We start from the raw sequence: 57,303 nt of genomic DNA, 5'->3' as shown, positions 1-57,303 counted from the left end.
GGTGGTCGGCAGCGGCCACTCCTTCACCGGCGTCGCGGTCGCCGACGGACGGCGGATGGAACTGACCGCACTGGACACCGGCGTACGCGTCGACGTCGACCGCCGACTGGTCACCGTACCGGCCGGGATCACCCTGTGCGCGCTCAACGACCTGCTCGCCGCGCACGGTCTCGCGCTGCCCAACCTCGGCGACATCGACGCGCAGACGATCGCCGGGGCGATCTCCACCGGCACCCACGGCACCGGTGCCGCGTACGGCTGCCTGTCGACGTTCGTCGAGGCGCTCACCCTCGTCACCGGCACCGGCGAGGTGCTGCGCTGCTCCGCCGACGAGAACCCCGACGTCTTCGCCGCCGCCCGGGTCTCCCTGGGCGCCCTCGGCGTGCTGGTCGAGGTCACCCTGCGCTGCGTGGACGCCTTCGTGCTGCACGCGCACGAGCGGCCGGCGCCGCTGGACGCCGTGCTGGCCGACCTGCCGGCGCTGGTCGAGGCGCACGACCACGCGGAGTTCTACTGGTTCCCGTACACCGACCGGGCGCAGGTCAAGACCAACGACCGGGTGCCCGTCGACGACCGGCCGCTGCCCCGGTGGCGCGGGTGGCTGGACGACGACTTCCTGTCCAACACCGTCTTCGAGGGCGCCTGCCGGCTCGGCCGCGCCGTGCCGGCGCTCGCGCCGAGGATCAGCGCGGTCTCCGCGCGGGCGCTCACCGAACGCCGCTACACGGGCCGCTCCGACAAGGTGTTCTGCACCCCGCGCCGGGTCCGCTTCGTGGAGATGGAGTACGGGCTGCCGCGCGAGGCGCTCGGCGAGGCGCTCGGCGCGCTCCGCCGGATCGTGGACGGCCTGCCCTTCAAGGTGCTCTTCCCCGTGGAGGTGCGGTTCAGCGCCGCCGACGACATCTGGCTCTCCCACGGGTACGGGCGCGAGTCGGCGTACGTGGCGATCCACCAGTACGTCGGCATGCCGTACGAGCCGTACTTCCGCGCGTTCGAGCAGGTCGCGGAGGGGTTGGGCGGTCGCCCGCACTGGGGCAAGCTGCACTGGCGGGACGCGGGGTCGCTGGCCCCCGCGTACCCCCGCTTCCCGGACTTCCTGGCAGAACGCGACCGCCTGGACCCCGACCGTCTCTTCACCAACCCACACCTCACCCGAATCCTCGGCTGAGGTGGCGGTCAGTCGGCGGTGGTGGTGGCCTTCCGGGGCGCCGCCTTCTTGGCCGGGGCCTTCTTCGCCGGGGTGGCCTTGGCCGTCGTCGTGCTCTTGGCGGCCGTGGACTTCGTCGCCGCGGCCGTCTTCTTCGCCGCCGTCGCCTTCGTCGCCGCGGCCTTCTTGGCGGGCGCCTTCTTCGCGGCGGCCTTCTTCTTCGGCGCCGGGCCCTTCGCGCGCTTCTCGGCGAGCATCTCGGAGGCTTCCTCGATGCTCAGCGCCTCCGGGGTCTGGCCCCGGCGCAGCGACGCGTTGGTCTCCCCGTCCGTGACGTACGGGCCGAACCGCCCGTCCTTGATGACCAGCGGCTTCTCGGTCAGCGGGTCGGCGCCCATCTCCCGCAGGGGCGGCGCGGCGGCCCGCCGCTGGCGGGTCTTCGGGGCGGCCAGCAGGGCCAGCGCCTCGTCCAGCGTGACGCTGAACATCTTGTCCTCGGAGTCCAGCGAGCGGAACTCGTCGCCGCGCTTGACGTACGGGCCGTAGCGGCCGTTGTTCGCGAAGACCTCGACACCGTCCGGGGCCACGCCGACCAGCCGGGGCAGGCTGAGCAGCTTCAGCGCCTCGTCGAGGGTCAGCGAGTCCGGCGACTGCGAGCGCAGCAGCGACGACTTGCGCTCGCCGCTGGCCACGTACGGGCCGAAGCGGCCCGACTTGAGCAGGATCGGCTCGCCGGTGGCCGGGTCGTCGCCGAGCTTCCGCTCGCCCCCGCCTCCGAGGAACAGCTCGTGCACCTTCTCCGGGGTCAGCTCGTCCGGCGCCAGCCCCTCGGGGATCGGCGCCCGGTCGCCCTGGCCGCCGCCCTCCTCGCCCTCCGCGGCGGGCGCCGGCTGCTCGCCCGGCACCGCCCGCTGGAGGTACGGGCCGTAGCGGCCGACCCGGACGACGACCTCGCGGCCGTCGTCGTCGGTGAACAGCGGGATCGAGTTGACGCTGCGCGCGTCGATCTCGCTGAGGTTCTCGGTGACCAGCTTCTTCAGGCCGCCGGAGCGGGCGATGTCCCGGTCGCCGGCGCCGTTGGCGCTGCCGAAGTAGAACGCGGTGAGGAAGTCGACCGCCGCGTGGTCGCCGCCGGCGATCTCGTCCAGCTCGTTCTCCATGCTGGCCGTGAAGTCGTAGTCGACCAGGCGCGGGTAGTGCCGCTCCAGCAGGCCGATCACGGCGAACGCCAGGAATGACGGGATCATCGCCTGGCCGCGCTTGAAGACGTACCCGCGGTCCTGGATGGTCTGCATGATCGACGCGTACGTCGAGGGACGGCCGATGCCCAGCTCTTCGAGGGCCTTGACCAGCGACGCCTCGGTGTAGCGCGACGGTGGCTGGGTGTGGTGACCCTGCGCGGCCAGCTCGTCGGCGGTGAGCGGCTGGTCCTTGACGAGGGTGGGCAGCCGGCGCTCGGCGTCCTCGGCCTCGGCGTTCTCGTCGTCGCTCGACTCGACGTACGCGCGCAGGAAGCCCGGGTCGGTGATGGTCTTGCCGGTGGCGCCGAAGTCGGCCTCCTCCTGCGCGGAGGAGACGGCGCGGATGCGCACCGAGACGCTGGAGCCGACGGCGTCGGTCATCTGCGAGGCGATGGTGCGCCGCCAGATCAGCTCGTAGAGCTTGAACTCCTCGGCCGACAGCTCCTTGGCCACGTCGCCCGGGGTGCGGAAGTTGTCCCCCGCGGGGCGGATCGCCTCGTGCGCCTCCTGCGCGTTCTTCACCTTGCCGGTGTAACGGCGCGGCTCCGGCGGCACGCTGCGCTCGCCGTACAGCTCGACGATCTGCCGGCGGGCCGCCGCGATGGCGGTCTCCGACAGGTTCACCGAGTCGGTACGCATGTAGGTGATGTAGCCGTTCTCGTAGAGGCGCTGCGCGGTGCGCATCGTCTGCTGCGACGAGAACCGCAGCTTGCGGGCCGCCTCCTGCTGGAGGGTGGAGGTGATGAACGGCGCGTATGGGCGACGCCGGTAGGGCTTCTCCTCGACGCGGGTGACGGTGAACGGCCGGCCCTCCAGGCGGGCCGCGAGCCCCCGGGCCCCGCCCTCGTCCAGGTGCACCACCCCGGCGCCGGGCTTCACGCGGCCCGTGGTCGGCTCGAAGTCCTTGCCGGTGGCGATGCGGTCGCCGTTCAGCGCGACCAGGGTGGCGTTGAAGTTGCGCGGCCCCTCGCCGGCGTTCGCCACGGCGAGGGTGGCCAGGATGTCCCAGTATTCCGCCGTGCGGAAGGCCATCCGCTGCCGTTCCCGCTCCACCACGATCCGGGTCGCCACGGACTGCACCCGGCCCGCCGAGAGCTTCGGCATGACCTTCTTCCACAGCACCGGGGAGACCTCGTAGCCGTAGAGCCGGTCGAGGATGCGCCGGGCCTCCTGGGCGTCGACCAGGTCCCGGTCGATCTCGCGGGGGTTGGCCACCGCCGCCTGGATCGCCGGCTTGGTGATCTCGTGGAAGACCATCCGCTTGACCGGCACCTTGGGCTTGAGAGTCTCCACCAGGTGCCAGGCGATCGCCTCGCCCTCGCGGTCCTCGTCCGTCGCCAGGAAGATCTCGTCGACCTCCTTGGCCAGCTTCACCAGCTTGCTGATCTGCTGCTTGCGGTCGGCGGAGACCACGTAGAGGGCGTGGAAGCCGTTGTCGACGTCCACCCCGAGCCGCGCCCACGGCTCGCCCTTGTACTTCGCCGGCACGTCGGCGGCGTTGCGTGGGAGGTCCCGGACGTGGCCGAAGCTGGCCTCCACGACGTATCCCGGGCCGAGGTAGCCCGAGATCGTCTTGGCCTTCGCCGGTGACTCGACGATGACCAGACGGGTGGTTCCAGCGTTGCTCGGCACGTTTCTCCCCGACCTCACTCCTGCTCGCAGCCGCGCGGTGCCCGGTTCGGGCCCGCTTCCGACCCGCCGACCCCCGGCGGCCCGGACGTCCAACGTAACGCGCCGCCCGCGTTTCGGGTTTCGCGGGCGGCAAACCGCCCCCGGCGGGGCGGCACCTTCTCTCCGGCGGCGCTGGCGGTGCCGGACGGCGCCACCGTACACCGTGCGTGTGCCGGGAGGCGGGACACTGTGACGATGGCGGGCCGTCGGTCGACGCGCCACCCGGCCGTTTTCCTGCGGATTTCCGCGTCCGGCTGTCCCGGATCGGACACCGGTGGAGCGGGGGCGGGCCGGGTCAGGGGTGGCCGGGCCAGGCCGTCGGCGGGGCGGCGGGCGGCGGGTCCCCGACCAGCTCGGCCAGGCGGGCGAGCCGGCGGCGGCCGGTGATCCGGTACGCCGGGCCGCCGTCGGCCGACCCCAGGAGGGCCCCGGACAGGCCGACCGCGGCGAGCGCCCCGCCGACCGGCTCCCAGCACTCCTCGTCGGCCACGCCGAGCCGGAGCAGGTAGCCGGGCGGCTCGGCCACCCCCGCCGCGGCGAGCCAGAGCCGCAGCCGCCGGCCGTTGAGGTGGAACCCGGCGGGCGGACGTTTGCCGGAGCCGCGCAGCCAGGCCACCGCGAGCGGCTTCAGGGTGCGGGCGTACGAGGTGCGCACCGCGTGCCGCCCGTCGGCGGTCGCCTCCCAGGTGGCCGCCACCCCGCGCAGCGCCAGCTCGGCGGCGAGCACGTGCACGCGCCAGGCGGCGTCCACCACCACGGAGAGGCGGGCCGTCCCGCCCATCCGGACCACCTCGCCCGGACCGGCGAGCAGCCCGGCGAGGTCGGCGAGGGACGGGTCCGCCGCCTCGGCGGCGAAGAACGGCAGTTGCCGGGCGGAGTCGTCGACGTCGCCCGGCGGGGGCGGGGCGGCCCGGCGGGGCGCCGGCGCCATCCGGTCCGGCTCGGGCGCCGGGAACAGCGCGGGCGGCGTCAGGCCGTCCGACTCGCCGGTCCCGCTCAGCGACACTCCGGCACCTCGTCGAAGGCCCGTTTCAACTCCTCCGAGTTGAGTCGGCTGGTGTCGAGCGCGCTGGCGTCGTACTCCTTGTTCAGCGTGTCCACGGCGGCCCGGACGCCGTCGTAGAAGGCGGCGGGCTGCCCGGTGCTCAGCCCGTCGATGGTGTCGCGGGCCCGGCCGTACGCGTCGCGCATCTTCTCGAGGGACGCGCGGAACCCGGCGGAGACCTCCGCACCGTGCTCGGCCTCCGGGACGCCGGCCTGCTCGACCTTGCGCCGGGCGGTCTCGCTGGCCTGCTCCGCGCCGCCGAAGAGCCGCACCAGGTTCTCCTTCGCCTGCGCCGGGGTGGTCTGGGCGGTCATCTGCTGGTCGGTGCTGCTGGTCAGCTTGCTGATCTCGGCCCGCCACGGCGTGAGCGCCGAGCAGACCGACGCCGCCCACGCCTGCGGGCTGGGGCCGCCACCGCAGCCAGCGGCCACGAGGACGAGCGTGGCCAGGACCACCGTGAGCTTTCCGGCGGTTGTCGCCCGGCACGTGCGCATGCGAAGCAGCGTACGACCTGTGTCGAGCCGGGGCACCGCTCAGGTTTGCCGCGGCGGCCCGGACGGTCCCCGGCCGGCCACGCGGGCCGACCGGGGACCGGGATGCCGGACGGGATCAGGCGTTGACCGTCTCCGGTCGCTGGTCCGGGCTGCCCGTGCCGGTGCCGGCACCGGAGTCGGACATCGCCACGCCCTTGCGCTTGCTGAACACCACCGCCGCGACGACGATCAGCGTCGCCACCACGGCGATGCCGACCCGCAGGGCGGTGTTCTTCTCGTCGCCCACGCTCCAGGCCACCACGGCCGGCGCGATCAGCAGCGAGACCAGGTTCATCACCTTGATCAGCGGGTTGATCGCCGGGCCGGCGGTGTCCTTGAACGGGTCGCCGACGGTGTCGCCGATGACGGTCGCGGCGTGCGACTCGGAGCCCTTGCCGCCGTACGCGCCGTCCTCGACGAGCTTCTTCGCGTTGTCCCAGGCGCCGCCCGAGTTGGCCAGGAAGACCGCCATCAGCGTGCCGGCCCCGATCGCCCCGGCCAGGTACGCCGCGAGCGCGCCCGGCCCGAGGCCGAAGCCGACCGCGATCGGGGCGAGGATGGCGAGCAGGCCGGGGGTCATCAGCTCGCGCTGCGCGTCCCGCGTGCAGATGTCGACGACCTTGCCGTACTCGGGGCGCTGGGTGCGGTCCATGATCCCGGGCAGCTCGCGGAACTGCCGGCGGACCTCCATCACGACCGCGCCGGCCGAGCGGGAGACCGCGTTGATGGCCAGCCCGGAGAAGAGGAAGACCACCGCCGCGCCGATGATCAGGCCGACCAGGTTGCGCGGGTTCGCCACGTTCAGCGAGTTGAGGATCTCGGCGCCGACGTCGCCCACCCCCGCGTCGGAGTACGCGGTGCGCAGCGTGTCGGTGTAGGAGCCGAAGAGCGCCGTCGCGGCGAGCACGGCCGTGGCGATCGCGATGCCCTTGGTGATCGCCTTGGTGGTGTTGCCGACCGCGTCCAGCTCGGTCAGCGTCCGGGCGCCGTGCTCGTCGATGTCGCCGGACATCTCCGCCACGCCCTGGGCGTTGTCGGAGATCGGGCCGAACGTGTCCATCGCGACGATCACACCGACCGTGGTGAGCAGGCCGGTGCCGGCCAGCGCCACGGCGAACAGCGAGAGCGTGATGGAGCTGCCGCCGAGCAGGAACGCGCCGAACACGCCGGCGCCGATCAGCAGCGCCGAGTAGACCGCCGACTCCAGGCCGACGCTGATGCCGGCGAGGATGACGGTGGCGGGGCCGGTCTGGGAACTCTTGCCGATGTCCTGCACCGGGCGCCGGTCGGTCTCGGTGAAGTAGCCGGTCAGCGCCTGGATCGCGGCGGCCAGCACGATGCCGATGACGACCGCGCCGATGGCGACGACCCGCGGGTTCTCGTCGACGTCGGTGAGCCCGCCCTCCAGCTCGGCGAAGGTGGCCGGCAGGTACGCGTACGTGGCGACGGCGACCAGCACCGCGGACAGCAGCGCGGAGATGTAGAAGGCCCGGTTGATCGCGGTCAGGCCGCTGCGGTCCGAGGCGCGCAGCCGGGTGATGAAGACGCCGACGATCGCGATGAGCACGCCGATGGTGGAGATGATCAGCGGGAAGACCAGGCCCTGCTCGCCGAAGGCGGCGCGACCGAGGATCAGCGCGGCGACCAGGGTCACGGCGTACGACTCGAACAGGTCGGCGGCCATGCCGGCGCAGTCGCCGACGTTGTCGCCCACGTTGTCGGCGATGGTGGCGGCGTTGCGCGGGTCGTCCTCGGGAATGCCCTGCTCGACCTTGCCGACCAGGTCGGCGCCCACGTCGGCGGCCTTGGTGAAGATGCCGCCGCCGACCCGCATGAACATGGCGAGCAGCGCGGCGCCGAAGCCGAAGCCCTCCAGCACGGTCGGCGCGTCGCCCCGGAAGAAGAGCACGACCAGCGCGGCGCCGAAGAGGCCGAGCCCGACGGTGAGGAAGCCGACGACGCCGCCGGTGCGGAAGGCGATCTTCATGGCGCCCTCGCGGCCGCCCTGCCGTTCCCGGGCGGCGGCGGCGACCCGCAGGTTGGCCCGGGTGGCCAGCCACATGCCGGCGCCGCCGATGAACGCGCTGAACAGCGCGCCGACGACGAAGAAGGCGGAGCGCCCGATCTTCACCGCCGTCTCGTTGCCGTCGGTGTCGTGCACCGGCAGCAGGAAGAGCAGCACCACGGCGATGACCACGAAGATCGCCAGGGTGCGGAACTGCCGGAGCAGGTAGGCCGAGGCGCCCTCCTGGACCGCGCCGGAGATCTCCTGCATGTTGGTGGTGCCCTTGCCGGCGGCCAGGACGGCCTTCGTCAGTGCGGCGGCGAAGGCGAGCGCCACCAGCGCGATCACCGCGGCGATGACGACGTACGTGACATTGTTTCCGGTGAGGGAGATCCCGCCGCCCTCGGCGGCCAAGGTGTCGGACATCTGTGTCCTCCTGTACCGAACGCTCGCGCCGGCCGGTGGAGACGCACCGACCCGGCGCCTGGATGCGGATTCGCAAGCGCGCCAACCCACCCCGGCGGACCAGCGATGACACCGTTCCCGCTGGTTGCGGGATGCGATCACTTGCTGACAACCCGCGTACTGTAGCCCTCCGCAGTGTCGGAGGTCACACCGAGGGGGCACCCTGTCTCGATGATCTTCGTCGCTGTGTTATGAGGAAAAATCTGATATAGGAGTCCGTCCATGACAAGGAGGCCGCGTCCCCGCACGGGACGCGGCCTGACGGCGTGCGACGCCCTCTGCCGGAGGGCGGTGGAGCAGCGGCGCGACCCCTCGCCGGGGCCGGGGCGGATCAGCTTCAGCGGCCCACGGGCCAGACCATCCGCACCTCGGTGCCGATGCCCTCGTCGACCGGGCGGACCTGGAGGTCCTCGACGAAGCCGGCGAGCAGCGCGAAGCCGACGCCGGTGGTGAGGTCGTCCTCGTTCAACGACTCGTTGGCGAGCTGGTCGGCGTCCAGCGCGGCCAGGCCGAGGCCGGCCTCGATCGGCGCGCGGTCGACGACCCGCACCGCGTACGCCCCGCTGTCGGACATCTCGACGAGCACCGGGTCGGGCACGCCGTACTGCCGGTGCAGGGCGACCGCGCGCGTGCACGCCTCGCCGATGGCGAGGCGCACCTCGTCGAGCAGGTCCTCGCGGACCCCGGCGCGCCGGGCGACCGCCACACCGACCAGGCGCGCGGTGCGCACGTGCACCGGGGCCGGCGAGAAGGAGAGCCGGACCGTGGCCATCACGCGCCAGCGCCGGCCGGGCCCGCGCCGATCGCCGCGTCGACCGTGGGATGCAACGGGAAGACCTGGTCGAGCGCGGTGATCCGGAAGATCTTGAGCAGCGGCTCCTTGTCGCAGACCAACGCGAACGAACCGCCGACCGAGCGCAGCCGCTTGAGCGCGCCCACCAGCACGCCCAGGCCGGTGGAGTCGAGGAAGTCCACCCGGCCGAGGTCGACCACGACGTGGCGGGCCCCGCCGTCGATCAGTTCGAGGAGCCGTTCCCGCAGCCGGGGGGCGGTGTAGACGTCCACCTCACCGCCGACCTCAAGCACTGTGTGCTCGCCCACGGTGCGGGTCGCCAGCGACAGCTCCATCGGTCCTCCCTCGCAAGAGCCGTAAACTCTCCTGGGCATCTAACCATCCCCGCCGGATACGGCTCTGCTCACCGGCGAAGGCATCCCCATACCCCGCTTTTCATCTGCGAACACCAGTGCGAGAGTGCAGGACGTGACCTCCGACAGCTTCAGCTCGGCGCGTCTGACGCCGCGCGACGACCTGAAGCCGTCGTCCGACAGCTCCGGCTCGGCACCCCCGACGCCGCGCGACGACCTGAAGCCGTCGTCCGACAGCTCCGGCTCGGCACCCCCGACGCCGCGCGACGACCTGGAGCCGTCGTCCGCAGCCACCGTAACCGCAGGCGCCGGCCCCGGGCGATCGCCGGCCGACCTGCTGGGCCGGCTGCGCGCCCGCAACGGCGGCGATCCGGTCACCCACGTCGAACGGGTCCCGGCCCGGGCCGGCCAGCCCGCCCCGTGGCCGGGCTGGGCGCCGGAGGAGCTGCGCGCGGCGTTCGCCCGGCGCGGCGTGGTCGCGCCCTGGCGGCATCAGGCCGAGGCCGCCACCCTGGTGTACGACGGCCAGCACGTGGTGGTCGCCACCGGCACCGCGTCCGGCAAGTCCCTGGCCTACCAGCTCCCCGCGCTGGCCACCCTGCTCGCCGACCCCCGGGCCACCGTGCTCTACCTGGCGCCGACGAAGGCGCTCGCCGCCGACCAGTTGCGCGCCGTCGCCGCGCTGGAGCTGGAGGGCGTACGCCCCGCCTGCTACGACGGCGACACCCCGCGCGCCGAGCGGGAGTGGATCCGGCGGCACTCGCGGTTCGTGCTGACCAACCCGGACATGCTGCACCACGGCATCCTGCCCGGCCACGCCCAGTGGTCCGGGTTCCTGCGCCGGCTCGCGTACGTGGTGGTCGACGAGTGCCACACCTACCGGGGAGTCTTCGGCTCGCACGTCGCGCACGTGCTGCGCCGGCTGCGTAGGCAGTGCGCCCGGTTTGGGCGTACCCCCGTCTTCGTGCTGGCCTCGGCGACCTCCGGTGACCCGGCGGCGGCGGCCGGGCGGCTCACCGGGCTGCCCGTCGCCGCCGTCACCGAGGACACCTCGCCGCGCGGCGGGGTGACCTTCGCGCTCTGGGAGCCGCCGCTGCTGCCGCCGGACTCCCACGCGGACCAGCAGGCGGACCTGACCCAGGTCCGCCGGTCGGCGCTGCGGGAGACGGCCGACCTGCTCGCCGACACGGTCGCCGAGGGGGTACGCACACTGGCCTTCGTGCGCTCCCGGCGCGGCGCCGAGGTGGTCGCCGCGAACGCCCGCCGCGCCCTCGACGAGGCGGTACCCGGCCTCGGCGACCGGGTGGCCGCCTACCGGGCCGGCTACCTGCGCGAGGAGCGACGCGAACTGGAACGCGCGCTGCTGCACGGCGACCTGCTCGGGCTGGCCTCGACCAACGCGCTGGAGCTGGGCGTCGACCTGATCGGGCTCGACGCGGTGCTGATCTGCGGTTACCCGGGCACGCGGGCCTCGCTGTGGCAGCAGGCCGGCCGGGCCGGGCGCTCCGGGCAGGAGGCGCTCGCCGTGCTGGTCGCCCGGGACGACCCGCTCGACACCTATCTGGTGCACCACCCGGAGGCGCTGTTCGGCCGGCCGGTGGAGGCGACCGTGCTCGACCCCGCCAACCCGTACGTGCTGGCCCCGCAGCTCGCCTGCGCGGCGGTCGAGGCGCCGCTGACCCCGGCTGACCTTGAACTCTTCGGCGACGGGGCCAAGGAGGCGGTGGACCAGCTCGTGGCGGCGGGGGCGCTGCGACAGCGGCCGACCGGCTGGTACTGGCGGCACCGGGAACGGCCGGAGGTGGACCTGCGCGGCGAGGGCGGCGCGCCGGTCTGCGTGGTGGAGGCGGCGACCGGGCGGCTGCTCGGCACCGTCGACGGCGGCTCGTCGCACTTCCTGCTCCACCCCGGCGCGGTCTACCTGCACCAGGGCGTCTCGTACGTGGTCGACTCGCTCGACCTGGCCGACGGGTGCGCGCTGGTGCACCCCGAGGAGCCGGACTGGTCCACCCACGCCCGGGACGTCACGTCGCTGTCGGTGGTGTCGGTCCGCTCGTACGTGGACGCCGGGCCCGTCGGCCTCTTCCTCGGCGAGGTCGACGTGACCAGCCAGGTGGTGTCGTACCAGCGACGACGGATCGCCTCCGGCGAGGTCATCGACACCCGCCCGCTGGACCTACCGGCCCGGGAACTGCGCACCGTGGCGGTCTGGTTCACCCTGTCGCCGCAGTCCTTGGCGGCCGCCGGCGTGGAGCCGGCAGACGTGCCGGGCGCGCTGCACGCCGCCGAGCACGCCGCGATCGGGCTGCTGCCGCTCACCGCCACCTGCGACCGCTGGGACATCGGCGGGCTCTCCACCGCCGTGCACCCGGACACCGAGGCGCCGACGGTCTTCGTCTACGACGGGCACCCCGGCGGGGCGGGGTTCGCGGAGCGCGCGTACGGCACGGCCGCGGCCTGGCTGCGGGCCACCCGGGACGCGATCGCGGAGTGCGGCTGCGAGGCGGGCTGCCCGTCCTGTGTGCAGTCCCCGAAGTGCGGCAACGGCAACAACCCGCTCTCGAAGCCGGACGCGGTGAAGGTGCTGGACGTGGTGCTCGCCAACCTGCCCGACGGCGTACCGGCGCCCCGCCGGTCCGGGGAGGCCGGTGGCGCCCCGGGTCTTCGCGCCGCTGCTCCGGGTGACGCTGCCGTCCGGGACTGACCAGCCCGCCGCGCGCTGCCGTCCGGAACTGACCAGCCCGCCGCGCGCTGCCGTCCCACGCGGAGGCGGATTCCGGCGGCGCGATCCGGCGGCGCGATCTAGCGGCGGCTTCGGGTGGTGGGCTCGGTTGGTGGGCTCGGGTGGTGGGTTCGGGTGGTGGGTTCCGGCGACGGGTTCGGGGTGGCGAAGGCGCGGGTGACGACGGGGGCCGCTCGCTACCTGAGGGCCGGCGCGACGGTTGAGCCTGTGCGACACTCCGGCCCACCCCTCGAAGGAGATCCCATGCAGCCCGACACCTTGCAGTCCCAGCAGCAGTTCCACATCCGGCAGCGGATCCGGATGATGGTCAACCAGTACGAGGTCCACGCCGTCGCACCGGACGGCTCCGAAGGCGGGATGCTGGCGTTCGCCCAGCAGAAGCGGCTCGCCTTCAAGGAGCAGGTGACGATCTACACCGACGACTCGAAGCAGCAGCCGCTGCTCGGCTTCAAGGCCCGCCAGCGCCTCGACATCGGCGCCACGTACGACGTGACCGACCACGCCGGCAACCCGATCGGCCTGTTCCGCAAGGACTTCGCCCAGTCGCTGCTCCGTTCCACGTGGCACGTGGAGCAGGCCGGCCTGCCGCAGATCACCGGCCAGGAACGCAGCATGCCGGTGGCGCTGCTGCGGCGCTTCGTCGACTCGCTGTCCTGGCTGCCGTACCACTTCGACTTCGTCGCCGGCGGCCAGCCCGTCTTCTCGGTGATCAAGCAGTGGGGCCTGCGCGACCGGTACGTCGTCCAGGTGCAGCACCCGCAGATCGACCGCCGACTCGTGATCGCGATGGCCATCGCCCTCGACGCCCTCCAGGCACGCTGACCCGCCCGGCCCGGGGGTACGCCTGGCGGCGCTCGACGGCGACGTGAGGCGCCGGATCACGGCGGCGGCGAAGCGGCGGATCACGGCGACGGGAAGCGCCGGATCACGGCGGCGGCGAAGCGCCCGATCACGGCGGCGAGGCGGCGTTCCCGCCCCCGGCCCGGCTCCTTGCCGCCTGGCCGGGCGACCTGGCCTCTGACCAACCCCTCTCCTGGTCAGCCCCCCCTCCTCGTCAGCCCGGACCGGTCCGGCGCGGGCGGTCGCCGTGGCGGCCCGCGCCAGGCCGGGCAGCGGGGCGACGGCCACCTCCGCGGTCACCAGGAGGTCGAGGCCGTCGAGCCGGCAGTCCAGCAATGAGCCGCCGTTGGCGGCGGCGATCTCGGCTGCCCGACCGCACGCCGCCGTTTCGCCACTGAGGGCCTGCCCGGCACCGGCAAGCGCGCCGAAGTCCGCCGCGACCCGGGCCCGCTGCCGGGCGGTCTGGGCGGCACCGACGGCCGCCCCGAACAGGCCAACCAGGACGAACACCAGCCCGACCGCGAGCAGGCAGACCGTCGCTCCGCCACGCTCCCCGCCGGTTCCTCCGGGGCGAGGCACTGACGGGCTGGTCACGGTCGGCCCGGTCACGGTCGACCCGGTCACGGTCGGCCCGGTCACGGTCGGCCCGCCGGGACGCCGGGTTCCACCGCCGCGACCGCGGTCGCGGTCACGGTGATCCTGGGCAGCCGAGTGCCGAGTGCGCGTACGGGCCCTCGGACGGTGGCGGTGACCCGCTGGCCGTCGACCGTGACCGTGACCTCGGCGCCCGCCGGGGCCGCCCGGCCGGCGGCGGCCACCCCGTCCTCGCCCCGGGAGGCGGCGAGCGCCGCCTCCCGGGCCGCGTGCAGGCAGCCCGCCCTCGTGCCGACGGCGTTCACCGCGGTCAGCCCGGTGAGCAGGAGCAGCAGTAGCGCCGGCAGGCCGGCCGCCAGTTCGGCGGTGAAGGAACCCCGGTCGCGGCCGGCCGACCGGCGCCAGCTCACTTGAGCGCCCGGTCGATGACGGCGGTCAACGCGGACTGCACGTTGCCGGAGGTCAGCACCTTCAGCAGGATCCCGGCGAAAGCGACGGCGGCAAGCGTGCCGACGGCGTACTCGGCCGTGTTCATCCCGGCGTCCCCGCGCAGGCGGGCGAGAAGTTTGCGCACGTGTTTGTCCTTTCTAAAAGGGTGGGTCAGAGCACGTCGCCGAGGACGGCGACGATCACCGGCACCAGGCCGGCGAGAATGAAGGCCGGCAGGAAGCAGAGCCCCAGCGGCAGCACGATGAGAACGCCGGCGCGGCGGGCGGCCGCCTCGGCAGCCGTGGACCGGTCGGCGCGCAGGTCGTCGGCGAGCCGGGTCAGCGCGCCGGCCAGCGCCCCGCCGCTGTTCGAGGAGCGGCGGACGGCAGCCGTCAGCCGCTCGGCGCCCGGCACCGACGCGAGCGGCTCCCACGCCTCCTCGGGGCCGCCGCCGAGCCGCAGCAACCGGCCCACCCGGGCGAGCCGGTCGGCGAGGGGCCCGTCGAGCGCGTCCGCCACGGCCAGGACGGACCTGTCCACCGGCGCCCCCGCCCGCATCGCCGCCGCGAGAAGGTCAGCGGCGAGCGGGAGGTCGGCGGCCTCCCGCAGCCGCCGCCTGCGTACGGCCGGCGGCTCGATCCGGCGCAGCGAACGGTCGAGCAGCAGCGCCGCCGGCGCGGCTGTCAGCAACCCGGGCCAGCCGCCGACCACGACGGCCACGGCCAGACCACCCAGCCCGGCGGCGAGCCGGATCGCATCCGGCCGGCGCCGGGACCGGGCACCCTCCGGCGCCTCGTCGCCGGTCCCGGGCGCCACCGGTCGGTCAACCGAGCCGGCCGGACGTACGCCGGGCGGCGCCCCGCGCAGGGCGCGCAGGCGGCGCAGAGGCCGCCGGCCGGCGAGGAACGCGACGGCGAGCAGGGCCACCGCCGCCAGGCAGCCCGCGACCAGCGCCGCCCGGGGCATCAGCTCGCCCGCCCCGGTGTTGCGCCGAGCCGCTCGGCCCAGAACAGGCCCGCGACCTGGAGGGCGACGGCGGCGACCGCGCACGCACCGCCGACGGGGGTGTGCAGCAGCACCGCCACGGGGTCGACGCCGATGCCGTAGCCGAGCCCGATGCCGCCGAGCGGCAGAGCGGCGAGCAGCAACGCGGTGGCGCGCGCCCCGGCAGCCTGGGCGTCCGCGGCGGCCAGTCCCCGGTCGGTGGAGCGGGCGTCGGCCTCGATGCGCTCCAGCAGCTCGGCCAGCGGCGCGCCCGTCCGGTCGGCGAGACGTACGGCCGCCCGCGCCAGCCGCTCCAGCCGGTCCGGGCCGTTGCCGGCGGCTCGCCGGGGCGGCTTGAGCAGCGTGTCCGATCCGACGTCAAAGGCCCGCCCGTCGCCGGGCACCGCGCCCTCCCGACCTGTCCCGGCGGGGATTCCGGGCCGTCCGAGGGTGAGCTGCTCGGCGGCGACCGGCACCGGCAGGCCGGCCCGCAGATCGGCGGCCAGCCCGCAGAGTTCGTCCAGCCGACGTCGCCGGGCACGGTCCGCCAGCTGGCCGGACTGCCGTCGGAGCAGCGCGCGGGCGGCCAGCGTGCCGTAGGCGCCGACGGCCACCGCCGCCACCGGTCCGGCCAGCAGCAGTCCGGCCGCGACGCCGGCCAGCCCCACCAGCAGCAGGGTGCGCCTCGCTGACGTGGTCAGCACGCCCGACCAGTCTCGCCGTCCCGTACCGGCAGAACGGGCCGCCCGTACGTCAGGTCGACGGATGGGTGCAGCGGTCGGAGCCGGCGCACCGACAGGACGTCGCGCGTCCCGCCGGGTGGGTGGTCGGGCGGGTCCCGGCGGTCGGGACGGGCCGGGATGACCACCGGCAGGCCACGGCCAGGACGGCAGGTCCGCGACGTCCCGCGGCGGCCACTGCGCCGCGCCGCCCGCTCCGCGCCCGCTCGGAGGCACCCGGCGGACCGAGGCGGCCTGGGCGACGGCCGGCAGGCGCGCCGGCGCGGTCACCTCGGACAGCTCACCTGGCTGCCGGCCGGTCGGCACCGCCACAGCGGCCGGGCCGGGAAACGTCTCGGCGGGACGGTCCGGCGGGACGGAGCGGAGATCCGGCTCCGACGCCCGGCGCAGCTCGGTGATCCAGTGGACGAGCGGATCGTCCGCCCCGGTCGACGCGTTCCCTCGTGCCTCGCTCACGAGGGCGCGCCGCCTGCTCCGAAGGCCGCCCACCAGATTGGCCACGACGACCGCCAACGCGATCGACAGCAGCGCCACCAGCGTGTACGGGGCGCTCACTTCGGGCCCGCCGATCCGGGCCACGGCTCGCTGAGGATCGGCGGCACCGGCACGCCGCGCTCCCGCAGCAACGCTCCGAGCGCTCGGGCGGCGGGACCGAGGCCGCGCCCGCGTACCCAGGCGGGAACCGCGGCGACCAGGCGGTCCGGGCCCTCGGGCAGGAGCAGGCACACCGACTCCAGCACCCGCCCCTGTTCGCCCCGGCGCACCTGGAGCAGCACCTGGAGCGCGGCGGCCACCTGGGCGTGGAGCGCGGGGCGGGGCAGCCCACCGAGCATCCCGAGCGCCTCCAGCCGGGCCGGCACGTCGGAGGGGGCGTTGGCATGCAGGGTGCCGGCACCGCCGTCGTGACCGGTGTTCAGGGCGGCGAGCAGGTCGACCACCTCCCCGCCCCGGCACTCGCCGACGACCAGCCGGTCGGGCCGCATCCGCAGTGCCTGCCGGACCAGGTCGGTCAGCCCGACCGCGCCGGAGCCCTCCACGTTGGCAGTTCTGGCCTGCAACCCGACCACGTGCGGGTGCCGCGGGTGCAGCTCGGCCGCGTCCTCCACCAGCACGATCCGCTCGGTCGACGGCACCAGCCCGAGCAGTGTGTTCAGCAAAGTCGTCTTGCCCGATCCGGTGCCGCCGGTCACCAGGTACGCCAGCCGGGCCGCCACCACGGCGGAGAGCACCGGCGCCATCGGCCGGGGCACCGTCCCCTGGCGTACCAGCTCGTCGAGGGTGAACGGCCGCTGCCGGAACGTCCGCAGGGACAGGTAGGGACCGTCGGTCGCCACCGGCGGCAGCACGGCGTGCAGCCGGGTGCCGTCGGGGAGCCGGGCGTCCGCGTACGGCGAGCCGTCGTCGAGTCGCCGGCCGGCGCTGGCGGTGAGGCGCTGGGCGAGCCGGCGTACGTCGTCGACCGTGCCGATCGGCACCGCGACCTGGTGCAGGCCCTGCCCCCGGTCCACCCAGACCCGGACGCCGTTGACCAGCACGTCGGTGACCTCCGGGTCGGCCAGCAGCGGCGCGAGGGGACCGGCACCCACCAGGTCGTCGTGCACGCGGTCGGCCATCCGCAGCAGGGCGGTGTCGCCCAGCACGGCAGCGGTGGGTTCCGCGCGTACGGCGGACACGATCGCGGCGGGGGTGACCGGGGTCGCCGCGGCCGCGATCCGCTGCCGCACCCGGGAGGCGAGGGTGTCGCCCTCGGACGGTCCGGTCATGCCGCATCCGCCGTGGGCGTGCCGGTCAGGTCGGCGACGATGCGCTGGCAGAGGGCCGCCAGTGGTCCCCGGCCGTGGGCGGCCGGTGCCTCGCCCCGCTCCAGCCCACGGGCCAACGCCGGCTCCGGCCGCAGCGTGCCGGCGAGCGGCAGCCCGAGCGCGCGGGCCACCTCGGCGGCACCGAGCCGGCCCGGTGCCGGACCGCGCACGATCACCGACATCGCCGCGCAGTGCGGTGCGGCGGCCGCCACCACCCGGGCGGCCGCGGCGGTGGCCCGCAGTTCGGCCGGTACGACGACGAACACCTGGTCGGCCGCCTGGAGTGCGGTGACGGCCGCGTCGTCCAGTTGCCGGGGCAGGTCCACCACCACGAAGTCCCGGCCCCGCCGGGCGGCGTCGACCGTGGCCGCCATCGCCTGGGCGGGCAGGGCGAGCAGGTCGCCCCGGTCCCAGGAGAGCACCACCAGGTCGCCCCGGCTCGGCAGGGCCCGCACCAACGCCGGCGCGTCCACCCGGCCGTCGGCGTCAGTCAGCGCCGGCCAGCGCAGCCCCTCCAACTGCTCCCAACCCAGCACCAGATCGAGCCCACCGCCGAGCGGATCGGCGTCGACGAGCAGGGTGCGCAGCCGGGCACGGGCGGCCGTGACCGCGAGCCCGCCGGCCAGGATGCTCGCCCCGGCGCCGCCACGCCCGCCCAGCACGGCGGTGATCCGGGCTACGCCCCGATCGGCGCCCTCCGGCCCGCACTCGGCGAACCGGTCCACCAGCCACGGCTCGGCGGCCGGCAGGACGGCCACGTGCTCGGCGCCGATCAGCTCGGCGACCTGGAAGCCGGGATCGGGCTCCCCGGACCGGCCGACCAGCACCATCCGTGGTCGCTGCGGCAGCCGCGCCCGCAGGCACGGCTGGGCCTGGTCGGCGCCGACCAGCACGAGCGGGGCGGGCAGCCAGCGGGTCCGGGCCGCCGCCGGGTCGGCGGCGAGCTCCACCTCGACGCCGCCCGCTGCGGCGAGCCGGAGGAGGTCGTCGAGCAGGTCGCCGTCCGAGGTGACGAGCAGCGGCAGTCGCCGGTGCGGCGGGACGGAGGTACGGGGTGGCATCGCGGCCTCCAGCGGTCGGGCTCCGGGGTTGCTGACCCGAGACCCTGCCCCCGATCCGCCACCGGACGCCGCCCCACGGCGCCAGCCTGTGGACAACTTCGGCGCCTGTGGACAGCGCCCACCGCGCGAGTCGATCTGCTATGTCCGTCGCCCCCGGCACGGCCCCTGTCGTACGTCGCCGGCACGATCCGCCACCTGACCGACGGCCTCGTGGAGCTTCTCGGCCGGGCGCGGTGGCGGGCCGACGCCGACCGCCCGAACCGACCCGCGCCGCTGCACGACGCCCTGCCAGGGCTGGTCACCGCCGTGCAGGCGGTCGACGACGCGCCCCGTTTCCGGTTCTCTGGATCGCCACCACCAACCTCTTCAACCGGTTGAACGCCACGACCCGACAGCCCCCGCTGCGGCACGCCGCGGATCTGGGGCTGAGCGGGCGCCGACAGCAGCGAGGTGCGGCGGCGCCCCCGCCGCGGCGCCCCGAAGGTCGAGCGACAGCCGGCCGTGGTTGGCGGTTCGGGGTTCGGGGTTGACAACGCCACTGCACCGCCCCGCGTAAGTCCGCACGGCCGTTGTTGATCCCCCTTCCGGGGGAGCCAATTGGTTCCCGGGCGGGAGGTTTCGGACCCGGGGCTGCGCTGGAATCAACGCATGAGCTCGATGAAGTCCCCGAAGGCCGTTTGGTTCGGAACTGCTGCGCTGACCCCCTACATCCTGATGAAGACCTACTGGGCGTTCGGCGGGAACGCTGGCCGGCCGGCAGGCGACCTCGCCGACTCGCTGCGCGCCAACGGTGCGCCCGAGGCGCTGGTGTGGCTGGAGCAGCATGGGATCGACTTCACCGTGCTGGGCGCGCTCGGCGGGGTGCTGCTGCTGACCGCGCTGACCCGGCCCTGGGGCGAGCGGCTGCCACGCTGGACACTGCTCGTCCTGGGCGGGGCGGGCGCCGTGGCCCTCACCCCCTACGGCCTCGCCACCATGATCGCCGCGGCCGTCGGCTTCACAGTCGGCGACGCCGAAGGCTGGTCCCCTTGGGTCGGCTACGTGGGCGGACTCGCCTTCGCCGGCCTTGGCCTCTCACTTGCCCTCTGCACCCGCTCCTACCAGCGCCGCACCGGTCCCCCGGCCATCCTCGCCCACTCCTGAGCACGCCAACTCCACCTGGCTGGTCACCGACGGTGCAGCGGGCATGGGCCACGAGCAGGCGTCTACGACGCTCAATCGTTATACGCACACCCCGGACGACTGTGCGGCTCGAATCGGGGGAAAAGTGACCTGACGTAGTGAGGAGTGTGATCAAGTGCCGTACCGCGTGGTCAAAGCGCATCGGTCGTGCCGTCGAGCATGATCGAGTCGGATCACGCGGTACGTCATTCGCTGACGATCCGCTGACTCTCGTATGACAGGCTGCGCGCGCCGGAAACGGCCGGAGCGCTCGCAGGCCAGTCCGCGGCGCGTTCTTGATCACGGTACTGACACGCGGTTTAGGAAGGCGACTGAGGTGGGCCGGCGCACTTGGCCTTGACCTGGTCGATCGGGTCGATCACCTGCCCGGCCATCAAGATCATTGCACGTACTCTGCACGGCGGACGTAGATGCCTGACGGCTGGCGGTGACGTGCGGCATCTCGGCGTCAGAGGTGCGAGAATAGACGACGATCGCGAGACGCAGGAGGTGAGCTGTGACGTCGAGTAACGCTGAGCAGGTGCCCGAGTGGCCGACCGCTGAGCACGTACCGGCTGAGGAGCTGGCGCGCCGTCAGGGCATCCGGCCGATCGCCTCCGTCGACGACCTGGCCCGGCCCGACCTCTTCGAGTCAGACGACGAGCTGGACGACTTCCTCGCCGACCTCTACGCCTCCCGCCGAGCTGGCGCCGCGTGAGCCTGGTAGTCCTGGACACCGACGTAGCGTCGGCGATCCTTCGCGGGAGGCTGCATGACCGCCTCCGTGCCCGTCTGGCCGGTAAGACCCTGTGCATCACCTTCGTGACCCTCGGAGAGCTGACCAAGTGGACCGCGATGCGGAGTTGGGGGCCACGCAAGCTTGCTGAACTTGCGCGGTGGCGGTCTGGTGTCGTGCTGCTTCCCTTCGACGAGGCGGTGGCGACGACCTGGGGGCACCTCCAGGCGCGGGCGCAGCATCGTGGGCGGCCACGGCCGACGAATGACTCCTGGATCGCGGCCTGCTGCCTTGTCGACCGGCTACCGCTGGCGACCTTCAACGGCAAGGACTACGCCGACTTCGCCGAGTACGACGGCCTCCGCCTCTTCGACGTCTCCTAGCTTTCGGCAACACCCTCGGCGCGGCTGCCCGCCGTCGTACGGCTGCCCGCCCCTGGCCCCTCGGACCGGGGGCGGCTTGGCGTGACGCCGGCATTCCGCGGCCTGGTCCTCGTACACGGTGGCAAGCCGCGCAGCGGCGCGGCAGCCGAGCGCCCCGACATCGACGGCGACCGGCCCCGCTGGCGCTCGTCACGACCTAATCTGCTGCTCACGACCATTCCGACGCCTCGCGCGAGAATCAAGGACCCAGCGGGTGACCATTAGGGCCAACGAGGCCAGTAACAGCACGGCGCCGATCCACCGGCTCGGAGTGCGCCAAGTGCTGGGCGTGACCTCCGTGAGGTTTCCTAGCCCCAGGAGAACGTAAAAGCCCGTGCACGCTGCCCCTGCGGCCCACAACCGGGGGTAATGCACGGTCCGCCCGAACAGCCGAACCGTTGACGCGCGCCGGGTGTAGATGACCAACCAGGCAGCGCACCCGACCAGAGCGACAGCCACGCTGGCGAGCAGGATGTCCACGGCCGTTGCGCCCGCCTCATAGGTCGTCACGGGCATCACGGTAGCGGCAGCACACAGCTACCAGCTTCGGCCACTTGGACAGCCGCCGTCTGGTGCGGCGGGCTGCGGCGCGCGATGCCGGCCGGAGGCCGCCAGCAGCGCACCGCAGCCCGCCGGTGCGCCGCGCTTGCGCGGCGCCGTTGACACCGCCCGGCTACGAACAGCCGCTGGTGGCGGCGCGGACGGCCGAACGGGCGCAGTCGATGCTGCGGGCTCACCTGCTGCCTCAGTGGGCGGACTGGCCGTTGGCGCGGATCGACTACCTGGCGGTACAGGAGTGGGTTACCAACCTTGGCCGGACCCTAGCGCCGTCGACGACGGCGAAGCATCTCGGGTTGCTGTCGATGATCATGCAGACGGCGATTCGGGCGCGCCTGATCGCGGTGAACCCGTGCGTAGGGGTGCGGGTGCCGCGTAACCGGGCGCGGGAGGCTCGCGCTGGAACGATCAGCCGGGAGGCGTTCTTCGGCCGGCTGCTGCCCGCCGTGCCGGCCGAACACCGGGCGATCGTCTGCGCCGCCGCCGGGGCGGGACTGCGCTGGGGTGAGTGCGCGGGCCTGCCGTGGGAGGCGGTCGACCTCGATCGGGGGTTGCTGCACGTCGCCCAGGTGGCGGTGGAGACCCACGGCGGGATCGCGCTGCGGGCGTACCCGAAGACGCGGGCCGGCGTGCGGACGGTGCCGATGCCGCCGTTCCTCGTCGACGAGCTGCGTCGGCGGCGCGGGCCGCGGTGCCGGACGGGCGAGCGTTGGTCTTCGCGGACCGGGACGGTGGGGCGCAGCGGCGGTCGACCTTCCGGCGGCGGGTGTGGCTGCCGTCGTTGGTGCGGGCCGGGCTGCTCGGGTGGGTGGCCGAGGTGGCGCCGGGCCGGTGGGTGGCGTCGTGGCCGGACCGGGACGGCCGGGAGCAGCAGGCGGAGTTTGCCGACGAGGCGACGGCGGTGGCGCACGTGGCGGCCTCGGCGTTCGGCGGGCTGCGGTTCCACGACCTGCGGCACTCGTACATCACGTGGCTCGTGACGGACGGTGCCCGTCAACATCGTGCGCTGGGTCGTGGGGCACGAGAAGGCGTCAACGACGCTGAATCGTTACACGCACACGCCCGAGAACTACGCCGATCGGGTGCGGCTGACGTTCGCTGACGATCCGCTGACTTTCGGCCCGGCGTCCCGCCCGGCCGAACCCGGCGAGGCCCCTCTACCTGCGCCGGAAGCCCACTGCGCAAAGGGACGACCCCCGTCGGGGGGATGCGGTCTCAAGCTGTCGGCTGCTGCCAGCTGGTGCCGGCCCGCGTCGGTGAGCAGGTGCCGGGCGTCGTTGGTTCACGTTCGGAGACGACCCGCATCGACGCTCGCGCTGCCTGCTTGCTGCCTCGCCGCCTGATGCCTCGCTCACAAGGCGTTGCGCCTGCGGCCGACGCTCGGCTGACCAGGGTCAGTTCGTGCATTTCCGCTGGAAGTAGGAGCCCCGGCGTCCCAGCCTCCCGCGCTACCCTCGATACGCATCCTGACCTGTGGAAACGCCTTCCATCGGTTTCCGGCATCTTCCGCCGCTACTCACGCTCGGTTGTGCCGGATCTGTGCCCGGCCCTGAACCCGTGGACGCCGGCAATGCGATCGCTGACGGCCCGGTACGCAGGCCCGCGAGCGTCGATCGGCCGATCGAGGGCTGTGACGGTGGCATGGGCTTCTGCTTCCGTGCTGTACGGCGACCAGGTCGTGACGGACCTTCGGCCCCCCACCGGGGATGCGGTCTCAAGCTGTCGGCTGTTGCCAGTTGGTGGCGGCCCTCGTCGCGGTGCCGACCCGTTGGGCCAGCGACACGCCGAGTGGGGCCGGGATGCGCAAAAATAAAGTACTGGTGGTAGCCTCCTGCGTGGAAAGAAAGCCGAACCGCCTGGAGGGCGATATGCCGCAGGAACCGCCGGTGTCGTCGTGGGTCACTCAGCACTTCGGTGATGAGGCCCGCGAGGTCCGGCAGTTGGTCGCCGACGCTCTCGCGCAGTCGCAGAGCCGGGCCGTCTTGATCCAGCACATGTCCGGCCTCCCGGGGAAGCAGCCCTTCGGGGGGATGTGGCCGAAGACGCACCAGGAGATGGAGAACAAGCTCCGCTCCATCCCTGGCGCTAGGCGCTATCACCCCCCGAAGGCGCCCTACAACCTGATGGTGGTCAACAACCGCCTCCTCCTGCCCTTCCGGCATGCGGACACCGTCTCGAAGCCGGTCAGCCAGGCCAGGCTGAAGACGAAGGTGGCCAAGGAGTTGTCGGCCATCCTCGCCGCCGCTGCCCCCGCCGCCGACCTGTTCAGTTTTCTCGGCAGTGACGTTGGCGCTGTCGAGGCACCGGTGCTGAACCGTCCTGAGTTGCTGCACCTCGACCCGCAGACGAAGGTCATCTACGTCCCGTTCGTCTCGAACGCCCACTCCGGCTTGATCAAGGCGTGGTGGGGCGAGGCCCGCGTGCATCCGGACGGGGCCCTCATCTGGTCCTCGGATCCGGAGGAACTCCCGGCCGGACACGTCGCGAACGTGGATTCGGAGATCTCCCCCGCGTCCACGCAGCAGACGATCGCCTCGCCGCCGCGGTTCGATGAGGATGAGCTTCCCTCGCTCGGGTTCCCGGATGAGCTGGGTGACATCGCCCTGTAGTCAGGGAGCCAAACTGCAACTGGATCGGCTGAAGATGAAGGATTTTGAGCAGCTTTCGCTGGTGCCGGCTGGTCGCCCGGGGCGGGGAATGTCCTCGCCCTCGGGCGTCGCCGACGCCTTTGATGCAGGGCGCCTTACCCAGGCGCGCCAACTGAAGGGTCTTACCAAGAGCAAGTTGGCAGACAGGATCGGCGTCACCTCGGCCGCCGTCGGGCAGTACGAGCTTGGCCTAACTCGGCCTCGCCCTGAGCTGATCGAGCGCCTAGCCCAGGCCCTCAATGTTCCTGCCACCTTCTTCCTGGCGGGGCGGCCCCATGCTCGCCTTGATGCCTCTATGGCTCACTTTCGAAGCCTCAGGGCAACTCGGTCTTATCAACGAGCAAAGGCAGTCTCATACACCGAGCTGGTTTGGGAGCTCGCCAATGCCCTAGAGAAGCATGTTCAACTGCCGCTAGTTGACATCGTCCTCGACTCGCGACAGGAGTCGGTGAGGCGAAGTCCACGAGACCCACGAGCCGTAGCCCGGGAGCTACGTGCTCGTTGGGGCCTAGGCAATAAGCCCATCTCTCACCTGGTTCGACGGATGGAGTCTCATGGCATCGTCGTAGCCACACCGCCAGCCGATCCAGATTCGTCCACCGTCGACGCTTTCTCGACATCGGCGACACCCCGTCCGATTGTTGTCCTCACTCCTAACAGAACAGACAATATCTATCGTCACAGATTCAGTGCCGCACACGAGTTAGGACACCTCCTATTGCATGGAGATGTCGCGCCAGGAGATCTGCAACAAGAGCGAGAGGCAGATGCGTTCGCCGCCGAGTTCCTGACACCAAGGGAGGGCATACTTCCCCAGCTCCCACCAAGAGTTGACCTGGGGCGACTAGCGGAGTTGCAACTAACGTGGGGCGTCTCTGTGAAGTCTCTCCTGTATCGCTCACGGGAGCTGGGACTGCTATCGGACTCCGCCACGAGCCGCGCTTACCAACGCCTGCAGGCTGTAGCCAACCAGCCAGGCTTCCGCGGTGACTCCCCAGCGGGCTACCCGGGCGAACAGCCGGCGATGCTTGCTCACGCCTTCGAATTGGCTAGTAGATCTGGTTTGACGGTGGGAGCGTTGGCAGAGGAGCTTGCGTGGCCGTCATCGTGGGTCCGAGAGATGCTCGGCATGGCGCAGATGCGGCCAGTCCTGAGACTTGTGAAGTGAGGTGACGCGCCGCGAGGCGCGCGAACAAGAGGTACCAAGCTGGCGTGTCGGGCGGTGACTCCTTGGAACGTAGTCGCCGCCCGACCCAGCAGATCCAAACGTGGCGGTCCGCGTCCAGCAGCCCCAGCAACCGGCTGTGGACCACGACTCAGGCTCGTGTCGCACATCGGTCAGCGGCGGCGGCAACCGCTAGCAGGGGCCGCTGAGCAGTTGGTTCAGCTCCACCCATACCGGTGAATGCGTTCTTTTCGGACATGACCTCTACAGTCAGGGTCTCAACGGGTGTGAACAAGGCTCAGCTACGCATGGCTGCGGTACTGTTACTGCACTCACTGACTTGACTGTCTCTTGTCGATCGGAGACCTGCGTGCCGCGACCCAGGAACCGCCGGAGCGATGATGCTTCGGCGAAGACCCCGGAGCCGCCGCCTGAACGCAGGTGGTTGTGGTACCGCCTGGAGGTCACTGGACGATCCAGGGCGAAAGAGGAGTTCGACAGCCTGCCGGCCGCAGGGAAGGGTCGTCTGCTCGCCGTCATCCAGCGGCACGTCGCCGGGGAGGGTCGGCGCAAGGACGTTGATCACCTGGGTGGTGGTATCTACGAGCTCCGGACGCGTGTGGGCAATGATCACTACCGCGTCTTGTTCTCGAACTGGGGCCCTCACTGGGTTGCCCTCACGGCGTTCTACAAGAACCAACAGGCCACGCCGAAGCAGGACAAGGAGCGGGCTGAGGACCGCCGGGACCGCTGGGAAGGCAAGTTTGGCAAGGCGCCGCGCTGAGGCGAAGCCAACCTGTGACGTGCTAAGTGGCCCAAAGCTATAGCACGCCCACCAAGATCCGGCTAGCATCGGGAGTAACCGATAACGCTCCATACTCGTTGTGGGCTACGGTGAGTGATTGGAGAGCAACCGTGGGCGGGGTCAAGGATCCGGACATGTCGGCAACTCCGTTCGATAGCTCTGTTTTCGAGGACGACTTCGCCGCTTACCTCGCGAATGCGACCGAGAACCCCGAGGTTCGCGCCGCATACGAGGACGCCCAGGAAACCCACCGCATCTTGGATAGCCTCGTTGGGTTGCGCCGCGCGCTTGGCCTTACGCAAAAGGCCGTCGCCCGCCGCATGGGCATCAAGCAGCCTGCCGTGTCCGAGTTCGAGAACGAGGCAAGCGATCCTCGGATTTCTTCCCTTCATCGGTACGCGCGCGCGGTCGAGGCACGAATCAGAATCACCCTGGAAATGCCGGCCGATTGCGATTGGGTCTCGCCTAGCATCTCCGCGTACAGCGCAGAAAAGCCCGCTTTGGTTGATAGTAACGTGCCGATCAAGCGTAGCAGCATGGCTCGCGCGTGGCGTTCCAAGTCTGAGTGGGACTTGACTGCATGAAGATTTCGGATGACATCGACCTGTACGCCGCACAGCAGGCGGCAGCACGGGTAGCTGCAAGAGTCGAGATCCGAGACGTCAGGCTGTTTAGTTCGACTGTTGAGCTGGACAGCTTCCCGTCAACTGGGAGTCGGCTCAAGTGGTCCTTGGACACTGATGTTGCTATCGAGCGCGAAGAGGATGCGTTCATCCTCAGGAGCAAGTATTCACTTGCGATTGCCGAGGCGAGGGAAGCCGCTCCGGATTCGGGTGATGATGGCAATGCCGACGGGGAAGAGGGGCGAGTGGCGGACCTTTCCTTCGAATTCGCGGCATTGTTCGATCTTGAGTTGCGGGACGGCGACGAGCCGGTGGAGGATGGTGAGCTCCAAGCATTTGCCATAACCACCGGCCAATTCGCCTTGTATCCATATGCTCGCGAGTACATCTATGACGTCACCGGACGACTGGGACTTCCGCCGCTGACTGTCGGTGTTCTAAGCCTGCCGACTCGACGCGATTCATAGAGGCCACGACTTTCCATCCCGTCTGCCGTCGACCCGCCCTTTGGGGAGCGGGCCGCCGCCCGGCCCGCCACGTCAAGCGGACCTTGACGGCTCGTACGGGCGCTGGCGGGTCGGGCGGCGGTCTGCTCGGCTCGCCCGGGTCGATGGCAGGCGGGATGGCTCCCACCGCAACCACCCACGGACCGCGACCCGCCGACGGAGCCCCGGCCATCCTGGAGCCGGAGCGCCCCCGCCGGAGGCGCAGTAGCCGAAACCCCGCGACCGCCCGAGCTCGCCGGCGCGGCCGGCGTGCCCTTCCCTACGCCGCGCGGGCCGCGCGGCCCGGCCGGCTGCCGGCCCACCGCCCACCGGTCAGCGGCCTGTCGTTCTGCGGCGGCCCCTTGGGCTCCCCGCTTTCGCGCCAGCCGCCGGGCGTGTTGCGTGGCCGGAGTCGGAGCGCCAGCGCAGCGACGGACGCGCGCCCAGGCGGCGGCGCGTGCGGCCCGTTCAGGGCCGCCTTGAAGACGTACAGAAAGTTTGAACCACTTCGCCGGCAGCCGGCCGCCAGCCCCAGCTACTGGGACCGGCCGAACTCGGCGTAGTGCGGCTGGTCATCGTCGAGTGCGTCGAGCGCAGCTCGTACCCGGCGCGCCATGGACGGTCGGAGAAGCGGCACCGCTTCGTCGTAGGCCAGGAACCGTAGACCTTTGAGTTCGTCGTCGGTCGGCTTGAGGGCAGCGGCCTGGTCCTCGTCAAGCTGCCCTCCGTCGAAGATGAACATGATGCCGTCGGGCCAGACTCCGTGAGCCGGAATCCAGTCGACGACCAGCAGCCGATTGACAGGAAGGTCGAGGCCGATCTCTTCGCGGATCTCCCGGCGACACGCGGCCAGCGGCGATTCATCGGCGTCGGCCACGCCTCCCGGGATGTCGAGGAACGGCTTGTACCCCGGCACTACAAACAGCACCCTGCCGCCGCGATCACGGATCAGGGCGCCGCCGGCCACCCGTTTGCGCGGCAGCCGCCCAGCGATGCCTGGGTTGAACTCTCGTTCCGGCTCGCCCTCAGCGAGGAGGTCCTCGGCCAACGTCACGGCCTTACCGTACTGAACTCCGAGCAGGGTCATGTCATGCACCTCAGCTGGCCAGGAGCAGGTCGGCACGCTGTTGGAAGTTCCTGACGGCGGCTTGCCGTTCGTGTGGTGCGAGCTGCTGTCGAAGCTGTGTCAGGTGCTCTCGGGATCGATGAGACGTCTGTCCAGCGGCCGATTCGACTGCCGTCGTGGCGAAGGCTGTCGACTGCTCGATGTCGCCGTCAAGGAGTGCCACACGAGCCAGCTGGACGGCACCGTAGACGCGGCGGCGGGCTTGGTCCTTGGTGTTGTCCCAGACCAGTTGCAGCATGGGCCGAGCTTCCTTGGCCTTGCCCAGCTCGACCCAGCACGTGCCCGCGTGACTGGCGAACAGCACCTCACTCCAGTGCCCGCTCCATTCGGGGCCTTCCCCTGGGACGACCTGGTTGAAGCTCTGCTCTGCACGAAGCAGCGCCGCGGTGCAGCCCGCTTCGTCGCCTTGGGCGGCAAAGGCTCGTGCTTCGAAAATGCATGCTTCGGTGACTGCCACCGGCATGCCGGCCCGGGTGCTTGTGTCCCGGGCAACCTGGGCGAGTCGGAGTGCCTGGTCGGGTCGGCGAAGGTACAGGGCCTGGTCAGCCATGCTGGTCAGAACGTAGGCCGCATAAGCCTGGTCGCCGGCGGCCTCCGCGAAACGCAGTGCCTGGATGAAGTATCGCTGCGCCAAAGAATGCCGTGACGTGTCGTAGGCCATCCATCCGATCAGCTCACACAGAACTGCGGTCGCGCTGAACAGTTCCCGCTCAATAGCTGCCGGCTTCGTCGCATGAAACTTTGGAATGACGCGGTCTCGCAGGTATCGCACTGCCATCATTCGGCAATGCTCGCCACCGAATTTCCGGTCAAGACCATCAAACGTGCTAGTCATTGCTCGGACTTCGTCTACATCTTGCGGAGAGACTGATCCGCCGCGAGTCGGGAGGTCCGTCACCGACGTGCCAAAGAGCCAGTCGAGGCAAGCTGCGTTCAGCGCGTCCGGCATGTATTTGCCGAGGGTCACGGCGGTGTGTTTCATGTCGTCGAAACGCGTCAAATCGCCGAGGGTCGACGCGGCCTGGCTCAACGAGGCGCTGTAGGTGAGGCCGATGTCAGAGCGGACTCGGTCCGTACCGCCACTGAGCCCCAGCTCGGCAGCGTCCCGCGCGTATGCCTCGCACAGCAGAGAGCGGTACGGGTCAGACGCGTCTCGTTCGCCGCTTTCCCACGCTGAGATCATGCGTAGCAGGCTGGCCCGTGTCGCCAGTGAGTGCCGCCCCTGCGCCAGCCGCTCCAGTTCGTGGGCCAGCCGCGCTTTCGACCAACCCTTGTCTTGTCGCGCTTGCCGTAGCGGCGTCATGAACCATCCCCGATCGGTACGCAGACACAATTCGCCCGATCCACCATGCCCTATTTGTTGTGCCGATTGCAAGGGGTGCGTCACCCCTCGTCACTACCGGCCATCCCTCGCCATGTGCATCCTGTCCCGCCACCTGCTCGGGCAGCCCGGCATGCGCTTTTCTTGATGCACGGGTGAGAGACACCCGGGGCACCCAAGCCCTCTGCCAAAGGAGCAGACATGAAGCTGTACGTGGACACCCAGAGCAAGCAGGTCCAGGTGACGAAGGACCCGGAGCCGAAGAACGACCAGAACGGCAATCAGCGGTCGGAGAAGAACACTGGCCGGCTCATGTGGTCGACCCAGGTCTTCGTTCTCGACGAGACCGGCGGCGAGATCATCACCATCACCACGGCGGGTGAGAAGCCGGGCGTGACGGTGGGACAGCTCGTCGCTGTCGAGCAGTTGGAGGCCATTCCGTGGGCGACCAACGGGCGTAACGGCGTCGCGTTCCGTGCGATCTCGCTGAAGCCGAAGGCTGGTAACTCGGCGGCTAAGTAGGTTCCTCGCTCACCCGTGCTGTGTGAGCCTCTGGTGTCGTGCGTGAAGCGGCCTGATGGTCCGCTGATCTGATCCATCTTCGGTCCGGGAGTGTTTCTGGCTCCTACTCTCCCGGCCCTGGCAACCGATGGTTGCCCTCTCGATATGGCGCGGGGTCGGTACTGGCTCCTACACCTGCCGGCCCCGCCTGCCCTTCCAACCCGTCTGCCCTCGACATGGGGAGTGGTTGTCATGCTCGTTTCCGCTGTCGTGTTCGCCGTTGTCGCGGCGACGTTCTCCGCCGGTCACCAGGTGGCCGATCACGTGTTCGGCCAGTCCGACAAGCAAGCCGCCCACAAAGCCGCTCCCGGCTGGCACGGCTGGCGTCACCTCCTAGGCCACGTGCTGGCCTACCACCTCGTGGTGGCGGTCATGCTGGCCGTCGCCATCGCCGCGCTGGATCTGCCCGTGACCGCCCTCGGCTTGAGCGCCGGTCTGGGTTTCTCGGCCGTGTCCCACGCGCTGCTCGACCGGCGTTGGCTGGTGCGTTGGCTGCTCATCCACACCGGCAGCCCCGACTTCGCCGACCGGCAGTCGCCGATCTGCGGCATGTACCTGGCGGACCAGTCCCTGCACTCGGCGTGCCTGTGGGTGTCCGCCCTGCTCGTCGCCTGCCTCTGAACTCTGACACCGAAGGAGGCCACTTCATGGCCCGCAAGTTCATCTTCGCCACCGACCCGAACGGCCGTAGCCACGAGGTGAAGGCCGACCCGAAGCACATCGACCGTCAGAAGCGCGACCTGGAGCGCGCCGGCAACGAGGTCGTCGTCCTCGACGAGGACGAGCGCATCCGCATGGGCCTGATCGCCCAACAGCTGCGTAACCGCTGACACCCAGTCAGCTCAGGAAATCGAGCGCGGGGCCGGTACTGGCTCCTACACCTGCCGACCCCGTGCTCTCCAACCCATCCACCCCAACTCGCGATTGGGAGGACGTGTCGTGTCCAAGTCTAGCCCTCGCCGCTCGTTCGGACGGAAGTCCAACGGCACCATCACCGTCATCGAGGCCAAGGTCCACCGCTCCTCGGCCCGCAACGCCCGCTTGGCGTTCATCCTCACCGCCGTCATCACCGGCATCCTGACTGCCGCTGTGGCGACCTCCTACACGCACCCGATCGTGGCCCTGTTCGTCGCCGTCGCCGTCGGTGTGCCTCTCGGCGCACTCGCCTGGGTCCTGGTGCGTATCTGGCCGGTGCTGCGGCTGCTGTGGTGGTGGCTTCCCGAGATCGTTTTGACGGTCCTGACGCTCACCTTCTGGGTGCAGCTGGCCAACCACACCCCAGCGGTCGTGACCCTCGTCGTCGTCGCCCTGGTCGTCGGCGTCCCCGCCGCCATTCCCACCATCCGCCGCCAGGTGGTGGCGTGGGCGTGGTGCCTGATCGTGCGCCACCGGCTGCGTGTGTGCTTCGCGCAGTTCATCATCGCCAACCAGTCCGGCAGCCTGCCACTGATCCTCTGGGCCCGCCCCACCCCCGTGGGTGAGCGGGTCTGGGTCTATCTGCGCCCCGGCCTGTCCATGGCTGACCTGGAAGGCCGCCTCGACCGCATCGCGGTCACCTGCCACGCCGCTTCTGCCCTTATCGAGCGGGCCTCCGACCGCAACGCCGCCTACCTGCGGTTCGACATCAAACGCCGCGAGGTCCTCACCGCAAATGTGGGCTCCCCGCTGGTCGACGTCATCAACCCGGACACCCCGGCCGCCGACCGGCCGACGCCGGTCATCCCGACCGCCCTGGACCTACCCGACGTCGACGCACCCACCATCACCCTGCCCACCCAGGGCAAGCCGACCGAGAAGAAGCCGGCCACCACCGCCAACGGCAGCAAGCCCGCGGCTTCCTCGTCGACCGACGCCGACGACGTCTCCGACTGGATCTAAACACCCGACCCGGACGCGAGGAGCCCTACGGGCTCGTTCGTGTGGTTCCTCGCGCCCACCACGCCCAAGGAGGGCACAGCATGACTACCACGGCACCCGCCCCGACCGCCGGGGTTCCGGTGGGGCCTGGCCTGTCGATGTTCGACCCCATCTTCGTCGGCATCGACGAGTTCGGTCAGCCCGTCTACATCACCCTCGCCTACCGCAACCTCCTCGCCGGCGGCGAACCCGGCGGAGGCAAAAGCGGTCTGCTCAACTGCATCGCCGCCCACGCCGCCCTCTCCGTCGACTCCCGCCTCGTGCTGCTCGACGGCAAGCTCGTCGAGCTGGGGCAGTGGGAAGACTGCGCGGACGCGTTCATCGGCCCCGACATCACCGAAGCCCTCGCCGTGCTGCGGCGGCTTCAGGTCGTGATGAACAACCGCTACGCCTGGCTCCGCGCCCACGGGCGCCGCAAGCTGACCGCCCTCGACGGCCTGACGGTCATCACCGTCCTCGTCGACGAAATCGCCTTCTACTCCGCCACCGTCGGATCGAAGCAGGAACAGGAAGAGTTCGTCGCGCTCCTGCGTGACCTCGTCGCCCGGGGCCGCGCCGCCGGCATCCCCGTCGTGGCCGCCACGCAGCGGCCGTCCTTCGACATCATCCCGACCAGCCTGCGGGACCTGTTCGGCTACCGGGCCGCGTTCCGCTGCACCACCCCCAACTCGTCCAACATCGTGCTCGGGCACGGCTGGGCAGAGCAGGGCTACTCCGCCACCGACATCCAGCCCACCAACCAGGGCGCGGCGTACCTCATCGCCGAAGGTGGCGTTCCCCGCCGTATCAAGGTCGCCTACCTCACCGACGGCCAGATCGCCGGCATCGCCGACTACGCCGCCTGGATCCGCCGCCCCGCCGGCCTGACCACCCCCGCCACCACGGCAGACCTGGGGGTGGCGGCATGACCACCCGCGAACGCGCCTACGCCAAGGCGAACAACCAGCGGGCCGCCCAATACACCGAGATGTGGATCGTCGGCACCCCTGAGGACCTGGCCGTGATGATCCAGGCCGCCGCCCACACGGGCCGGCTCGTCTACGTCTCCGCACCCCACCAGATGGGCGGAGACGACACCCGCCACCGCCGCTACCTGCGGCTCCGCTCCAACTGATCGGCCGACAAGACCAGTAACCCGCCTGGCAGCAGAGCTGGTCCTGCCGACCACCAACCAACAGCCCTACCGAAAGGACGTGGCTGCCATGAAGGCTACCCACAACCCACCCACCGCAGAACAGGTCAGCCCGGCTGACCTGCTGCGGATGGCTGCCCTCTACCTACGCCGGCACGGCTGGCACCAGGGCACCTACTACGTCCCCACCGCCGACACCCCCACCCCGCCGGCCTGCGCCGTCGGGGCCATCGGCATGGCCGCCGCCGGCCGCCCTCTCCTTCACCCGATCCTGCTCACTCAGGCCGACGAGGACACCTACCACCGCGCCATCGCCGCGCTCGTCGACTACCTCGACGACTACGCGCCGGTCTTCCACGTCGACGAAGACGGCTACCTGCTCGACGAGCACACCTCCCCGTACTCGTGGAACGACGACCCGGCCCGCACCGCCGAGCAGGTCATCACCGCCCTCCTGGCGGCTGCTGACGAGTGGGAGCGCCTCCACACCCAGGGAGGCGAGAACCGATGAACACCGTCAAGAAGACCTTGACACCGATTCGTCCGGTGCAGCGGCGTCGGGAGGTCGTCGAGAACGACGAGTTCGCCGCCTTCGCACGGCGCATCATCCGCGCCCACGGCCGCCGAGTCGCCACCGGCGACGTCGAAGCCCTCCGCGATCTCACCGCCCTGTCGGCGGTCATCGATCAGGCCATCACCGAAGCCGTCGTCGGGCTGCGGGCCTTCGGCTACTCCTGGGCCGAAATCGGCCAGCGTCTCGGCATCTCCCGGCAGGCCGCCCAGCAGCGCTGGGGAAGCCAGTCATGACCGCCATCGCTGAGGCCTCCATCGGTCTGGCCGTCGAGTTCTACGACCCGGCCGGCACCCGCTACGGGTTCCCCACCTTCCCCTACCTCACGGCACCCGCCGGTCTGGCTACCCGCCGGCAATTGCGCGCCGCCGGCCTCCGTCCGGGCGGTCATGACCCGGTTGCGCAGATCCTCTGGCGGCGCGGCAAGCGCGTCGCCTACCTCTACCGCCTCGACCTCGCCCAACCCAAGCGGGTCGCTACGCCCGCGCAGCGGGAGGCCATCGCCAAAGCGCTTCGTGCTCGCCGGACCTGCCGCCTGTGCGGGCTGGTGCAGCCCTACTACATCCCCCGCCGTACCGGCGGCTGCCTCGACTGCATCCCTGGAGGTGCCTGATGACCACCACGACCGTCAACGCCGCCGCCGAGCAGCGAATGACTCCCGACGACTACGTCGTCACCACCATCGCCGCTGACTTCGCCGACCACGGCCAGGCGGCCCACCGGGCGTTCCTCGCCGGCTACTACGCCGAGTCGATCCGCATCATCCACCAAGCCCACCTCACCGACTGCACCGTCGCCGAAGGCGACGCCTGCGCCACCTGCAACGCGATCCGGGGAGGCCTCGTCGGTCTGCTCGCCGCGCAGCGCACCGACACCACCGGCCGAGGTGAGCAGCCGTGACCCGCGCTGACCACACCACCGGCACCCGCGTCGAGAGCGTCGTCCTGGTCCTCATCCTCCTCACCGTCGCCGGCTTCGCCGGTGCCGCCTCCTTCACCCACGTCAAGGACTGGACCCTCGCCAACTCCCCTGCCGGGACCGGGGAGTGGTTCGGCTGGGCCAACGCCGTCATCTCCGAGCTGGTCCCCATCGCGGCCTTGCTCACCATCCGGCGACGCCGCCGCACGGGTGCGCCGATCGGCTACCCGCTGTTCCTGCTCATCGCCGCCGCCGGCCTGTCCCTCGCCGCACAGTTGGCGGTCGCCAAGCCCGGCCCGTCCGGGTGGCTCCTCTCGGCCGTCCCGGCTCTCGCCTTCATGGCCCTCGTGAAACTGGTCCTCGCCCCGACCCCCGCACGGTCGGAGGACACCACGCCGGCCGCCAAGCCGGCCGAGCCGATCCGGGTTCAGGTGGCCGAGCAGGTGACCACCGAGCCGACACCGCCGGCTGCCATCGCCCCCGCTCCCGAACCGACTTCTACCCCGGCCACTGAGCCGGTCCCGGCCGTCGAACCGACCCCGGCTGTGGAGCCGGAGCCCGTCATCGTGCCGGTTCCTGAGCCGGTCGACGTTCCTACCCACCTGCTGCCGATGGCTCGGTTCGCCGCTGTGCAGCACGAGCAGTCCACCGGTCAACCGATCACGCCGGCCGAGCTGGCCGACCGGCTCGATGTCGCCCCGGCTGTCGCCGGGCAACTCCTCACCACCCTGACTGGTGGTGCCCGATGACCATCCACGCCGTCGACGTCGTCCACATCCTGCACACCTGCCCGGCCCACCCTGAGCCACACCCGTACGACGTTCGCCGCACGCTCGTCGACGTCACTCCCGGCGGGCCCTGCCGGGCACCGGTCACCATCCGCTGCGGCAATACCACCGTTCAGATTCCCTGTCACCGGCACGAGCCGGCCAAGCGCCAGTGCGGCGCCTGCCGGGTCATCGTCACCGAACGCACCATCACCACCCGCACCCCGGCCCCTGGGGTGTCGGCTTGATGGCGTCGACGCTGGACCTCACACCCCGTGCCTCGGCCCGGGGTGTGGGCTCGAACGCCGACACCACCCCGCCCGTATACGGCTACACCGCCGCCGGGTCCGCCTTCGAGCGCGCCACCCGGCCGGACTACTTCGGCTGGCTGGAACACGTTCGGGCCGCCGCCGGCTGCACCCGCCCCATCCGCCTCGCCGGCCAGTTCCTCACCGTCGAGCAGAGCACCGGCCGGGTCCTGGACCAGCGGCACACCGACGGCATGCCCGACGCCGCGATCTACACCGCCTGCGGCAACCGACGCGCCACCGTCTGCCCGTCCTGCGCCCACACCTACCAACGCGACGCCTACCAACTCCTGCGCGCCGGCCTCGTCGGCGGCAAAGGCGTCCCCGACACCGTCGCCACGCATCCGGCCGTGTTCGCCACCTTCACCGCCCCGTCCTTCGGGACGGTCCACGTCCGGGTGGTCAGGCGGCACACCTGCGGCAATCGAAAGCGCTGCGACTGCCGCGCTGAGCCGTGCCACGCCCGCCGCGCCGACGACCCGGCCGCCGGCCGCTGCCCCCACGGTCAGCCCGCCGTCTGCTGGACGCGGCATGAGGCCGGTGACGCCGTGCTTGGTCAGCCGTTGTGTCTGGACTGCTACGACCACGATCACCAGGTCGTGTGGAACCTCTACTCCGGGGAACTGTGGCACCGCACGAAGCAAGCCGCGGAACGCTTCCTGGCCAAGCTTGCTCGCCGCCGAGGCATCCCCCGCGTCGAGGTCGTCACCGCCTCCGGCAACATTCGCACCGTCCCGCCGGTCCGGCTGTCGCACGGGAAGGTGGCGGAGTTTCAGGCACGCGGGGCGGTCCACTTCCACGCCCTGGTCCGCCTCGACGGCGTCCACCCCACCGACCCCACCGCCGTCGTCCCACCCCCGGCCGGGTTCACCCTCGCCGACCTCGACGACGCGATCCGCCACGCCGTCACCCAGGTCACCTTCACCACCCCCAGCCACCCCGACCGGCCCGACGGCTGGCCCATCGCCTGGGGCGACCCGAGCAAGGGCCTCGACATCCGGCCGATCAGCCTCACCGGTGGTGGTGAGGTCACCGACAGCATGGTCGCCGGCTACCTTGCCAAATACGCCACCAAAAGCACCGAGGTAACCGGGCACCGCTCCGTCAGGCTCGACGCCGATTCGATCGGCGACTACGCCGCCCCGGACGGCGACCACACCGCCCGCCTCATCGACGCCTGCTGGCGCATCGGTCGACCCACCCACACCCCCCGGCCCCTGTCCGAGCGGCCCCGCGACCCTCGGCCCCGACCCGGCTTCGTCCAGCCCTGGGAATGCCCCGACTGCGGCACCCACACCCGCTACGCCGCCTGCCCCGTCTGCGTCGCCGAGCGTCAAGCCAGCCTTGACACCGAATCAACGAAACCGGCCAGCACCAACCCGTATGCCCGGCTGCGGCGGTGGGCGCACATGCTCGGCTTCGGCGGCCACTTCCTCACCAAAGCCCGCCGCTACTCGGTGACCTTCCAAGCCCTGCGCGACACCCGCGTCAGCTTCCGCCGGCACGAGGACCAGAACCACGAGCATCCCGCGCCCGGTGGCACTCCCGTCGACCACCTCGACGACGACACCACCCTCATCGTCGGCACCCTCACCTTCGCCGGCGTCGGCTGGCACACCACCGGAGACGCACTCCTCGCCAACACTGCCGCCGCCATGGCCAGAGAGCGACGAACCACCGGCCGCGAAGAACTCGCCCACGAACTCGCGACCACCCCGGCCGGCACCGCGCCGGCTGCCGCCTGACCCAAACAGACCTGAGGAGGTCACCCCGTCATGAGCACCACCACCCGCACAGGCTCCGTCGTCCGACTGATCCCCCGCTCCGGCGGCACCGCCGTCGAGCCAGTCACCTACACCGTCCGGGAGGTCGCCAAGCTGCTCGGCATCTCGCTTGGCAGCACCTACGCCCTCGTCCGCGACGGCACCATCCCCGCGACCCGCCTCGGCGGCCGTTGGCTGATCCCCCGTACCCGGTTCCACGCCTGGCTCGACGGCGTCACCGAACCGGCCGCCACCGGCACCACCGACGGACGGAGGCGCTGATGGGCTTCGTCCGCAAGACTCCAGCCGGCACCTTCCGCGCCTGCTGGCGCGACCCAGCTGGGTCACAGAAGTCGAAGAGCTTCCGCACCAAGCGGGAGGCCAACGCCTTCCTCGCCGAGGTGGAAGGCAGCCTCAACCGAGGGACCTACGTCAACCCGCATGCCGGCCGAACCCGATTCGGCGACTTCGCCGAGCAGTGGCTCGCCACCAGGACCGTGGAAGCTCGGACCGCTGAGCGAACCCTGTCCATGCTCCGGGCTCATGTCCTGCCGAAGTGGGGTGACTGGCCGCTCGGCAAAGTCGACTTCATGTCGGTACAAGAGTGGGTGACCGGCCTGAGCCGCGAGCTCGCGCCAACCACGGTCGCCAAGTGCTACCAACTGCTGTCGATGATCCTCCGTACGGCCGTTCAGGCGCGGCTGATCGCCACCAACCCCGCCGAAGGCGTGAAGCTCCCGCGTGACCGGTCCCGCGACGTCAGGCCCGTCACGATCAGCCGGGAGGACTTCTTCGGCAAGCTGCTCCCGGCTGTGCCGCCCCGCCACCGCGCGATCGTCTGCGCTGCCGCCGGGGCGGGCCTGCGCTGGGGCGAGTGTGCCGGGCTGACCTGGTCGTCGGTCGACCTCGATCGTGCCCTGTTGCGCGTGGTCCAGGTCGCCGAGGAAACCCACGGCGGCATCGTGCTGCGCCCGTACCCGAAGAGTCGCGCCGGAGTCCGAACCGTGCCGCTTCCGGGCTTCCTGGTGTCCGCGCTGCGCGAACTGCACACGGCGGCCGATAATCCCGACCCACGCACGCTGGTCTTCCGCGACCGGGTCGGGCGCCCACTGCGCCGGTCGAACTTCCGCCGCCGGGTCTGGCTGCCCTCGCTGGTCCGCGCAGGCCTGCTCGGCCAGGTCGTCAACGCCGGCCCGCATCGGTACCGCGCCGTCTGGCCCGACCGGGAGGGCGTCGAGTGGTCCGCCGAGTTCACTACCGAGCGGGAAGCGGTCGCCTGCGTGGCAACGAAGGCTGTCGGCGGGATGCGGTTCCACGACCTGAGGCACGCCTACGCCACCTGGCTGGTCACCGACGGCGTCCCGATCAACCTGGTGCAGCGGGTCATGGGCCACGAGCAGGCGTCCACGACGCTGAATCGTTATACGCACACCCCGGACGACTACGCCGCCCGGGTCCTGGCCGCCTTCGACAGCTCTGCTGCCTCCCTGCTGCCTCCGGCCGAGAATCCGCCCTCCGAGAGCGGCCTCGACGAGGACGGAGACGACCTGTGACCTGCGGCGGAGCGCTCAGGGCGGAAAGGGACGACCCCCGTCGGGGGGAGACGGGGGTCGTCGGGAGGTTCGGCTCCGGGGGGGTCGAGCCGAACCCACTCAGCGGTCACGGGGGGTGCAACCGCCGAGGGCCTGTCTGTTGTGCGAGATGTGAACGCTCGTCGTGCCGACCAGTCTGCCTGAGCGGACCTGTATACGTCGAGTGGTGTCACCTCCACTCCCTGCAAATTAAACTCCGCAGAGTGTGACGGACGTCACGATGAGCGAGGGCGATGTGGTCTGCCCGCAAGTCCGAGGGGTCATCGGACCCCGGGCACCCGCCGACCATAGACCATCCGGCTAGACTTGCGCGCCGTGGGCCGAAGTGCCGCTTTCTTCGATCTGGACAAGACCGTCATCGCCAAGTCGAGCGCCCTGGCGTTCGGTCGGCCGTTCTACCGGGACGGCCTGATCACCCGGCGTGACGTGGTCAAGTCGGCGTACGCGCAGCTGATGTTCCGGCTGGGCGGCACCGACGAGCAGACCATGGCCAAGACCCGGGACTACCTCGCCACGCTCTGCAAGGGCTGGCAGGTGGAGCAGGTCCGCCAGATCGTCGCGGAGACGCTGCACGAGTTGATCAATCCCTACGTGTACGCCGAGGCCGCCGCCCTGATCGAGGAGCACCAGGCTGCCGGCCGGGACGTCGTGCTGGTCTCCGCCTCCGGCGAGGAGATGGTCCGGCCGATCGGCGCGCTGCTGGGGGTCACCGACGTGATCGCCACCCGGATGGGCGTGGTGGACGGCCGCTACAGCGGCGAGGTGGAGTTCTACGCGGCCGGCCCGAGCAAGGTCGAGGCGGTCAGCGAGCTGGCCACCCGCCGCGGGTACGACCTGGCCGACTCGTACGCCTACTCCGACTCGTACAGCGACCGGCCGCTGCTGGAGTGCGTCGGCCACCCCTCGGTGGTCAACCCGGACCGGCAGCTGCGCAGGCTCGCGGTCGAGAACTCCTGGCCGGTGCTGGAGTTCCGGCACCCGATCCCGCTGGGCCGGCGGCTGCGGGAACGCCCGGCCGTCCCGGTCGCCGCGGCAGCGCTGGGCGTGGGCGTCGGCGTGGCCATCGGCATCGCCTGGTACGGCCGTCACCGCCGTACCCGCGCCACCCCCGCTCCCGCCTGACCGGATCCGGGCCCAAGCGAACCGGACCGAAGCGACCCGGACGAAGCGCCCCGGACCGAAGCGACCCGGGGCGTCGAGGCGATCCAGGCCGGGCGGGGCGGGTCAGGCGGCGGCGAGGATCTCGTCGCCGATCGTGGTGAGCTGGTCGGCGCCGACCTCCACGGCCGACATGTAGTGCCGCAGCCAGGACCGCAGACCGTCCGGGGTGCCGGTGGCGAAGGCACCGGCCGAGCCGACGTACTCGGGCTCGCGCTCGCGGTGGCCGACGTCGACGGCGAGCAGGCCGCGCGGGTCGAGCCCGCTGGACAGCAGCACCAGCCGGGCGGCGCCGCGGGCCACCACCCCGGACGGCCCGGCGAAGGGGCGCAGGTTCAGCAGCTCGCCGTGCACGACGGCGGCCAGCACCAGCGGGGAGACCTTCGTGCCGCCGGCGACGAGCCCGGCCAGCCCGTCCAGCCGCGCGGCGACCACCGGGTCGGCCACGGGCCGGCCCAGCTCGGCCTCGGTCACCACGTCCCGGGCGGCGAGCACGTGCAGCTTGGCCAGCGCCTGCCGGGGCGCCTTCGGCCAGAGCTCGCTCAGCCCGGGCAGCGCCCCGGCGACCCGCAGCGCGCCCTGGACCACCGGCTCGGTCACGGTTCCGGCGCGGACGGCCTCGCGCTCGTGGGCGTACCCCTCGAGGGCGGCGCTGGCGACCGCGGACCGGAGGCTGACCTCGGCCGCGACCTGGCCGCCGTGCCGGCGCAGCGCGCGGTGCCCGAGCGCCTGGTCGAAGCGCTCGCGGGCCCGCTCGACGGCGGGAGCGATGTCGGCGAGCGCGAGCAGCGGGGCGAGCGGGTCAACGGTCACCCCGTCACGCTATCGACTGCGCGACGCGACCCGCCGACGAGCCGTCGGGGAGCGACCGCCGCCACCCCTCGCTTGTGGTGGCAGGGGCCTTTCCTCGACGGAAGGCGCCGACAGGGTGCCCCTTTTGGCATCCGGGTGGCCGTCCGGCGCGCGGCGGGGGCCGCTCGGCGCGAGTTGGCCGGACCGGCAGCCGGACGACGGGGGGTCCCGACTAACCTCGTGCGGGAGACGCAGGTCACCCCGAACGACGAGGGAGCACGGCATGAGCGAGGCATTGGCCAATCTGTTGAACGAGACACGCCAGTTCCCGCCGCCGGCAGAACTCGCCGCGAACGCCAACGTCACCGCAGACGCGTACGCGGAGGCCGACGCCGACCGGCTGGCGTTCTGGGAGCGGCAGGCCGGGCGGCTGGCGTGGGCGCGGCAGTGGGACCAGGTGCTCGACTGGTCGAAGCCGCCGTTCGCGAAGTGGTTCGTCGGCGGGCAGCTCAACGTGGCGTACAACTGCCTGGACCGGCACGTCGAGGCAGGCCTGGGCGACAGGGTCGCCATCCACTGGGAGGGCGAGCCGGGCGACACCCGCACCATCACGTACGCCGACCTGCACAAGCTGACCTGCCAGGCGGCGAACGCGCTGACCGACCTGGGCGTCACCGCGGGCGACCGGGTGGCGATCTACCTGCCGATGATCCCGGAGGCGGCGGTCGCGATGCTGGCCTGCGCCCGCATCGGCGCGACGCACAGCGTGGTCTTCGGCGGCTTCTCCGCCGACGCGCTGACCAACCGGATCCAGGACGCCAGCGCCAAGGTGGTGATCACCGCCGACGGCGGCTTCCGCCGGGGCAAGCCGTCCGCGCTGAAGCCGACCGTGGACGAGGCGGTGGCCAACTGCCCGTCGATCGAGCACGTGCTGGTCGTGCGGCGCACCGGCGAGGAGGTCGCCTGGTCGGCCAAGGACCACTGGTGGCACGAGACGGTGGAGACCGCCCCGGCCGAGCACGCCGCGCAGCCGTTCGACGCCGAGCACCCGCTGTTCATCCTCTACACCAGCGGCACCACGGCCCGCCCGAAGGGCATCCTGCACACCACCGGCGGCTACCTCACCCAGACGGCGTACACGACCCACGCGGTCTTCGACCTGAAGCCGGAGACGGACGTCTACTGGTGCACCGCCGACATCGGCTGGGTCACCGGGCACTCCTACATCGTCTACGGTCCGCTCTCCAACGGCGCCACCCAGGTGATGTACGAGGGCACCCCGGACACCCCGCACAAGGGCCGGTTCTGGGAGATCGTCGACAAGTACAAGGTCAGCATCCTCTACACCGCCCCGACGCTGATCCGCACGATGATGAAGTGGGGCGAGGACATCCCGGCCGGCTACGACCTCTCCTCGCTGCGGCTGCTCGGCAGCGTGGGCGAGCCGATCAACCCCGAGGCGTGGATGTGGTACAGGCAGCACGTCGGCCGCGGTGAGCTGCCCATCGTGGACACCTGGTGGCAGACCGAGACCGGGTCCGTCATGATCTCGCCGCTGCCGGGCGTGACGGAGGCCAAGCCCGGCTCCGCGATGACGCCGCTGCCGGGGATCAGCGCCGACGTGGTGGACGACCAGGGCCAGTCGGTGCCGAACGGCGGCGGTGGCTACCTGGTGCTGCGCGAGCCGTGGCCGTCGATGCTGCGCACCATCTGGGGCGACGACAACCGGTTCATCGAGACGTACTGGTCGCGGTTCGAGGGCATGTACTTCGCCGGGGACGGCGCGAAGCGGGACGACGACGGGCACATCTGGCTGCTCGGCCGGGTCGACGACGTGATGCTGGTGTCCGGGCACAACATCTCCACCACCGAGGTCGAGTCGGCGCTCGTCTCGCACCCGTCGGTGGCCGAGGCGGCGGTGGTCGGCGCGACCGACCCGACCACCGGGCAGGCCATCGTCGCGTTCGCCATCCCGCGCGGCGCCACGGACACCTCCGGCGAGGCGGGCGAGAAGCTCATCGCCGACCTGCGCAACCACGTGGCGAAGACCCTCGGCCCGATCGCCAAGCCGCGGCAGATCATGCTGGTGCCGGAGTTGCCGAAGACCCGCTCCGGCAAGATCATGCGCCGCCTGCTGCGGGACGTGGCCGAGAACCGGTCGCTCGGCGACGTCACCACGCTCCAGGACTCGTCCGTGATGGACCTGATCTCGTCCGGCATGGGCGGCGGCAAGTCCGACGAGGACTGACGGCAGGCGTACGACCCGATGGGTGGCGGTCCCGCGCGGACCGTCACCCATCGTCATTTCTTACGGGTAAGCGACGGACCGGATGCGCCCTGTCACATCAGTCGGTCGGGGGAACCGGGAGAAGCTGAACGGACACAGGCGGGCGCGGACCCCTGTCCTTCGCCTGATTTCTGATTTAGGTTCACGCAGGCCGAGTCGGTTCGATGGACGTCACATCGATGGGAGGCCGGCCGGCTTCCTCCCTCCCCATGCCCGAGAAATGGAGCGGCATGAACAGAAATCCGCAACCCGGGTCGCGTCGACGCCTACTCGTCGCGCTGCCCGCCATCGCCCTGGCGGCCACGTCACTGACCGTGACTGGCAGCTCGGCGGCGGCACAGTCCGGCCCCGCCCGAGCCGTCATCGGGGCGGACGAGTACTACATCAACTACGCCGAGCCGGCCGTCCAGCCGGACAGCGCCGGCCGCGAGGTCAAGGGCAAGGGTGGTGTCTACGCCCCGGCGGTCGAGGCGGCGCGGGCCTACGACCGCAAGTTCGCCCGCGGCAACCCGGTCACGGCACGGGAACTCGCCAGGACCGAGGCCGAGGCGATCAAGACGGGCAAGAGCCCGCGGCAGATCAAGCAGGCCAACGGCACCCAGACGGCGAAGCTGCTCACCCTGCTGGTCGAGTTCAACGACCAGGCCAACGACGACTTCACCGACGTCATGGTCCCCAAGACGGTCTTCGAGGACCGGAGCTGTGTCCCCGGCACCGTCCAGAACGGACCCCTGCACAACAACATCCCCAACCCGGCGTCCCTGTCGCGCGAGGACAACAACTCGATGTGGGTGCCGGACTTCTCGCCCGCGCACTACGACAAGATGCTCTACACCAAGGAGGGCATCACCGAGCGGGTCCGCCCGGACCTGACCGGGCCGGACGGCAAGCCGGGCATCAGCCTGGCCGGCCGGACCATGCACAACATGTACCTGGAGATGTCCAAGGGCGCGTACACGGTCGACGGGCAGGCCAGCCCGTGGATCAAGGTGCCGCACTCCGAGGGCTGGTACGCGGCCTCCCGCTGCTTCCAGGACGAGAACGGCAACTGGGTCGCCGGCCGCGAGCAGGCGATGAACGGCCACCCGGACAACCCGCAGGGCGCGGGCCGGCTGGCCACCGACGCGATCGCCACCCTCGCGCAGATGGACCCGAACTTCCCGTGGGCCGACTACGACATCGAGGACCAGGGCGACCGCGACGGTGACGGCAACGTCTTCGAGCCGGACGGCGTGATCGACCACCTCGTGCTGGTGCACGCCGGCCAGGGCAAGTCCCGCGGCGGCGGCGCCGAGGGCATCTACGCCGTCTGGGCGCACTCGTCGTCGATCGCCGGCGGCTACACCATCCCCGGCACCAACCTCCAGGTGTCGAACTACATCGTGCAGCCGGAGGACGCCGGCGTCGGCGTCTTCGCCCACGAGTTCGGCCACGACCTGGGCCTGCCGGACCTCTACGACACCTCGGGCAACGCCGACTCGGACGTCGACTTCTGGGACCTGATGGCCTCGGGCTCGCACTCGGGTGAGATCTTCCAGGCGCTGCCGACGCACATGGGCCTGTGGGACAAGTGGGTGCTCGGCTGGGCCGACCCGCTGACCCTCGCGCCCGGCGCCGACCCGCGCTCCGTGCAGCTGGGTCAGACCTCGCGGACCCCGGTCGGCACCAAGGACGGCATCAAGATCAACCTGCCGAACAAGGTGATCACCCTGGCCACGCCGCACAGCGGCGAGAAGATGTGGTACACCGGCGCCGACCAGGACTGGGCGGACGTCAAGATCGCCCGCCAGGTGGCCGTGCCGGCGGCGGCCGACGCGAAGTTCTGGATGTGGAACAACTTCGTCATCGAGGCCGACTGGGACTACGGCTTCCTCGAGGTCTCGACCGACGGCGGCGCCACCTGGACCGAGCAGAAGGTCTACGACTCGACCGGCAAGCTCGTCACCACCAACGACGGCTACGCCGACCCGAACGGCCGGATGGTGGACTTCGGCAACAAGAAGTACGGCCTCACCGGCAGCACCAACGGCTGGCGGCACGACTACGTCGACCTGTCGGCGTTCGCCGGGCAGACCGTGCAGGTCCGGCTCCGCTACGCCACCGACGAGGCGTTCGTGGAGCGCGGCTGGTTCGCCGACGACTTCTCGGTGACCGGCGGCGGCGCCACCACCTGGAGCGACGACGTCGAGAGCGGCACCAACGGCTGGACCGCGACCGGCGGCACCTTCGTCGACACCACCGGCCCGGGCTGGCGCATCGACAGCGGCACCTCGACCCAGGCGCACTACTACCTGGCGGAGTGGCGCAACTTCGACGGCTTCGACAACGGCCTGAAGTACACCTACGACACGGTGTACTCGCACGAGGCGTGGAAGGTCGACAAGGTCTCCTACAACGCCCCGGGCATGCTGGTCTGGTACCGGGACACCGCGCTCGGCGACGTCAACCACGTCACCGGACAGCTGACCTCGCTGCCGAGCTACGGCGCCAAGGGTGGTCTGCTGATCGTCGACTCGCACTTCGACCCGTTCCGCCGCACCGGCGAGGCGGCCGTCAAGGACCCGTCGGTGCTGGACAACCTGCCCAGCCGGCCGCAGTCCGCCAACGCGGCCTTCTCGCTCAACCCCACGTACCCCTTCCGGGAGTGCCTGGAGGCGGAGGACGAGCCGTACAGCGAGTACTGCACGAACTTCCCCGCGCAGCCGGCGGTGCCGGCCTTCACGGACGCCAAGGGCTGGTACCCGGGCATCGAGATCCGCGACGGCTCGGCGTACGCCCGGGACAGCGACGCCTCGGTCGTCATCCCGTCGAAGGGCAACGCGCCGTACACGACCCGGGTCACCAACCCGGACGGTACGCCGGCGCCGGCCTACTACGGGGTCACGCTGGGCGGCGGCGCCATCGTGCTGGGTACCGGCAACCCCGGTGACCAGGGCGTGGCCTACGGCGTCACCATCACCATCAAGCACACCGCGAAGGACAACTCGTACGCCACGGTGTACGTCACCCCGGCGACGAACTGACCCGAGGGTCGGCCGACGGGACACACGGCGGGGCCCGTCCGGAGCACACTGCTCCGGGCGGGCCCCGCTCGTCGTGTCGTCCGCGATCCGCGCCGACTGCTCCTGTGACGATTTCCGACCCCCGGGCGCTCCCCGAAGGGGACTTCATAACTCCGGTCACGCAAAGTGATCGTGGCCAAAACGTAACGTGAACCGACGTCGGTTCAACGCGCCCTTTGGTCGGCATTTATGCGCATATGCAGGTCGCCGGACGCGATCCCACCAGGTATTTGACCCGTGACAAGCGCGCGTCCCCTCTGCCAGGGTGAGTGGCGCATCACATGACAGCCGCGGCCTCGGCCGCGCCCGTCATGTAACAGATCCACAAAGGAGGAGGACCTTTGAGGAGACGAGTCACAGCCGGTCTGGCCTCGGCCACGGCCGCGCTGCTGGCGGCGGGAGTCGTGTCGGCGCCGGCCTCCGGCGCACCGGCCGCGGACCCGGCCCCCGGTTCCGACAAGGCGAAGCACCGCAGGGACAACCTCCCCGATCCGAAGGCGGATCAGCAGCGGGAGCTCCGGAAGAAGGCCATCGCCGACCTGCTCTCCGGCAAGGCCAAGCTTTCCACGCGCAACGGCTCGAAGGTCATCCAGGTCAAGGACGACCTGTTCGTGGAGTACCAGCAGGCCCCGAAGACCGACCCGATCTTCACGATGCTGGTCGAGTTCGGCGACCAGACCGACCCCCGGACCGGTGGAGCTGCCGGCCCGGTGCGCAACCAGATCGCCGAGCCGGACCGCAACTGGGACGGCAGCTCGACCGACGACAACAGCACGCTGTGGCGGCCGGACTTCAACCGCGCGCACTACCAGGACATGATGTTCGGTCCGGGTGAGTCGATGCGGGACTTCTACCTGAAGCAGTCCGGCGGGCGCTACACCGTCAACGGCGACGTCAGCGACTGGGTCAAGGTTCCGTACAACGAGGCCCGGTACGGCAGCAACGCCATCTCCGAGGCCGACGGGTACTGGAACTTCGTCAAGGACACCGCGACGGCCTGGTACGAGTCCCAGGTCGCGGCCGGCAAGACGCCGGAGCAGATCAAGCAGTACCTGGCCCAGTTCGACATCTGGGACCGGTACGACTTCGACGGCGACGGCGACTTCAACGAGCCCGACGGCTACATCGACCACTTCCAGGCGGTGCACGCGGGCGAGGGCGAGGAGGCCGGCGGCGGCGCCCAGGGCGAGGACGCCATCTGGTCGCACCGCTGGGCGGCGTTCCCGAACCTGGCCGGCAGCGCCGGTCCGGGCGAGAACAAGGCCGGTGGTGTCCAGATCGGCGACACCGGCATGTGGATCCGGGACTACACCACGGAGCCGGAGAACGGCGGTCTGGGCGTGTTCGCCCACGAGTACGGCCACGACCTCGGTCTGCCGGACCTCTACGACACCGCCGGCGGCGACAACGGCGTGGGCTTCTGGAGCCTGATGTCCTCCGGTTCGTGGCTGAGCCACGGCACGGACGACATCGGGTCGACCCCGGGCTACATGGACCCGTGGTCGAAGCTGTTCCTGGGCTGGCTGAACTACTCGGTGGTCGAGGAGAACAGCGGCACCACCCGGGTCACGCTCGGCCCGGCCGGCGACAGCGACGGGCCGAAGGCCCAGGCCGTCGTCGTCAACCTGCCGGCGCAGACCCAGACCACCAGCTACAACACGCCGTTCGGCGGGTCGTACGAGTGGTGGGGCGGCAGCGCGGACGACCTGAACACCACGCTGACCCGCCAGCTCGACCTGACCGGTGCGACGTCCGCGTCGATCACCGCGAAGGCCTGGTACGACATCGAAGAGGACTACGACTACCTCTACGCCGAGGTGTCGACCAACGGTGGCGCCACCTGGACCCCGCTGGCCAACTCGTTGATCGACGCCGGTGAGACCGGGGTCGACGGCTCGACCAGCGGCGCCTGGGTGGACCTGACCTACGACCTGTCCGCGTACGCCGGGCAGACCGTGCAGTTCCGCTACCGCTACCAGACCGACGGCGGCGTGCACCTCGCCGGCGCGTTCCTGGACAACGTGTCGCTGGTCAAGGGCGGCGCCGTCGCCTGGACTGACGACGCCGAGACGCTGGCCGCCGAGTGGACCGCCAGGGGCTTCACCCGGATGGGCGGCTCGGTGACCGACACGTACCCCCGCTTCTACATCGCGGAGAACCGGTCCTACTTCGGCTACGACGACACCCTGCGGACCGGCGGGTACAACTACGGGTTCAACAACACCCGCCCGAACTGGGTGGAGCGGTTCTCGGTCCAGCCCGGCATGCTGGTCTGGTACGTGAACTACGCGTACGGCGACAACAACACCTCGGAGCACCCGGGCTACGGCCTGAACCTCCCGGTGGACGTCCGGCCGAACAAGATCAACGTCGGTGGTCAGGGCACCATCACCAACCGCCGCAACGGCTTCGACGCCACGTTCAGCCTGTACGCCAAGCCGGCGCAGACCTTCCACCTCAACGGTGTCCCGGTCACGCTCCCGGCGCTCGACCCGAACCCGGTGTTCTTCGACAGCGGGGCGAACAAGTACTGGACGTCCGGCAACCCGTGGAACTCGGTGAAGCTGGCCGGTTCCGGCACCCGGATCGAGATCCTGCAGCAGGGCACCAACCCGACCGACGACATGGTCGTGAAGGTCAGCAACTGACAATCGGGTTACCCGTGGGGCCGGTGGCGGTGACGCCACCGGCCCCACTTTTCGCGTACGTGACCCGGTCCGATCGAGAACGATCTCTTCCGTCCCATCGGGACCCTATGCCCCTGCTCATGACGGTTGATGAACGGCCGGGATGTGACGGTGAAAAGCATTCCCAACAAAACTTTGCAACAAATAGACGAGCGCATCTTCCCAGGGGTCACAGGAGTGTCTATGTTCACCATTGGTCCCACTAGTGGGATCGATCTCCACCGGCCCTTACCCCCGTTGGGCCGGTTCCCTCACACCGGAGGTACCACGTGCGCAAAGTCGCAGTGGGTCTGCTCGGGCTTTCGCTGACGGCGACGGGACTGGCGGTCGGCACATCCGCCAGCGCCGCGCCGCAGCCGAAGTTGCCGACGGCCGCTCCGTCGGTCGCCGAGCCAGCTCATGCCGACCACGACCTGCCGAACCCGCTCGAGGACAAGCGTCGCGCCCTGCGCCAGGAGGGCCTGAGCGACGTCCTCTCCGGCCGGGCCAAGGCGCAGAAGATCAACGGCAGCACGGTCGTCAAGGTCGGCAAGACCCAGGCCGAGGGGGCCACCGCCCGCTCGACCCGGGCCGGCGCCGCCAGCCAGATGGAGGACCAGTACGTCGAGCTCGCCCGCGAGCAGACCGACCGGATCTTCGTCATCCTCGCCGAGTTCGGCAACGAGCGGCACCCGAGCTACCCGGACCAGGACACCGACCCGGCCATCGCAGGGCCGACCCGGTTCGACGGGCCGCTCCGCAACGAGATCCCCGCCCCCAACCGGGCGGTGGACAACTCCACCGTGTGGCAGGCGGACTACAACGCCGACTACTACCGCAAGCTCTACTTCGGCACCAACCCGGGTGACGAGTCGCTGAAGCAGTACTACGAGGCGCAGTCCTCGGGCCGCTACAGCGTCGAGGGCACGGTCACCGACTGGGTGAAGGTCAGGTACAACGAGGCCCGTTACGGCCGGTCGGACGGCTACCCGTGCGCCGACAACGTCTGCACCAACACGTGGGTGCTGGTCCAGGACGCCGCCAACCAGTGGGTCGCCGACCAGAAGGCCGCCGGCCGCACCGACGCCCAGATCGCCGCGGACGTCAAGGCGATGGACCAGTGGGACCGGTACGACCACGACTCGGACGGCAACTTCAACGAGTCGGACGGCTACATCGACCACTTCCAGATCGTCCACTCCGGCGGCGACCAAGCCGACGGCGACCCGTACCAGGGCGAGGACGCCATCTGGAGCCACCGCTGGTACGCCTTCGCGTCCGACCAGGGTTCGACCGGCCCCGTCAACTTCCCGGCCGGCGGCACCCAGATCGGCAACACCGGCGTCTGGATCGGTGACTACACGATCCAGCCCGAGAACGGCGGCCGGAGCGTCTTCTACCACGAGTACGGCCACGACCTCGGTCTGCCGGACGACTACAACGTCGTCAACGGTGGGGACAACAACAACGAGCACTGGACCCTGATGGCCCAGAGCCGGCTCGGCGCCAAGAACGACGCCGGCATCGGCGACCGCGGCGGCGACCTGGGCGCGTGGAACAAGCTCCAGCTCGGCTGGCTCGACTACGAGGTGGTCGTCGCGGGGCAGCAGCGCACCCTGAAGCTCGGCCCGCAGGAATACAACACCGACGAGGCCCAGGGCGTCGTGGTGGTGCTCCCGAAGCGGGAGTACAGCTTCGACAACGGCAAGCCGTTCGAGGGCACCAAGCAGTTCTTCTCGGGCAACGAGGACGACCTCAACAGCACGATGACCCGGACGCTGGACCTCACCGGGAAGTCGTCGGCGTCGCTGTCGATGAAGGGCCGCTACGACATCGAGGCCGGGTACGACTACCTGTTCTTCGAGGCGTCGCTCGACGGCGGCCAGACCTGGACGGCGCTGCCGGGCACGGTCAACGGCCAGCCCCTCCCGGAGATCTCGCCCGGACGTCCGGCCCTGGACGGCAGCAGCAACGGCGAGTGGGTCGACATCAACATCCCCATGGACGCGGCGGCGGGCAAGGTCGCGCAGTTCCGGCTGCGCTACCAGACCGACGGCGGTGTCTCCGAGGGTGGCTTCTACGGTGACGCCGTCACCGTGACCGCCGACGGCCAGACCGTCCTCTCCGACGGTGCCGAGTCCGGCGCCGCCGGCTGGACGCTCGCCGGTGGCTTCGAGGTCGCCGAGGAGACCTACACCCGGGAGTTCGACAACTACTACATCGCGGGCACCCGGCAGTACATCTCGTACGACAAGTACCTGAAGACCGGCCCGTACTTCTTCGGCTACGCGAACACCCGCCCGGACTACGTGGACCACTACGCGTACCAGGAGGGTCTGCTGATCTCCTACTGGAACACCCGCTGGGCGGACAACGACACGTTCGAGCACCCGGGTGAGGGTCGCAACCTGATCATCGACGCGCACCCGCGGCCGATCTACAACCTGACCGGGCAGCCCTGGCGGGCCCGCGTCCAGGTCTACGACGCGCCGTTCAGCCTGAAGAAGGCCGACTCGTTCACGCTGCACCTCAACAGCCAGCCGCAGTACATCCGTGGCCAGGCCGCGCAGCCGCTGTTCGACGACACCCAGCAGTACTGGTACCCGGAGCTGCCGAACCACGGCGTCAAGCTCCCGGCCACCGGCACCAAGATCAAGGTCCTGGAGAAGGACGGCCTCTACACCAAGATCCGCATCTCCTGATCGCCTGATCACGCACCACCCGCACCACGCGATGCCCGGGCAGGCCACCTGCCCGGGCATCGCCCGTTTCCACGGACGCCGGCCGACGACCGCCCCATCCGCCTCGACGAGGGCGACGAGCTGCACCGTCCCCCGACGTGGCCGGCGAGCGATCCCGGCCACGTCGGCCGGGGTCGGCGGCGGAGCCGGCCGGCACCGGGGTCCTAGGCTGTCTGCCATGACCGAGCAGCGTGGCGGACCCGTCGACGAGTCCTGCGTCCTCAGCGAGGGGCCGTGGACGCACCGGTTCGTCGGCGCGAACGGCAGCCGGTTCCACGTCGTCGAGTCGGGCACCGGCCCGATGGTGCTCTTCCTGCACGGCTTCCCCGAGCACTGGTGGGCCTGGCACGAGATGCTGCCGGCGGTCGCCGACGCCGGGTTCCGCGCCGTCGCTGTCGACCTGCGCGGCTACGGCGCCAGCGACAAGCCGCCCCGGGGGTACGACGGCTACACGCTGGCCGCCGACATCGCCGGGCTGATCCGGGCCCTCGGCGAGCGCTCCGCGACCGTGGTGGGCACCGGCATCGGCGGCATGATCGGGTGGACCGTGGCGTCGTTCCACCCGTCGCTGGTCCGCCGGCTGGTGGTGCTCGGCGCCCCGCACCCGCTCCGGCTCCGGGCCGCCATCTTCGCCGACCCGCGCGGGCAGTTCGCCGCCTCCACGCCCACCCTGAAGTTCCAGCTGCCCCGCTACGAACACGTGCTCACCCGGGACGACGCGGCGGCGGTGGAGGAGATGCTGCGCCGCTGGGGCGGGCCGCGCTGGGTCCACGGGCCGGACTTCGAGGCGTACGCCCGGCGGTGCCGGGAGGCGATGCGGATCCCGCAGGCGGCGTTCTGCGCGCTGGAGGGCTACCGCTGGGCGTTCCGCTCGGTGCTCCGCCTGCACGGCTACCGCTTCGTCCGGCTGATGCAGAAGCCGCTGATCACCCCGACGCTCCAACTCCACGGCGCGCTCGACCAGGCGTCCCTGCCGCGCACCGCCCAGGGCTCCGGCCGGTACGTGGTGGCGCCCTACGAGTGGCGGCTCCTGGACGGCGTGGGGCACTTCCCGCACATGGAGGCCCGCGAGGTGGTGCTCGGCGAGATCCTGCGCTGGGCGAAGTCCTGACTCCGACCCGCTGCCGCGCGCGGCTCCGACCCGCTGCCCGCGCGGGCCTCAGACCCGCTGCTCGCGCAGGTCGGCGACCTCGGCGGCGGGCGCCCAGCCCTGGTAGACGCCGAAGTCGAAGACCTCCAGCCCCATCGCCCGCGCGACGGGCCAGCGCCCGCCGGTGTACTCCACCCGCAGCCAGCCGTCGTGCTCGCCGAGGACGATGAACGGCTGCCCCTGCCAGGTGCAGGTCGTCCGCACGTACGCCAGGTCGTCGACCTCGGTGGCCGGGACCACCCGCACGTACCGGCCGGGGCGTACCTCCTCGAAGCCCTCACCCGACTCGGGCTGGTAGAGCCGGACGTCGTCGCCGTCCGGGCTCGCCTGGTACTCCCGGCCGCGCCAGCGGGCCACGTAGCCGTCCCGGATCACTGCGCACCGACCTGTCGCCACAGCAACGCGTCGGTGTCGAGGATGGCGACCACCCGCTCCGTGCCGTCCGCGCCGATCCGCCAGAGCTGCGCGCCGTGCGGCAGCCGGGCGCTGTCCACCTTGAACTCCGCCACCACGTCGCTGCCCTCGCCCGGGGCGAAGCCGTTGCCCCGGAACGGCGGGCGCTCGATGACCCAGCCCTCCATGGCCCGCATGGCGGCCTCGCTCTGCCCGCCGTACGGGATCCGGTAGAGGCTGGGTCGGTGCGCCGGCCAGCGCAGCACGTAGATCTCCTCGGCGTCCCGCGCGAACGGCGAGTCGGGGTGACCGAGGCCGAGCGCGTCGTGCAGCTGCGCCGGGGTGTTCAGGTGGGCCAGCTCGTTGGCCCGGTGCACGAAACCGGAGACCCGGTCGTAGCCCCGCTCCAGGTAGTACGCGAGCTGGCTGGGGGCGACCGCCTTCTGCATCACGATCGGCCGGGCCGGGTCGGGTGCCGCGTAGCGGGGGCGGTTGACCGGCTCCTCGACGGGGGCCGCCGCCTCGCCCTCGGTCCCGGCGTCGTCGCCGAGCCCCACCTCCGCCGCCCAGTTGGCCAGCGCGAGGATCTGCTCGCCGGGCAGCTTCGCCCCGACCGGGCTGCCCGGGTTGACCGCGAACGACCAGGAGGCGTCCGGCCACCGCCGGATCAGCTGGACGAACTTGACCTCGATGGTCTCGGCCGCCGCGTCGGCGCACTCCGCGAGCCGCTCCGGCGAGGTGTGCACCACCACGAACGTGTCGCCGTCCAGCTCCTCCGTACGCCAGACGAAGCCGGGCTCGCCGGGCCGGCTGCCCGGCGCGGAGTCGGCGGCCACCGGCAGCAGCACGCGGGCCAGCAGCAGCGTGGACAGGAACGTGTCGGTGCTGCCGCTCCCGGCGGCGTCGAGCAGGTTCTCCTCGACCTCGTTGGCCGGCTGGAAGTCGACCGGCACGGGCTCGACGCGGGCCGCCGCCGGCCCGGGCGCGGTGTCGGGCGGCGCGGGCACGGTGTCGGGCGGCCCGGGCGCGGTGTCGGGCGGCGCGGGCGCGGTGTCGAGCGGGCCCGGCGCGGCGGCGGGCGGCCGGGACGGGGTGTCGAACAGACCGGGCGCGGTCTCCACCGGTGCGGCTGTCTCCACCGAAGCGGGTGCGTCGACCGCGCCGGGTCCGGTGGCAACGGGGTCGGCGGGGCCGACCGCACCGGCTGCCGTGGCGGTCGGGCCGGCCGGTGCCGTGGCGGCGGGGGCGGTCGGGGCGGGCCGGTCGGGCCGCCGCACCGGCTCGAACAGCGACACGGGTTCCGCAGGGGCATCGTCGGGCGGCCTCGTGAGGTCCCGCGACTCGATGACCGTGCCCTCGATGACGATCGGCGTGAACCCGCGCCGGGGCGCGGGCGGCCCGGAGACCGGCTCGGCGGCCGAGGCCGGCTCCTGCTCCGCGCCGGGCTCCGGCGTGGGCCGGGGGCGCGGCAGGGCCTGCGTCACGTCACCGTCGGGGTCCGGCCGGCGGGCGGCGTACGCCGGTGTGGGGTCGGGGGCGGAAACGCGAAGGTCGCGGGTGACGTCCTCGGCGGACGGGTCCGCCCGGCGCGGCGGCAGCACCTGGGTGCTCTCCCCGCCCGGCACGGCGAAGGCCCGGGTCGGCTCCCCGTCGGCCGGGGCGATCGGGATCGGGTGGGTCGGGCCCTCGGGCACCGGCTCGGCGAGCGGCCGACGCCGGGGGAACGGCTGGCCGCCGCGCGCGAGGCGGGACGGCGGGACGGCCCGCTCGCCGGAGCGCAGCGCCTCCTGCCGCTGGGCGGACGCGCGGCCGGACGCCGGCTCGAAGAAGGACCGGTGGTTGGGCCGCTCCGGGGTCTCGCCGGCGGGACGACCGTTCGTCGGCGAGGACGGCGCGGGGGGCGGGACCGGCCGGCCCTCCGCGCGGTCGCCGAGCGGCACGAACCGGGACGGCGCCGGCCGGTCGGCAGCCACCACGGCGTCGCCGGCCGCCGGGTCACCCTGCTGCGGGCCCGGCCGGTTCGACGGGTACGCGGGCGGGACGGCGGCGCGGGGCGGCTCCGGCGGCCCGGGGCGGGCGGGCGCCGGCACCCGGCCGGCCGTCGACGCCGCCGGGGGCTCGGGCCGGGCGGCCGGGGCGCCGTTGGCCGGGGCGGTACCCGCCAGGGCGGCCCGCCCCGTGCTGCCGGTGGTCGGCCGGGGCTCCGGCCCGTCGGCCGGGTCGCGACCGGTGGCCTGGGCCCGCACCCGGGCGACCGTCTCCGCCCGTTCCAGGCGGGCCCGCGCACCCAGGGTGCGGCCGGGCAGCCGGACGTCGCCGCGGGAGAGCTGGGAGACGAACCAGGCCGGCAGGTAGCCCTCGACGGGCAGGCCGGGGTTCACCGCCAGCCACCACTCGTGGTTGGGCCAGCCGGCAGCCAGGTCGGCGTACGAGGTGCGGCGACCGGAGCCCGCGTTCTCCCCGAGGCAGGCCCGCATGGCCGCGGCGGAGGTGAACGCCAGCACGTGGGTACGACCGCCGGTCGTCCAGGTGCCCCAGCCCAGCGGCGCCTTCCCGGCGAGCGCCTCGGCCGAGACCGGCAGCAGCAGCTCGGTCTGGGCCAGGACGCGGAAGTAGAGCTGCTGGTCGTTGGCGCGCAACGCGTCGCGCATCGCCGCTTCGGCGTCGGTGGCCGGCTCCCAGTCGGTCACGGCCACCCCTCCTCCCGCGAACAGGCCATAGGCATCGCGTACAACCTACAAGGTAGAAACAAGATCACAATGGCTGGCCGGCGGCGGTCCGCACCGTCGCGCCGGAGGCGCTAACATCCCGTCCCGGAGTCGACACGATACGGAGGCGGTCGATGTCCCGGTCCCCCGCGCGCCCGCTCCTGGCAGCCCTGACGACGGCGCTGCTGGCCGCCGCCCCGGCCGCTGCCGCCCGGCCGGCCCGGGCCGCCACGGAACCGGTCACCGTCGGCCGTTCCGGGCCCGCCGCGCTCACCGCGCGGGCGGCCCCCGGCTGCCCGTCCCCGCTCGCCCCGGTCCGGCCGGTGTCCGCGCCGCCCTGGCCCCACCAGCGGTACGCCCCGGAGCGGCTCGCGCCGTTGGCCACCGGGGCCGGGGTGACGGTGGCGGTCGTCGACTCCGGGGTGGACCGCCGCCACCCGCAGCTGGCCGGGCGGGTCCTCGACGGCACCGACCTGCTCGACCCGGGCGGCGACGGCGGCCGGGACTGCGCCGGTCACGGCACCGGCGTGGCGAGCATCATCGCCGCCGCCCCCCGCGACGGGGTGGCGTTCCACGGGCTCGCCCCGGGCGCCCGGATCCTGCCGGTACGGGTCAGCGAGCAGCAGGTCGTCGAGGGGCGGGAGTCGGGGCGCACGGTCAGCGCCGAGGACTTCGCCCGGGCCATCCGCTGGGCGGTCGACCACGACGCCGACGTGCTCAACCTCTCCGTCGTGCTGTACGCGGACAACCCCGCGGTGCGGGCCGCGGTCGGCTACGCGGTCGAGCGGGACGTGGTCGTGGTGGCCGCCGCCGGAAACCTGCACGACAGCGGCGACCCCCGGCCCTACCCGGCCGCGTACGACGGGGTGCTCGGGGTGGGTGCGATCGGGGCGGACGGGGCCCGCTCCCCGTTCTCCCAGACCGGCGAATACGTCGACCTGGTCGCCCCGGGCAGCGACGTGCTGATGGCCGCCCCCGGCCAGGGGCACCACCGGGCCGAGGGGACCAGCTACGCGGCACCCTTCGTGGCGGCCACGGCCGCGTTGCTGCGGCAGTACCGGCCGGAGCTGAGCGCGGCGCAGGTGGCGCAGCGGATCATGGCGAGCGCCGATCCGGCGCCGGGTGGCGGCGAGGGCGGCGGGTACGGCGCGGGGGTGCTGAACCCGTACCGGGCGGTCACCGAGACCGGCAGTGGGGCACCGGAGCGACCGCGCCCGGCCACCGCGCTCGCCGACGACCGGGACGATCCGGCGCTGGTGGCGCAGCAGGCCCGCCGGGCGACGGCCCGGGACCGGGCGCTGCTGGTGGCCGGGGTCAGCGG

General features: G+C 71.6%; 51 protein-coding genes and 2 pseudogenes (2 of these 53 only partly in view). 34 read left to right on the top strand and 19 right to left on the bottom strand.

The window, feature by feature from the left end; genetic code table 11:
* On the top strand, positions 1 to 1,168 hold the 3' portion of the coding sequence (locus ACZ6O2_RS07100; protein WP_466022278.1) for a D-arabinono-1,4-lactone oxidase. It extends 146 nt beyond the left edge of the window; 1,168 of the gene's 1,314 nt are visible here — the last part of the coding sequence; its start codon lies off the left edge, out of view; its stop codon occupies positions 1,166 to 1,168.
* Positions 1,169 to 1,176: 8 nt separating this feature from the next.
* Here ACZ6O2_RS07100 and topA read toward each other — a convergent pair whose 3' ends face one another.
* From topA to ACZ6O2_RS07070, 6 genes are all read right to left on the bottom strand, one after another.
* The gene (gene topA, locus ACZ6O2_RS07095) at positions 1,177 to 4,020 is read right to left on the bottom strand and encodes a type I DNA topoisomerase (RefSeq protein WP_350701810.1); all 2,844 of its coding nucleotides are present in this window, start codon (positions 4,018 to 4,020) and stop codon (positions 1,177 to 1,179) included.
* Between the two features lie 334 nt (positions 4,021 to 4,354).
* Positions 4,355 to 5,059: a hypothetical protein gene (locus ACZ6O2_RS07090; protein ID WP_466022379.1), complete on the bottom strand. Its 705-nt coding sequence runs from the start codon at positions 5,057 to 5,059 to the stop codon at positions 4,355 to 4,357.
* Entirely contained in the window at positions 5,056 to 5,598 is a 543-nt protein-coding gene (locus ACZ6O2_RS07085) for a hypothetical protein (RefSeq protein WP_350701811.1), read from the bottom strand. The genes ACZ6O2_RS07090 and ACZ6O2_RS07085 overlap by 4 nt, the downstream gene beginning before the upstream one ends.
* Before the next feature lie 115 nt (positions 5,599 to 5,713).
* Positions 5,714 to 8,068 (bottom strand): sodium-translocating pyrophosphatase, encoded by a 2,355-nt coding sequence (locus ACZ6O2_RS07080; RefSeq protein WP_350701813.1) that lies wholly within the window; start codon positions 8,066 to 8,068, stop codon positions 5,714 to 5,716.
* Positions 8,069 to 8,444: 376 nt separating this feature from the next.
* Positions 8,445 to 8,879: an ATP-binding protein gene (locus tag ACZ6O2_RS07075; protein WP_350684273.1), complete on the bottom strand. Its 435-nt coding sequence runs from the start codon at positions 8,877 to 8,879 to the stop codon at positions 8,445 to 8,447.
* Complete coding sequence (locus ACZ6O2_RS07070; protein ID WP_350701814.1) at positions 8,879 to 9,235, bottom strand: anti-sigma factor antagonist; 357 nt, start codon at positions 9,233 to 9,235, stop codon at positions 8,879 to 8,881. Before ACZ6O2_RS07070 ends, ACZ6O2_RS07075 begins: the two co-directional genes overlap by 1 nt.
* 235 nt (positions 9,236 to 9,470) lie before the next feature.
* On the opposite strand from ACZ6O2_RS07070, the gene ACZ6O2_RS07065 reads away from it, so the two are divergent.
* Together ACZ6O2_RS07065 and ACZ6O2_RS07060 are read left to right on the top strand one after the other, a co-directional pair.
* Positions 9,471 to 11,957 (top strand): DEAD/DEAH box helicase, encoded by a 2,487-nt coding sequence (locus ACZ6O2_RS07065; RefSeq protein WP_466022378.1) that lies wholly within the window; start codon positions 9,471 to 9,473, stop codon positions 11,955 to 11,957.
* 282 nt (positions 11,958 to 12,239) lie between these two features.
* Positions 12,240 to 12,818: an LURP-one-related family protein gene (locus ACZ6O2_RS07060; protein WP_350701815.1), complete on the top strand. Its 579-nt coding sequence runs from the start codon at positions 12,240 to 12,242 to the stop codon at positions 12,816 to 12,818.
* Between the two features lie 80 nt (positions 12,819 to 12,898).
* On the opposite strand, the gene ACZ6O2_RS07055 is transcribed toward ACZ6O2_RS07060, so the two are convergent.
* From ACZ6O2_RS07055 to ssd, 8 genes and pseudogenes are all read right to left on the bottom strand, one after another.
* Positions 12,899 to 13,021: a hypothetical protein gene (locus ACZ6O2_RS07055; protein WP_466022277.1), complete on the bottom strand. Its 123-nt coding sequence runs from the start codon at positions 13,019 to 13,021 to the stop codon at positions 12,899 to 12,901.
* Positions 13,022 to 13,055: 34 nt separating this feature from the next.
* Positions 13,056 to 13,445 (bottom strand): annotated as a pseudogene (locus ACZ6O2_RS07050) (Rv3654c family TadE-like protein); the annotation flags it as partial.
* Positions 13,446 to 13,471: 26 nt separating this feature from the next.
* A complete protein-coding gene (locus ACZ6O2_RS07045; protein ID WP_350701819.1) occupies positions 13,472 to 13,840 on the bottom strand; it encodes a TadE family type IV pilus minor pilin in 369 nt (122 codons plus the stop codon).
* Positions 13,837 to 13,965, bottom strand: a complete 129-nt coding sequence (locus ACZ6O2_RS07040) for a DUF4244 domain-containing protein (protein WP_208418639.1) — start codon at positions 13,963 to 13,965, stop codon at positions 13,837 to 13,839. Before ACZ6O2_RS07040 ends, ACZ6O2_RS07045 begins: the two co-directional genes overlap by 4 nt.
* Before the next feature lie 65 nt (positions 13,966 to 14,030).
* Positions 14,031 to 14,825 (bottom strand): type II secretion system F family protein, encoded by a 795-nt coding sequence (locus ACZ6O2_RS07035; RefSeq protein WP_466022276.1) that lies wholly within the window; start codon positions 14,823 to 14,825, stop codon positions 14,031 to 14,033.
* Positions 14,825 to 15,388, bottom strand: a pseudogene (locus tag ACZ6O2_RS07030) (hypothetical protein); the annotation flags it as partial. The pseudogene ACZ6O2_RS07030 and the gene ACZ6O2_RS07035, both read right to left, overlap by 1 nt.
* A 746-nt stretch (positions 15,389 to 16,134) precedes the next feature.
* Entirely contained in the window at positions 16,135 to 17,346 is a 1,212-nt protein-coding gene (locus tag ACZ6O2_RS07025; protein ID WP_350701821.1) for a TadA family conjugal transfer-associated ATPase, read from the bottom strand.
* Positions 17,343 to 18,446, bottom strand: coding sequence for a septum site-determining protein Ssd (ssd, locus tag ACZ6O2_RS07020; RefSeq protein WP_466022275.1), 1,104 nt, complete (start codon positions 18,444 to 18,446; stop codon positions 17,343 to 17,345). The genes ACZ6O2_RS07025 and ssd overlap by 4 nt, the downstream gene beginning before the upstream one ends.
* A 648-nt stretch (positions 18,447 to 19,094) precedes the next feature.
* On the opposite strand from ssd, the gene ACZ6O2_RS07015 reads away from it, so the two are divergent.
* The 9 genes from ACZ6O2_RS07015 (at position 19,095) to ACZ6O2_RS06975 (ending at position 27,031) form a co-directional block, all read left to right on the top strand.
* Positions 19,095 to 19,589 (top strand): hypothetical protein, encoded by a 495-nt coding sequence (locus ACZ6O2_RS07015; RefSeq protein ID WP_350701825.1) that lies wholly within the window; start codon positions 19,095 to 19,097, stop codon positions 19,587 to 19,589.
* A gap of 535 nt (positions 19,590 to 20,124) precedes the next feature.
* On the top strand, positions 20,125 to 20,325 hold the full coding sequence (locus tag ACZ6O2_RS07010) for a hypothetical protein (RefSeq protein WP_466022274.1): 201 nt from the start codon (positions 20,125 to 20,127) through the stop codon (positions 20,323 to 20,325).
* Positions 20,322 to 20,726 (top strand): PIN domain-containing protein, encoded by a 405-nt coding sequence (locus tag ACZ6O2_RS07005; RefSeq protein WP_466022273.1) that lies wholly within the window; start codon positions 20,322 to 20,324, stop codon positions 20,724 to 20,726. The genes ACZ6O2_RS07010 and ACZ6O2_RS07005 overlap by 4 nt, the downstream gene beginning before the upstream one ends.
* A 1,288-nt stretch (positions 20,727 to 22,014) precedes the next feature.
* Complete coding sequence (locus ACZ6O2_RS07000) at positions 22,015 to 22,425, top strand: site-specific integrase (RefSeq protein ID WP_466022272.1); 411 nt, start codon at positions 22,015 to 22,017, stop codon at positions 22,423 to 22,425.
* Between the two features lie 637 nt (positions 22,426 to 23,062).
* Positions 23,063 to 23,932, top strand: a complete 870-nt coding sequence (locus ACZ6O2_RS06995; protein WP_466022271.1) for a hypothetical protein — start codon at positions 23,063 to 23,065, stop codon at positions 23,930 to 23,932.
* A complete protein-coding gene (locus ACZ6O2_RS06990) occupies positions 23,874 to 25,139 on the top strand; it encodes a helix-turn-helix domain-containing protein (protein WP_466022270.1) in 1,266 nt (421 codons plus the stop codon). The genes ACZ6O2_RS06995 and ACZ6O2_RS06990 overlap by 59 nt, the downstream gene beginning before the upstream one ends.
* Before the next feature lie 442 nt (positions 25,140 to 25,581).
* Positions 25,582 to 25,920 (top strand): type II toxin-antitoxin system RelE/ParE family toxin, encoded by a 339-nt coding sequence (locus ACZ6O2_RS06985; protein ID WP_466022269.1) that lies wholly within the window; start codon positions 25,582 to 25,584, stop codon positions 25,918 to 25,920.
* Positions 25,921 to 26,051: 131 nt separating this feature from the next.
* Positions 26,052 to 26,525 carry a helix-turn-helix domain-containing protein gene (locus ACZ6O2_RS06980; protein ID WP_466022268.1) on the top strand — a complete coding sequence of 158 codons (474 nt, stop codon included), beginning with the start codon at positions 26,052 to 26,054 and terminating at the stop codon, positions 26,523 to 26,525.
* Positions 26,522 to 27,031 carry a hypothetical protein gene (locus ACZ6O2_RS06975; protein WP_466022267.1) on the top strand — a complete coding sequence of 170 codons (510 nt, stop codon included), beginning with the start codon at positions 26,522 to 26,524 and terminating at the stop codon, positions 27,029 to 27,031. Before ACZ6O2_RS06980 ends, ACZ6O2_RS06975 begins: the two co-directional genes overlap by 4 nt.
* A gap of 553 nt (positions 27,032 to 27,584) precedes the next feature.
* On the opposite strand, the gene ACZ6O2_RS06970 is transcribed toward ACZ6O2_RS06975, so the two are convergent.
* Together ACZ6O2_RS06970 and ACZ6O2_RS06965 are read right to left on the bottom strand one after the other, a co-directional pair.
* Positions 27,585 to 28,136, bottom strand: a complete 552-nt coding sequence (locus ACZ6O2_RS06970) for an NUDIX domain-containing protein (protein WP_466022266.1) — start codon at positions 28,134 to 28,136, stop codon at positions 27,585 to 27,587.
* Between the two features lie 10 nt (positions 28,137 to 28,146).
* Entirely contained in the window at positions 28,147 to 29,478 is a 1,332-nt protein-coding gene (locus ACZ6O2_RS06965; protein WP_466022265.1) for a helix-turn-helix domain-containing protein, read from the bottom strand.
* 219 nt (positions 29,479 to 29,697) lie between these two features.
* On the opposite strand from ACZ6O2_RS06965, the gene ACZ6O2_RS06960 reads away from it, so the two are divergent.
* The 16 genes from ACZ6O2_RS06960 (at position 29,698) to ACZ6O2_RS06885 (ending at position 40,147) form a co-directional block, all read left to right on the top strand.
* Positions 29,698 to 30,018: a hypothetical protein gene (locus ACZ6O2_RS06960; RefSeq protein WP_089021118.1), complete on the top strand. Its 321-nt coding sequence runs from the start codon at positions 29,698 to 29,700 to the stop codon at positions 30,016 to 30,018.
* A gap of 231 nt (positions 30,019 to 30,249) precedes the next feature.
* Complete coding sequence (locus ACZ6O2_RS06955) at positions 30,250 to 30,678, top strand: DUF3307 domain-containing protein (protein WP_466022264.1); 429 nt, start codon at positions 30,250 to 30,252, stop codon at positions 30,676 to 30,678.
* Positions 30,679 to 30,704: 26 nt separating this feature from the next.
* Positions 30,705 to 30,887, top strand: a complete 183-nt coding sequence (locus tag ACZ6O2_RS06950) for a hypothetical protein (RefSeq protein ID WP_334607474.1) — start codon at positions 30,705 to 30,707, stop codon at positions 30,885 to 30,887.
* A 109-nt stretch (positions 30,888 to 30,996) separates the two neighbouring features.
* Positions 30,997 to 31,935 (top strand): hypothetical protein, encoded by a 939-nt coding sequence (locus ACZ6O2_RS06945; protein ID WP_466022263.1) that lies wholly within the window; start codon positions 30,997 to 30,999, stop codon positions 31,933 to 31,935.
* 80 nt (positions 31,936 to 32,015) lie between these two features.
* On the top strand, positions 32,016 to 32,882 hold the full coding sequence (locus ACZ6O2_RS06940) for an FtsK/SpoIIIE domain-containing protein (RefSeq protein ID WP_466022262.1): 867 nt from the start codon (positions 32,016 to 32,018) through the stop codon (positions 32,880 to 32,882).
* Complete coding sequence (locus tag ACZ6O2_RS06935) at positions 32,879 to 33,088, top strand: hypothetical protein (protein ID WP_466022261.1); 210 nt, start codon at positions 32,879 to 32,881, stop codon at positions 33,086 to 33,088. Before ACZ6O2_RS06940 ends, ACZ6O2_RS06935 begins: the two co-directional genes overlap by 4 nt.
* Before the next feature lie 88 nt (positions 33,089 to 33,176).
* Positions 33,177 to 33,617: a DUF6197 family protein gene (locus tag ACZ6O2_RS06930; RefSeq protein ID WP_466022260.1), complete on the top strand. Its 441-nt coding sequence runs from the start codon at positions 33,177 to 33,179 to the stop codon at positions 33,615 to 33,617.
* Complete coding sequence (locus tag ACZ6O2_RS06925) at positions 33,614 to 33,913, top strand: hypothetical protein (RefSeq protein ID WP_466022259.1); 300 nt, start codon at positions 33,614 to 33,616, stop codon at positions 33,911 to 33,913. The genes ACZ6O2_RS06930 and ACZ6O2_RS06925 overlap by 4 nt, the downstream gene beginning before the upstream one ends.
* Positions 33,910 to 34,290 carry an RRQRL motif-containing zinc-binding protein gene (locus tag ACZ6O2_RS06920; RefSeq protein WP_466022258.1) on the top strand — a complete coding sequence of 127 codons (381 nt, stop codon included), beginning with the start codon at positions 33,910 to 33,912 and terminating at the stop codon, positions 34,288 to 34,290. Before ACZ6O2_RS06925 ends, ACZ6O2_RS06920 begins: the two co-directional genes overlap by 4 nt.
* The gene (locus ACZ6O2_RS06915) at positions 34,290 to 34,577 is read left to right on the top strand and encodes a hypothetical protein (protein WP_466022257.1); all 288 of its coding nucleotides are present in this window, start codon (positions 34,290 to 34,292) and stop codon (positions 34,575 to 34,577) included. The genes ACZ6O2_RS06920 and ACZ6O2_RS06915 overlap by 1 nt, the downstream gene beginning before the upstream one ends.
* The gene (locus ACZ6O2_RS06910; RefSeq protein ID WP_466022256.1) at positions 34,574 to 35,344 is read left to right on the top strand and encodes a hypothetical protein; all 771 of its coding nucleotides are present in this window, start codon (positions 34,574 to 34,576) and stop codon (positions 35,342 to 35,344) included. Before ACZ6O2_RS06915 ends, ACZ6O2_RS06910 begins: the two co-directional genes overlap by 4 nt.
* On the top strand, positions 35,341 to 35,610 hold the full coding sequence (locus ACZ6O2_RS06905; RefSeq protein ID WP_466022255.1) for a hypothetical protein: 270 nt from the start codon (positions 35,341 to 35,343) through the stop codon (positions 35,608 to 35,610). Before ACZ6O2_RS06910 ends, ACZ6O2_RS06905 begins: the two co-directional genes overlap by 4 nt.
* Positions 35,610 to 37,415 (top strand): replication initiator, encoded by a 1,806-nt coding sequence (locus tag ACZ6O2_RS06900; protein WP_466022254.1) that lies wholly within the window; start codon positions 35,610 to 35,612, stop codon positions 37,413 to 37,415. The genes ACZ6O2_RS06905 and ACZ6O2_RS06900 overlap by 1 nt, the downstream gene beginning before the upstream one ends.
* A 30-nt stretch (positions 37,416 to 37,445) precedes the next feature.
* The gene (locus ACZ6O2_RS06895) at positions 37,446 to 37,715 is read left to right on the top strand and encodes a helix-turn-helix domain-containing protein (protein WP_466022253.1); all 270 of its coding nucleotides are present in this window, start codon (positions 37,446 to 37,448) and stop codon (positions 37,713 to 37,715) included.
* Positions 37,715 to 38,986 (top strand): tyrosine-type recombinase/integrase, encoded by a 1,272-nt coding sequence (locus ACZ6O2_RS06890; protein ID WP_466022252.1) that lies wholly within the window; start codon positions 37,715 to 37,717, stop codon positions 38,984 to 38,986. The genes ACZ6O2_RS06895 and ACZ6O2_RS06890 overlap by 1 nt, the downstream gene beginning before the upstream one ends.
* Positions 38,987 to 39,331: 345 nt before the next feature.
* Positions 39,332 to 40,147 (top strand): HAD family hydrolase, encoded by an 816-nt coding sequence (locus ACZ6O2_RS06885; protein WP_350701827.1) that lies wholly within the window; start codon positions 39,332 to 39,334, stop codon positions 40,145 to 40,147.
* A gap of 102 nt (positions 40,148 to 40,249) precedes the next feature.
* Here the strand turns inward: ACZ6O2_RS06885 and ACZ6O2_RS06880 are convergent, their stop codons facing one another.
* Positions 40,250 to 40,996, bottom strand: coding sequence for a Fic family protein (locus ACZ6O2_RS06880; RefSeq protein ID WP_466022251.1), 747 nt, complete (start codon positions 40,994 to 40,996; stop codon positions 40,250 to 40,252).
* Between the two features lie 262 nt (positions 40,997 to 41,258).
* Here ACZ6O2_RS06880 and acs point away from each other — a divergent pair, with 262 nt between their 5' ends.
* The 5 genes from acs (at position 41,259) to ACZ6O2_RS06855 (ending at position 52,842) form a co-directional block, all read left to right on the top strand.
* Positions 41,259 to 43,223, top strand: coding sequence for an acetate--CoA ligase (gene acs / locus ACZ6O2_RS06875; RefSeq protein WP_466022250.1), 1,965 nt, complete (start codon positions 41,259 to 41,261; stop codon positions 43,221 to 43,223).
* A gap of 269 nt (positions 43,224 to 43,492) precedes the next feature.
* Positions 43,493 to 46,285 carry an immune inhibitor A domain-containing protein gene (locus tag ACZ6O2_RS06870; RefSeq protein ID WP_466022249.1) on the top strand — a complete coding sequence of 931 codons (2,793 nt, stop codon included), beginning with the start codon at positions 43,493 to 43,495 and terminating at the stop codon, positions 46,283 to 46,285.
* A 380-nt stretch (positions 46,286 to 46,665) separates the two neighbouring features.
* Entirely contained in the window at positions 46,666 to 48,972 is a 2,307-nt protein-coding gene (locus ACZ6O2_RS06865; protein WP_466022248.1) for an immune inhibitor A domain-containing protein, read from the top strand.
* Positions 48,973 to 49,295: 323 nt separating this feature from the next.
* Positions 49,296 to 51,692, top strand: a complete 2,397-nt coding sequence (locus ACZ6O2_RS06860; RefSeq protein ID WP_466022377.1) for an immune inhibitor A domain-containing protein — start codon at positions 49,296 to 49,298, stop codon at positions 51,690 to 51,692.
* Positions 51,693 to 51,909: 217 nt separating this feature from the next.
* Positions 51,910 to 52,842 (top strand): alpha/beta fold hydrolase, encoded by a 933-nt coding sequence (locus ACZ6O2_RS06855; protein ID WP_350701836.1) that lies wholly within the window; start codon positions 51,910 to 51,912, stop codon positions 52,840 to 52,842.
* Positions 52,843 to 52,890: 48 nt separating this feature from the next.
* Here ACZ6O2_RS06855 and ACZ6O2_RS06850 read toward each other — a convergent pair whose 3' ends face one another.
* Entirely contained in the window at positions 52,891 to 53,256 is a 366-nt protein-coding gene (locus ACZ6O2_RS06850; protein ID WP_357452485.1) for a hypothetical protein, read from the bottom strand.
* On the bottom strand, positions 53,253 to 55,964 hold the full coding sequence (locus ACZ6O2_RS06845) for an SseB family protein (protein WP_466022247.1): 2,712 nt from the start codon (positions 55,962 to 55,964) through the stop codon (positions 53,253 to 53,255). Before ACZ6O2_RS06845 ends, ACZ6O2_RS06850 begins: the two co-directional genes overlap by 4 nt.
* Before the next feature lie 152 nt (positions 55,965 to 56,116).
* On the opposite strand from ACZ6O2_RS06845, the gene mycP reads away from it, so the two are divergent.
* A protein-coding gene (gene mycP / locus ACZ6O2_RS06840) for a type VII secretion-associated serine protease mycosin (RefSeq protein WP_466022246.1) crosses the window boundary here: on the top strand, positions 56,117 to 57,303 show its 5' portion. Its footprint extends 85 nt past the window's final position; only the first 1,187 of its 1,272 coding nucleotides appear in the window; its start codon is at positions 56,117 to 56,119; the stop codon falls past the right edge of the window.

It is taken from the genome of Micromonospora sp. NPDC048040 (genome assembly GCF_055587185.1).
This window is presented reverse-complemented; position numbering and strand designations above follow the sequence as displayed.

Bases quoted from the DNA above. Each gene is read 5' to 3' on its own strand.
- ACZ6O2_RS07085 (WP_350701811.1), bottom strand. From the start codon at position 5,598: ATGCGCACGTGCCGGGCGACAACCGCCGGAAAGCTCACGGTGGTCCTG.
- ACZ6O2_RS07080 (WP_350701813.1), bottom strand. From the start codon at position 8,068: ATGTCCGACACCTTGGCCGCCGAGGGCGGCGGGATCTCCCTCACCGGA.
- ACZ6O2_RS07075 (WP_350684273.1), bottom strand. From the start codon at position 8,879: ATGGCCACGGTCCGGCTCTCCTTCTCGCCGGCCCCGGTGCACGTGCGC.
- ACZ6O2_RS07070 (WP_350701814.1), bottom strand. From the start codon at position 9,235: ATGGAGCTGTCGCTGGCGACCCGCACCGTGGGCGAGCACACAGTGCTT.
- ACZ6O2_RS07060 (WP_350701815.1), top strand. From the start codon at position 12,240: ATGCAGCCCGACACCTTGCAGTCCCAGCAGCAGTTCCACATCCGGCAG.
- ACZ6O2_RS07040 (WP_208418639.1), bottom strand. From the start codon at position 13,965: ATGAACACGGCCGAGTACGCCGTCGGCACGCTTGCCGCCGTCGCTTTC.
- ACZ6O2_RS07035 (WP_466022276.1), bottom strand. From the start codon at position 14,825: ATGCCCCGGGCGGCGCTGGTCGCGGGCTGCCTGGCGGCGGTGGCCCTG.
- ACZ6O2_RS07025 (WP_350701821.1), bottom strand. From the start codon at position 17,346: ATGACCGGACCGTCCGAGGGCGACACCCTCGCCTCCCGGGTGCGGCAG.
- ssd (WP_466022275.1), bottom strand. From the start codon at position 18,446: ATGCCACCCCGTACCTCCGTCCCGCCGCACCGGCGACTGCCGCTGCTC.
- ACZ6O2_RS07015 (WP_350701825.1), top strand. From the start codon at position 19,095: ATGAGCTCGATGAAGTCCCCGAAGGCCGTTTGGTTCGGAACTGCTGCG.
- ACZ6O2_RS06990 (WP_466022270.1), top strand. From the start codon at position 23,874: ATGAGGATGAGCTTCCCTCGCTCGGGTTCCCGGATGAGCTGGGTGACA.
- ACZ6O2_RS06975 (WP_466022267.1), top strand. From the start codon at position 26,522: ATGAAGATTTCGGATGACATCGACCTGTACGCCGCACAGCAGGCGGCA.
- ACZ6O2_RS06970 (WP_466022266.1), bottom strand. From the start codon at position 28,136: ATGACCCTGCTCGGAGTTCAGTACGGTAAGGCCGTGACGTTGGCCGAG.
- ACZ6O2_RS06965 (WP_466022265.1), bottom strand. From the start codon at position 29,478: ATGACGCCGCTACGGCAAGCGCGACAAGACAAGGGTTGGTCGAAAGCG.
- ACZ6O2_RS06960 (WP_089021118.1), top strand. From the start codon at position 29,698: ATGAAGCTGTACGTGGACACCCAGAGCAAGCAGGTCCAGGTGACGAAG.
- ACZ6O2_RS06955 (WP_466022264.1), top strand. From the start codon at position 30,250: ATGCTCGTTTCCGCTGTCGTGTTCGCCGTTGTCGCGGCGACGTTCTCC.
- ACZ6O2_RS06950 (WP_334607474.1), top strand. From the start codon at position 30,705: ATGGCCCGCAAGTTCATCTTCGCCACCGACCCGAACGGCCGTAGCCAC.
- ACZ6O2_RS06940 (WP_466022262.1), top strand. From the start codon at position 32,016: ATGACTACCACGGCACCCGCCCCGACCGCCGGGGTTCCGGTGGGGCCT.
- ACZ6O2_RS06935 (WP_466022261.1), top strand. From the start codon at position 32,879: ATGACCACCCGCGAACGCGCCTACGCCAAGGCGAACAACCAGCGGGCC.
- ACZ6O2_RS06930 (WP_466022260.1), top strand. From the start codon at position 33,177: ATGAAGGCTACCCACAACCCACCCACCGCAGAACAGGTCAGCCCGGCT.
- ACZ6O2_RS06925 (WP_466022259.1), top strand. From the start codon at position 33,614: ATGAACACCGTCAAGAAGACCTTGACACCGATTCGTCCGGTGCAGCGG.
- ACZ6O2_RS06920 (WP_466022258.1), top strand. From the start codon at position 33,910: ATGACCGCCATCGCTGAGGCCTCCATCGGTCTGGCCGTCGAGTTCTAC.
- ACZ6O2_RS06915 (WP_466022257.1), top strand. From the start codon at position 34,290: ATGACCACCACGACCGTCAACGCCGCCGCCGAGCAGCGAATGACTCCC.
- ACZ6O2_RS06905 (WP_466022255.1), top strand. From the start codon at position 35,341: ATGACCATCCACGCCGTCGACGTCGTCCACATCCTGCACACCTGCCCG.
- ACZ6O2_RS06900 (WP_466022254.1), top strand. From the start codon at position 35,610: ATGGCGTCGACGCTGGACCTCACACCCCGTGCCTCGGCCCGGGGTGTG.
- ACZ6O2_RS06895 (WP_466022253.1), top strand. From the start codon at position 37,446: ATGAGCACCACCACCCGCACAGGCTCCGTCGTCCGACTGATCCCCCGC.
- ACZ6O2_RS06890 (WP_466022252.1), top strand. From the start codon at position 37,715: ATGGGCTTCGTCCGCAAGACTCCAGCCGGCACCTTCCGCGCCTGCTGG.
- acs (WP_466022250.1), top strand. From the start codon at position 41,259: ATGAGCGAGGCATTGGCCAATCTGTTGAACGAGACACGCCAGTTCCCG.
- ACZ6O2_RS06870 (WP_466022249.1), top strand. From the start codon at position 43,493: ATGAACAGAAATCCGCAACCCGGGTCGCGTCGACGCCTACTCGTCGCG.
- ACZ6O2_RS06855 (WP_350701836.1), top strand. From the start codon at position 51,910: ATGACCGAGCAGCGTGGCGGACCCGTCGACGAGTCCTGCGTCCTCAGC.